This is a genomic window from Treponema sp. UBA3813, assembly GCA_002368605.1.
GTDB lineage: Bacteria > Spirochaetota > Spirochaetia > Treponematales > Treponemataceae > Treponema_D.
On sequence record DFEB01000020.1, the window covers coordinates 1 to 43,041 of the forward strand.

32 protein-coding genes and 2 tRNA genes are annotated in these 43,041 nt (G+C 45.1%); 20 read left to right on the plus strand and 14 right to left on the minus strand.

Annotated features, from left to right (window positions below; translation table 11 throughout):
- Positions 1-154: 154 nt before the first annotated feature.
- Both B2089_RS02945 and B2089_RS02950 read left to right on the plus strand, forming a co-directional pair.
- Entirely contained in the window at positions 155-1,093 is a 939-nt protein-coding gene (locus tag B2089_RS02945) for a PilZ domain-containing protein (protein WP_296321632.1), read from the plus strand.
- A 46-nt stretch (positions 1,094-1,139) separates the two neighbouring features.
- Positions 1,140-2,285 carry a TPR domain-containing protein gene (locus tag B2089_RS02950; protein WP_296321635.1) on the plus strand — a complete coding sequence of 382 codons (1,146 nt, stop codon included), beginning with the start codon at positions 1,140-1,142 and terminating at the stop codon, positions 2,283-2,285.
- A 16-nt stretch (positions 2,286-2,301) separates the two neighbouring features.
- On the opposite strand, the gene B2089_RS02955 is transcribed toward B2089_RS02950, so the two are convergent.
- The 6 genes from B2089_RS02955 to murB form a co-directional block, all read right to left on the minus strand.
- On the minus strand, positions 2,302-2,655 hold the full coding sequence (locus tag B2089_RS02955; protein WP_296321638.1) for a hypothetical protein: 354 nt from the start codon (positions 2,653-2,655) through the stop codon (positions 2,302-2,304).
- Positions 2,656-2,665: 10 nt separating this feature from the next.
- Positions 2,666-4,453 carry a hypothetical protein gene (locus tag B2089_RS02960; RefSeq protein WP_296321641.1) on the minus strand — a complete coding sequence of 596 codons (1,788 nt, stop codon included), beginning with the start codon at positions 4,451-4,453 and terminating at the stop codon, positions 2,666-2,668.
- A 34-nt stretch (positions 4,454-4,487) separates the two neighbouring features.
- Positions 4,488-4,961, minus strand: a complete 474-nt coding sequence (locus B2089_RS02965; RefSeq protein ID WP_296321644.1) for a DUF192 domain-containing protein — start codon at positions 4,959-4,961, stop codon at positions 4,488-4,490.
- A gap of 23 nt (positions 4,962-4,984) precedes the next feature.
- The gene (locus B2089_RS02970) at positions 4,985-5,512 is read right to left on the minus strand and encodes a hypothetical protein (RefSeq protein WP_296321647.1); all 528 of its coding nucleotides are present in this window, start codon (positions 5,510-5,512) and stop codon (positions 4,985-4,987) included.
- 2 nt (positions 5,513-5,514) lie between these two features.
- Complete coding sequence (locus tag B2089_RS02975; RefSeq protein WP_296321650.1) at positions 5,515-6,720, minus strand: Crp/Fnr family transcriptional regulator; 1,206 nt, start codon at positions 6,718-6,720, stop codon at positions 5,515-5,517.
- A 99-nt stretch (positions 6,721-6,819) separates the two neighbouring features.
- Positions 6,820-7,851, minus strand: a complete 1,032-nt coding sequence (gene murB / locus B2089_RS02980) for a UDP-N-acetylmuramate dehydrogenase (protein ID WP_296685823.1) — start codon at positions 7,849-7,851, stop codon at positions 6,820-6,822.
- 37 nt (positions 7,852-7,888) lie between these two features.
- Here murB and cysS point away from each other — a divergent pair, with 37 nt between their 5' ends.
- From cysS to pyrH, 5 genes are all read left to right on the plus strand, one after another.
- Positions 7,889-9,445 (plus strand): cysteine--tRNA ligase, encoded by a 1,557-nt coding sequence (gene cysS / locus B2089_RS02985; RefSeq protein ID WP_296319815.1) that lies wholly within the window; start codon positions 7,889-7,891, stop codon positions 9,443-9,445.
- Between the two features lie 73 nt (positions 9,446-9,518).
- The gene (locus B2089_RS02990) at positions 9,519-10,079 is read left to right on the plus strand and encodes an RNA polymerase sigma factor (RefSeq protein ID WP_296319819.1); all 561 of its coding nucleotides are present in this window, start codon (positions 9,519-9,521) and stop codon (positions 10,077-10,079) included.
- Entirely contained in the window at positions 10,063-10,875 is an 813-nt protein-coding gene (locus tag B2089_RS02995) for a hypothetical protein (protein WP_296319822.1), read from the plus strand. The genes B2089_RS02990 and B2089_RS02995 overlap by 17 nt, the downstream gene beginning before the upstream one ends.
- On the plus strand, positions 10,875-12,608 hold the full coding sequence (locus B2089_RS03000) for a transglutaminase domain-containing protein (protein ID WP_296319824.1): 1,734 nt from the start codon (positions 10,875-10,877) through the stop codon (positions 12,606-12,608). Before B2089_RS02995 ends, B2089_RS03000 begins: the two co-directional genes overlap by 1 nt.
- Positions 12,609-12,656: 48 nt before the next feature.
- Positions 12,657-13,352 (plus strand): UMP kinase, encoded by a 696-nt coding sequence (gene pyrH, locus B2089_RS03005; RefSeq protein WP_296319826.1) that lies wholly within the window; start codon positions 12,657-12,659, stop codon positions 13,350-13,352.
- Positions 13,353-13,434: 82 nt separating this feature from the next.
- On the opposite strand, the gene B2089_RS03010 is transcribed toward pyrH, so the two are convergent.
- Complete coding sequence (locus B2089_RS03010; RefSeq protein ID WP_296319829.1) at positions 13,435-14,067, minus strand: glucosaminidase domain-containing protein; 633 nt, start codon at positions 14,065-14,067, stop codon at positions 13,435-13,437.
- Positions 14,068-14,192: 125 nt separating this feature from the next.
- Between B2089_RS03010 and B2089_RS03015 the strand changes: the two genes are divergently transcribed.
- The 6 genes from B2089_RS03015 (at position 14,193) to B2089_RS03040 (ending at position 20,378) form a co-directional block, all read left to right on the plus strand.
- Positions 14,193-14,828 carry a JAB domain-containing protein gene (locus B2089_RS03015; protein ID WP_296319831.1) on the plus strand — a complete coding sequence of 212 codons (636 nt, stop codon included), beginning with the start codon at positions 14,193-14,195 and terminating at the stop codon, positions 14,826-14,828.
- A 30-nt stretch (positions 14,829-14,858) separates the two neighbouring features.
- Entirely contained in the window at positions 14,859-15,332 is a 474-nt protein-coding gene (locus tag B2089_RS03020) for a PEGA domain-containing protein (RefSeq protein WP_296319833.1), read from the plus strand.
- Entirely contained in the window at positions 15,329-16,663 is a 1,335-nt protein-coding gene (locus B2089_RS03025) for a S1C family serine protease (RefSeq protein ID WP_296319835.1), read from the plus strand. Before B2089_RS03020 ends, B2089_RS03025 begins: the two co-directional genes overlap by 4 nt.
- A 70-nt stretch (positions 16,664-16,733) precedes the next feature.
- On the plus strand, positions 16,734-18,809 hold the full coding sequence (locus B2089_RS03030; RefSeq protein ID WP_296685832.1) for a lipase family protein: 2,076 nt from the start codon (positions 16,734-16,736) through the stop codon (positions 18,807-18,809).
- A gap of 22 nt (positions 18,810-18,831) precedes the next feature.
- Complete coding sequence (gene earP / locus B2089_RS03035; RefSeq protein WP_296319839.1) at positions 18,832-19,980, plus strand: elongation factor P maturation arginine rhamnosyltransferase EarP; 1,149 nt, start codon at positions 18,832-18,834, stop codon at positions 19,978-19,980.
- 77 nt (positions 19,981-20,057) lie between these two features.
- Positions 20,058-20,378 (plus strand): hypothetical protein, encoded by a 321-nt coding sequence (locus tag B2089_RS03040; protein ID WP_296319841.1) that lies wholly within the window; start codon positions 20,058-20,060, stop codon positions 20,376-20,378.
- Between the two features lie 11 nt (positions 20,379-20,389).
- Here B2089_RS03040 and B2089_RS03045 read toward each other — a convergent pair whose 3' ends face one another.
- A complete protein-coding gene (locus tag B2089_RS03045; RefSeq protein WP_296319843.1) occupies positions 20,390-21,397 on the minus strand; it encodes an AEC family transporter in 1,008 nt (335 codons plus the stop codon).
- Positions 21,398-21,501: 104 nt separating this feature from the next.
- Here B2089_RS03045 and B2089_RS03050 point away from each other — a divergent pair, with 104 nt between their 5' ends.
- Together B2089_RS03050 and B2089_RS03055 are read left to right on the plus strand one after the other, a co-directional pair.
- The gene (locus B2089_RS03050) at positions 21,502-23,613 is read left to right on the plus strand and encodes a SpoIIE family protein phosphatase (RefSeq protein WP_296319846.1); all 2,112 of its coding nucleotides are present in this window, start codon (positions 21,502-21,504) and stop codon (positions 23,611-23,613) included.
- Positions 23,614-23,660: 47 nt separating this feature from the next.
- The gene (locus B2089_RS03055; RefSeq protein WP_296319850.1) at positions 23,661-24,419 is read left to right on the plus strand and encodes an acyl-[acyl-carrier-protein] thioesterase; all 759 of its coding nucleotides are present in this window, start codon (positions 23,661-23,663) and stop codon (positions 24,417-24,419) included.
- 133 nt (positions 24,420-24,552) lie between these two features.
- Here the strand turns inward: B2089_RS03055 and B2089_RS03060 are convergent, their stop codons facing one another.
- Positions 24,553-25,122 (minus strand): elongation factor P, encoded by a 570-nt coding sequence (locus B2089_RS03060; RefSeq protein ID WP_296319853.1) that lies wholly within the window; start codon positions 25,120-25,122, stop codon positions 24,553-24,555.
- Between the two features lie 136 nt (positions 25,123-25,258).
- On the opposite strand from B2089_RS03060, the gene uvrB reads away from it, so the two are divergent.
- Complete coding sequence (gene uvrB, locus B2089_RS03065) at positions 25,259-27,256, plus strand: excinuclease ABC subunit UvrB (RefSeq protein WP_296319856.1); 1,998 nt, start codon at positions 25,259-25,261, stop codon at positions 27,254-27,256.
- A gap of 10 nt (positions 27,257-27,266) precedes the next feature.
- Here uvrB and B2089_RS03070 read toward each other — a convergent pair whose 3' ends face one another.
- The gene (locus B2089_RS03070) at positions 27,267-28,205 is read right to left on the minus strand and encodes an ABC transporter substrate-binding protein (protein ID WP_296319859.1); all 939 of its coding nucleotides are present in this window, start codon (positions 28,203-28,205) and stop codon (positions 27,267-27,269) included.
- A 45-nt stretch (positions 28,206-28,250) separates the two neighbouring features.
- Positions 28,251-29,774, minus strand: coding sequence for a monomeric [FeFe] hydrogenase (locus tag B2089_RS03075; protein WP_296319862.1), 1,524 nt, complete (start codon positions 29,772-29,774; stop codon positions 28,251-28,253).
- Between the two features lie 70 nt (positions 29,775-29,844).
- On the opposite strand from B2089_RS03075, the gene B2089_RS03080 reads away from it, so the two are divergent.
- Positions 29,845-30,537, plus strand: a complete 693-nt coding sequence (locus B2089_RS03080) for a 5-formyltetrahydrofolate cyclo-ligase (RefSeq protein ID WP_296319865.1) — start codon at positions 29,845-29,847, stop codon at positions 30,535-30,537.
- 20 nt (positions 30,538-30,557) lie between these two features.
- Here B2089_RS03080 and B2089_RS03085 read toward each other — a convergent pair whose 3' ends face one another.
- From B2089_RS03085 to B2089_RS03095, 3 genes are all read right to left on the minus strand, one after another.
- Positions 30,558-33,362: an insulinase family protein gene (locus B2089_RS03085; RefSeq protein ID WP_296319867.1), complete on the minus strand. Its 2,805-nt coding sequence runs from the start codon at positions 33,360-33,362 to the stop codon at positions 30,558-30,560.
- A gap of 36 nt (positions 33,363-33,398) precedes the next feature.
- A tRNA-Asn gene (locus B2089_RS03090) sits at positions 33,399-33,471 on the minus strand.
- 148 nt (positions 33,472-33,619) lie between these two features.
- Positions 33,620-33,693 (minus strand) — tRNA-Asp (locus tag B2089_RS03095).
- A 137-nt stretch (positions 33,694-33,830) separates the two neighbouring features.
- On the opposite strand from B2089_RS03095, the gene thrA reads away from it, so the two are divergent.
- From thrA to purF, 3 genes are all read left to right on the plus strand, one after another.
- Entirely contained in the window at positions 33,831-36,326 is a 2,496-nt protein-coding gene (gene thrA / locus B2089_RS03100; protein WP_296319870.1) for a bifunctional aspartate kinase/homoserine dehydrogenase I, read from the plus strand.
- Between the two features lie 192 nt (positions 36,327-36,518).
- Positions 36,519-41,411, plus strand: coding sequence for a glutamate synthase large subunit (gene gltB / locus B2089_RS03105; protein ID WP_296319872.1), 4,893 nt, complete (start codon positions 36,519-36,521; stop codon positions 41,409-41,411).
- 27 nt (positions 41,412-41,438) lie between these two features.
- A complete protein-coding gene (gene purF / locus B2089_RS03110) occupies positions 41,439-42,935 on the plus strand; it encodes an amidophosphoribosyltransferase (RefSeq protein WP_296319875.1) in 1,497 nt (498 codons plus the stop codon).
- The last annotated feature ends 106 nt before the right edge of the window (positions 42,936-43,041 follow it).

Consider the following 43,041-nt stretch of genomic DNA (forward strand, 5'->3'; position numbering starts at 1 on the left):
AGACTCTTCAGCGCAAAATGATGAAAAAGTCTCGCAAATCACACGATTCACGATCTGCTTACTAAGTTCAGAAAGCCTTCAGTTTACGCTGAAGGCTTTTTTATTATACATGATTTTATTGACGACAAGCATTTTATAAGGTATTATTAAGGGTATGGGAATTGCGACAAGTCAACAGCTTACAAAATATTATGATCAATACCGTGATACCGAAATTACTTTCACCAAGGATATCATTCGTGCGCTGGGGCTCGATCCGCGTCAGGTTTATGTAAAATGCAATGGCGGTCAGTGGCCATGTATCATCAACTCAACATCTTTCCAGCATGCAAAAATCATTGTCGGCACAAAAGGTGGCGCTTTCCAGGCACTCGCCGTAAAGGATGCGCCAACCGCCAGTATTCGTTTTTGCTTCAATGAACAGGAAGACGATGGCATCATCACATTCCTGGTTTCATCTCGTGTTGCAGAAATTCGCCCATACATGAATTCAAAAGATTTGGTTATCGTAACCTTGCAGTTTACTGCTCGTCCGCCAGATGACCTTATCGAAATCGTTGGCCGACTTCTTGAGGCAAATGCAAATGCTATCCGTCGTCGGGAAGAGCGAGTCCTCATAAATGATGACAGCAAAAGAAAGCTCAACCTTGCAAAAGAAGAGTGTAATGTCATCGTCCAAAGCGTTCCCCGTCATTGCGTAGTCCGTGATTTATCATTCTCCGGTGCGCGAGTCATTCTCATTGGCCTTTCGCAGTATCTTACCGGCAAAGAGGCAATTCTTCGTCTTGAATTTAACGAACCGAGCGAAATAATTTCCGTGCGGGGTTCAATCGTTTCAGCAGATTTGATTCAGGGGCGAAAAGATGTCTGCATTGCAAGCATCAAATTCGATGAGGCAGCTCTTCCGCTTTCGTTCAAAATGCACCTGAACGGCTATCTGACGAGCGTTCGCAAAACGCAGCTTTCAGCCTCAGAGCAGCTCGCTCAAAAGGTCGCGGAGCAACAGCAACAACAGGCAGTGGCTCAGGAAGCACAGCCAGAAGAACAAGCTCCGACCCCGGCAGCACCAGAGCAGGTTGCCCCTCAGGCATAAAAAGCCTTATTTCGATAGCGCAGTCTTCGCATTTTCAGGAGTTTTTATGAATCCCGTTTCTCCCTTGGACTCAGTTTATTTTATCAATATTCCAGAAGATTTTTCTCTCTCAGATAAAGCTTTCCACCTCGATACAACGATTCCCCTACCAGTGCAAAAAAAATATGAGGATGCGCCCGGCACCTTCGACATGAAATCCCTCACCGAGGAGCAGATTCTTGCAGGTCTGCTCACAATCATGGCTTATAACCCCAAAAACGAGCATATTCTCTATTACCGCTCGATTTTAAAGCACGCCCGCCCCAACCTCAAAAAAGAACTGGGAGAGGCGGCAATCCTTAAAGCCAAAAACGAAGATTTCGACCTTGCCGAAGAGATTTTCCGCGCCCTTCATGGCTTTGATCCTGAAGACATGACCATCGTTCTCAATATGGCCCTTTTCTTTGACCAGCGGGCAGACTCATACCGCCGTTCGGGTCTTCATGATGATGCAGACGCTTATGACGAGGACGCCCAGAACTATTACAGGGAAGCTTTAGATGCGGAGCCTGTCTTGCCCGACGCTTTCTTCAATGCAGGTTTTTTCTACCTCAAAAAGCGGGAATACAAAAAGGCAAAAGATGTATTTGAAACTTACCTTGCCCTCACCTGCGATGTAAAAGATGAAGAACTGGGCGAAAACGGCATTTACAAAAAGAATCGGGCTCAGCAGGTTTTAAATGACATCTCAAATCGCAATATGGACGATGACCACTTTAAGGCGGCCTATGATTTAATCAACCGTGGTGAAGAAGAAAAAGGCCTGGAAGAAATCCGCAACTTCATCGAAAAAAATCCGAGCGTATGGAACGCATGGTTCATGTTGGGCTGGGGAATGAGAAAACTCGGTCGTTTCAGCGAGGCAAAAATGGCCTTTGAAAAGGCTCTCACTCTCGAAGGCGGCGAAACCAGCGACACTTACAATGAACTTTCAATCTGTCTTTTGGAATCAGGTGACATAAAGGGCGCGAAAAAACTTTTGGAAAAAGCACTGGTCAAGGACAGCGAGAACACAAAGATTATCTCGAATCTGGGCTATATCGCCCTTAAAGAGGGAGACCCAGGCATGGCGGCAGGCTACTTCCAGACCGTCCTTGAAATCGACCCTGACGACAAAATCGCGGCCATGGAACTTGCCAAATTAGACATTTAAATTAAAAATTATAGAGCTAGAGTTTTTTCCACTCGCTCACCACAAAAATTCCGTCTTTAAGTACATTCGGCGCATTCTTATGAGATTTTTCAATTCGTCCTATAAGCTCAAGCATATTACCTTGTGCTGCCTCAATGTCCTTGAGCGTAAATGAAGAATTTTCCTCAACTTGAATCGTGTAAACATAACCATCAACGGTTTCAAAACCCGCAAATTCAAAAGGAACATTGCCGTAATATTTTATATGCCCGACAGCCGTTTGCGGCGCAAGCCCGCCAAAAGGAAAAACAGCTATCGAGCAAAAAAACACAAGAAAAAGCAGGCAGATTTTCTTGCAGGTGCTTTTTGTTTTGAAAAACATGATTTCCATCTTTTACCGCCTATTTTATATAAAGAAAGAGCTTCATTCCAGGTTTTGTGACTCCGGATTTTGTGACAAAATTAAGAGTGTAAGACGAATCTGAAAAATCATTTGAAAAACTTTTAACACGCGTAAGAAGTGTTCCGTATTCAGCAGGGAAGCTTTTAAGATAGGTTCCGGTTTGATAAACTATCGGTCCAAGTTCAGAGTATTCCGGATCAAAACACCTCTTCTCAGTAACACTCGAAGACATATCATAAAGGGAATTTTTTTTCCAAAGGTTTATCGCCTTCATGGGATAATTGTACCCCGAATAAGAAAGACTGCTTGCCGCATCCTTATTGAATGTATAGGTTGAATCTTTACCAAAGCAGGCTTTTACAAATTGGGCAAATAAATCATCAAATGTATAATTCCCATTGTTTAACTTATTAACCGCCGCAACAATACATTCATTGTTGGTGTAGTCATTTTCCATCATTTCTTTAACTAGAGCCGCCCCTCCATACTGCCGGCAAAGCCATGCACCAAAAGCATAAGCATTTGCGTAAGACTGTGTCGTTGTTGAAGGGCTTTCGGAATTATACTCACGAATTCCGGTCAATGTATATGAAGTGACAAAACTCTGCAAACGCGCTTTTGGCGAATCTTTGTCCTCAAGACCTAAAAATTCCTGCATCATATCTTCACAGAGCATAGAAAACATTTCATTGAAATTCGTGTCTGAGTCTTTTCCTTTTGACATCTTTTTTACGCTATAATGAATCATGTGCTGGAATTCATGAGCTAAAGTGGAGATTGTATCATCATACTTATTATTTAAAAAATACGAATCAATATAAAAATACTTTCCTTCGTTGGAATATGAATTAAGATTATCACTCGTGTCCACAAGCTTGTGTAAATCATCATCATTTGGATAATAATCTCTGGGCGCAAAAAAACCAAGAACCTTTCCTTGATCTGCGTCACCATACAAGTCATAAATAACAATGTTGACCTTCGTTCCAGTGTCGCTTAAATAATCCATTTCGAAAAGCTCAAAATATATAGTATTTCCCCTTACGACTGGATAATAAATTTTATCAGATTCATTTCCATAAACATTGCGGACAAGAGGATAAAGGCTTTTAAATTTTTCTGCAATTTTTTTGGCAAAGTCGGTATTGACTTTTGTACCAGCTGATGTTTCATCGTAATAATCGTCTAAAACCCATACATTGCAAGTTTCATTACAAGCCCGGAGGGTTGCTTCCTTTTTAACAGGATTTCCAGCGCTATCGTCTTCCAGAGAAACATAAAGAGTCTTTGTTGAGCCTACGGTATCAGTAAGCTGTGTGACTTTTGAATTACTGGAAGCTGGATTGTCAATAGTTCTTGCAGAGGAAGAAACGGAAATATTTGGAGGAGTAAAGTTAAGTTCTGAATGACAAATATAATTATCTGATGAAAAAGAATCAAAAGTCGGCAGAAGCGCAGTGACATCTGCCCCAACAAGGCTTCTGTCGCCTGTAGAATCTATGGCAATTTTTGTATAATTTTCTCCATTTATTGCAGTCCCCGAAGTGTTCACTGTGGCACAATAAATCTTCTTTCCGCTAAGATTGCCTGTGATTGTGACTGATTTTACATTTTCTTCTACCACAAAAGTATCATTTTCTGAAGTATCCCAAGCCACAGATTTTGTAAGAGAAACTGAAGAAGCACCGTTTCCGCTATCACCAGATGAGCCACCGCCGTCCGCTCCTGCGCAAGAATAGAATAACAGAAACGAAACAAACAGGAAAATGGCAGAAACTTTTTTCATAAACAACTCCCGAATTCATTATAGGAGATGTATGTCAAAAGTCAAGTCGAAGCTTGTCCCCGACTTTAACATTCACTTTGCCAAACCAGCCCTGCGGAACCTCAAGGGCATATAAAACTTTCGTTGAACTAGTTACATTCGCAAGGCTAAATGGTGTCATGTCAAGAATATCTCGGATTTTTCCGTTTTTATCGATATAGGCAATTGAAAGGGGATGCGGGGTGTTTTTCATCCAAAAATCAAGAATCTGCTCTTTTTCAAAGATAAATAACATTCCTGTTCCATCGGGAATGTTCTGGCGAAACATAAAACCGTTTTTTCGCTCTTCAAAGGTTGCGGCCACTTCTGCCTTTACGACTATTTCTTTTTTTTCGGAATTAACTAGCGTAAGTTTTTTGACAGGAAGCTTTGTTTTTGGCGAGCAAGAAGAAGAAAAAAGAGTAAGGAACAGAAATGAAAACAGAAAGAAAAAATTCCGTATTTTGAAGATTCTAAAAGCACTATTCATCTGAGTTTGTCCGAGTCTTATAGCTACAGCGAATCCAAAAATTCATCTCTGGCATTTTCGGCGGCGGTTTGCTGAACATTTGAAGAATTTTTTTTACTCTCAAAAGTTTTTGCATCCACATATTTGAGGGTAAGGGGTTTTTCAAGAGAAAGAATTACATCACCATCCCGCCACACCGATTTTTGCGGGGAAAGCTCACTGGGAGTTCCGTATTTTTCACAGAGTTTTGAGAAAACCGAATAGTGGTCGATTTTGCTTCTGTCAAGGTTGAGGGTGATTATATAAAGTTTATCGCTCGCAAACTGAAACCAGCATCTCTCTAAAAAAGAAAATCCGAACTGAGAGCCATCGGTCTCAATGAGAAACTGCCCGTCTGAAGGAGAGAGAGAGACATCCCTATCACCACGATAACCAAACTGATGGTCTTTTTTAAGCGCTTCTTTTAATGAGTCGATGTCCATGCCGAGGCGTGCGCTGGAATATCCATTTGGAAGTGGAAAAATCTGAAGAGAAAGAAAAAGAAAGACACAAAAAGCAAGCAATTTTTTCATTTTTATACCGATTGAGCAAGCGATCTTGCAGCTTGTTTGCGATAAAAGGCAGCCTGTTTGACAAGCTCTGAGCAATCAGGAATAAAGACTTTGCCCTTTTCGAGTTTAACGAGAGAACTGCTTGAGAATGAGTACAAAGAGCGGGCCTGTTCCTGCTTCGTAAGACCGCACATTGTAGCGACATCATCAAGAGTAAGATTTGTCTGATACTGCGTGCCTTTTGCCAGGCTAATGCGCATTTTTTCAACTTCAAGGGCAAGAATATCAATCATCTTTGCGACCGGATTTGAACGGAGCAGAGAATTTGCCAGCTGACGGTGCATAGACCAGAGACGCTCTGAGAATGTCGTCGTAAGTTTTGCAATCAACTGGGGCTGAGTTGAGACCATCTGATTGAAGTTGGACTTGTTGATTGTCATAAGGGTGCAATCTTCTTTTGCGATTGCCGTTGCTGAACGAGGCTTGTTCTCAAGCAATGCCATCTCACCAAACATGTCACCTTTTTTAAGAACCGCAAGTGTGACTTCCGTGCCATCCACAATCTTTGAGATTTTAACAGAACCAGTTTGAATGACAAACATGTCCGCGCCAGACTGAGACTCAGAGAAAATCATTGTTTCCCGCGGATAATTTCGCAGCAAATCCTGAGTGGGCTCAAGGAAAACAGCTCTGCTTGTTTTTTTGAGAACTGCTATACGGCGGAGTGCTTTCTTGGCATTGTCGCCTTCTCTTTGAGTCTTTACATATTGATAATAGGCATAAAATGCTATGTCGTATTGCTGAATGTTATCGTAATACTCTGCGACACGGAAAATATGGTCAGGTTCATCAGCAGAAGAATTGTTTAGGGTTTGCTTCATGAGCATTTCATTTAACTCACGCATTCGTTTTGCAAAAGTACGGATAATCTTCATAGCTACGGCGGAGTTTTTTTCGATAAGAGCCGGATATTGATCATGGCGAACGGCAATACAAACAACATCGGACATTGCCATAACGGTCTCAATCTGAGATCGCTGAGCCATACAGGAAATAACGCCGATGAAGTCACCAGGACCAAGAACCTGATTTTCTGCTCCAGGAATCAAGGTTTGATGAAAGACTTTGACATGCCCGCTCTGAATAATATAAAAGCAGTCAGCGATTTCTTTGCCTTCGATAAGGATATAAGTATCTTTTCTGAAATTAACAAATGATAACTGAAGCAATTTTAATCCCCGTTTAATGAAATTATAACGCAAAAACTAAAGGTTGTCTCTATTATATATCGTCAAAATAAAAATCTTGCTGAATAAAAATAGTTACTTTTATATGAACAGTATTTCATTCTCAAGGATGATGCCTTTTTTTTCGTATACAATCCGCTTCACTTGGTCAGAAAGATTTTTTATGTCTGCGGCCGTGGCCTTTTGCTCAGGATTGATGATGAAATTTCCGTGCCAGGGAGCGATTTGCGCGCCGCCCACAGAAAATCCCTTCAAGCCGCACTCGTCGATTACCTTGCCTGCGATGATTCCGTGAGCAGCGTCGTTTTTAAATGCCGAGCCTGAGCTGGGAGCGCGGAAATGCCCCTTTTCTTTGCGCGAAGCCATGCATTGCTCTGATTTTTGAGTGTCAAATCCCGGCTTTAGGGCAAATTTTGCGGAGAGAATAATCTGTGGGAATCTGCGGGAATCTGCGGATTGAAAAGGAGATTTTTTGTAGCCCCAGTCAGATTCCTTCTTTTCGTAAACATGAATTTTGCCGTCAGTCAAATCAAAGTAGCGGACAGAAATCAAATTGTCACAGGCAGAAAGACCGAAACAGGTGGCATTCATGTAAAGCGCGCCGCCCACCGTTCCCGAAAGCCCCGTAAAGTCCTCAAAGCCCCCCAGATTTTCTTTTTTGCAGAAAGAAATCACGCTTCCCCAGCTAGATCCAGAATCAATTTGTACCTCACAGAGCTTTGAAGGGCACAGAGAGATTTCAGGATTAAGAAGTTTTTCCCTTTTAATCAGGCTCTCTGTGTACTCCGAGCCCTCTGTGAGGAATTTTATTTTATTCATTTTTCGAGTCGAAAGAACCGCATCAAGACCATCATCGCTGATTATCACATTAGAGCCGCCGCCCAAAACAAAGAAACTTTTTATCCGCGTGCATCTGCGTTCATCAGCGTCTAATTTTTTTAATTCTTTTATCGCAAAAACAAGGCTCTCTTCATTCTCCGGCTCAAGAAAGATTTTCGCCTCGCCGCCTACATGCATGGTCGTGTGCTTTGCAAGGTTTTCGTTGAGTTTTACGCCGCCATTAAAATATTCGCTGTCATTGAAAAATTGTGCAATTTGGTCTATAGTTTTCATCAGAAATATTATAGAAAGAAAACAGGATTTTAGAAATATGGCTTTAAGACTTTTTAACACAATGGGACGCACAATGCAGGATTTCGTGCCGGTTCATGAAAATCATGTCGGTTTTTACGGCTGCGGCCCCACGGTTTACAACTACGCCCATATCGGCAATCTCCGCGCTTATGTTTTCCTTGACATTCTCGACAAAACCCTCTCATATCTCGGCTACGACATCACCCATGTAATGAACATCACTGATGTGGGGCACTTGACTGGCGACAGCGACGAGGGTGACGACAAAATGGTCAAGTCGGCTGCGGAAAGGCACCAGAGCGTGCTTGAAGTGGCCCAGTTCTACACTGACGCTTTCATGAAGGACATCGATGCCCTCAATATCCGCCACCCGGATGTAATCTGCAAGGCCACCGAGCACATCAATGAAATGATTGAGCTTATCAAAAAGCTTGAGGCAAATGGCCACACTTACATGGCGGGCGGGAACCTCTATTTTGACATCTCGACCTACGATGATTACGGAAAGCTGGCTAATCTTGATTTAGACAAACTGATTGCGGGCAAGGGAAAGCGAAAGGAAGTCGTTATCGACGAAAACAAGCGCAATCCCGGCGACTTCGTGCTTTGGTTCACAAAATCAAAATTTGAGAATCAGGCCATGACATGGGACTCTCCCTGGGGACGGGGCTATCCTGGCTGGCACATCGAATGTTCTGCCATGAGCATGAAATATCTTGGAAAGCACATAGACATCCACACAGGCGGAATCGACCATGTGCCTGTCCACCACACCAACGAGATTGCCCAGAGCGAGGGAAGTTTTAGCGAAGAGGAGCGCAGGGAAGGCCCCTGGGTCAAATACTGGCTCCACAACGAATTCTTGATTCTCGAAGGCGGAAAGATGAGTAAGTCCAGCGGGCACTTCATCACCCTGCAGACTGACCTGCCAGCCGAAAAGGGATTCTCCCTCACCAGCAAGGGCTTTGCGCCCCTTGACTACCGCTTCTTCCTTTTGGGCGGCCACTACAGAAAACCGCTGATTTTCTCGATTGATGCCCTTGAGTCTGCGAAGAACGGCCGCGCTGCCTTGAACGAGCGTGTGGCAAAACTCGTAAAAAAATGCCTTGAAGAAGAGAAAATCGAGCTTACGAAAGAAAATTACGCTGAAATTCTCGGTAAAATCGCCTCTTCAATAGAAGAAAGCGAAAATATCAAACGATTCCGCGAAGGGCTTGAAAATGACCTTGCCACTCCTGTGGCTCTCTCTGCCCTGCAGAAGGCTTCTAACGGCAAAAACCAGAAGGCAAGTGAGGCTCTGGCAGACATCTTCACCATGGACAAAGTGATTTCCCTCTCTGTGATTGAAAACGCCATTGCAATCGCAAAAAAGCAGGCGGAAGAGGCAAAGGCTCATAGCGACGACCACGCAGGAGACCCGGAAGCGGCAGAAATCACGGCTTTGGTTGAAGAGCGAAGTGCCGCCAAAAAGGCAAAAGATTTCGCCCGTGCCGACCAAATCCGAAATGACTTGGCTGCCCGTGGAATCACGATTATCGACACGCCGCAAGGCCCTACCTGGAAGCGAAATTAAGCGGAAAAGGCAAAAAAATAAGAAAATTGTAACCTACTGACATCATCATTGTTTGAATAGCGAGGAAAGGAAAATGACGGATTCGCAAATCAATTTGCAGATTCATAAAACTTATGCGGCTGGCAATCCGTCTGACTTCAGGGCTATTTACAACGAAACCTTCACCCTTCTCTATCGTGTGGCGTGGCGGGTTGTAAATGACGAAGAGGCCGCCGAAGACCTCGTTCACGACTCTTACATCAAGGCAAGCGAAAAGAACATGGTCTTTCCAAGCCTTGACGACGCAAAATTCTGGCTTATCCGCGTTGTAAAAAACGCCAGCCTCAATTATGCAAAGCGCAAGACTCGTGAGGCAAAGGCCTATCACAAGGTTCTCTACGAAAGCAAAAAATCTTCCGAAAGCGCGGATACTGCTCTGCTCAAGGAAGACGCAAAGCGAATCGCCCTCGAAGCTCTCAACAAACTCCCCAAGGGGTTGCGGGAAGTCCTCATTCTCCGGGAATACGGAGACCTCAACTACAAGGAAATCGGCAAGGTGCTCGGCATTACCGAAGGCAATGTAAAAATCCGCATGTTCCGTGCCAGGGAGCAGCTTGAAAAGATATTGGAGGCTGATGATGTCTACATCTCTTGAAAAAGATTTACACTCTGTTTACATCGACGGCGAAATGCCGGAAGGTTTTCTTTCTCAGTACGAAAGTCTTGTCTCTTCAAACGAAAAGGAAAAGGCAATTCTCGAAAAGATGCAGGCCCTTCACTCCGTTTTAAAAGAAGATTCCCGGCAAAAAACTGTCTCTCAGGACTTCATGGAAGAAAGTTTTGAGCGCTTGCAGACGAAAATGCGCTACGCAAAGAATGTCAGTCTTTCTTCCCAGCCAAAATCATTTGTATCACCATTCGTAAAATACGCCTCTTCATTTGCGGCGGCGGCGGCAGTTTTTGCACTGGTTTTCATTCCAGTCCACTACAATTCCCTTTCTCAGGCAAAGGAAACGGCTGTAGCGGCAATTTCCATCATGAAGCAGAACAGCATTGAGCCAATCGCCAAAAAAGATGTGGTCGTGGACGGCAATATCAAAAAAGAAGATTTGTCTAAAGGGCTTGCCGTAAATCCAACATCTTCACAGGCTGTAGCAAAAAACTCTTCCTCATCATCTTCTGTTGAAACCGTAGATTCTTTTATCGAAGAAAAGTTGCCTGTCGAACAAAAAACAATTTACGCAACAAACCTCGCATCAAGTTACGGTTCCCGCACTTCATTCGGCTCAAATACAAATACGATTGAGCGTAGATTTAGAGAACAACTTACCGCTGTTGACCCTTTCATTCCAGATTTTTCATCGTCTTCTATTACAATTTCTGTTCCAAATTTTAGTGAAATCGGTAATAATATTGAGTTGATGAAAATCCAAGATGAACCGGGTAAATAATGAATTTTAAAAATACAATTTTTCTTCTCTTCCGAAAGTACTCTTTTTTCAGGGTACTTTTCTATGTTTTTGTCATTGCTCTTGCTCTTGGCGTCGTTTCGGTCGCAACAGTCAAATCAAAAAGAATTCCAGTGATTTCTTCTGTCATTCCAGTCGTCGGCTCACCTGGGGATACAATGGTCATAAGAGGAAGCAATTTCGGCAGCACTCGTGGCACAAACTTCGTTGAAATCGGAGGAAGCAGAATCACTGCCAGCGGATATATCACTTGGACAGACACGCTTATAAAACTTACGATTCCGTCAAATGTGCAGGATGGACTGGTCATAGTAACTACCCAATCCGGCAAATCGAAGCCTGGCTTTTTTGCAAACGAAGCAGGGATACCGGTAGCAGTCAAACAAGATAAAAAAACATCAGAACCAGTTATTACTCAGATTACACCCGCAAGCGGAAGTTACGGCACTTTGATTACTATTATGGGAAGCGACTTCGGCACAAGTCGTGGAGAAAGCAAAGTCTACTTTACGGCAAATGTTGATGAGTCAAGTCTAAGCAGTGCACTGGGAAGCGGCCAGGGAGAAGTCACGGCGGATTTTGATTTTTCTGTGCTTTCAGCCAGCGAATCTGATTATGATTACGAGTATTGGAGCGATTCTGAAATTCGCGTGCGCATTCCAGACGGAGCGACGACAGGCGGTGTATATGTCAAAACCGACAAAGGAAAAAGTAATCCCATAAATGAAGAAATTAAACTCGCCGCAGGCTCAAAAAATTATCACACAAGAAAGACATATATAATTCAGCTGAATGCAGACATCGATTCAATCGACACAAAAAAGGGAACGGCCATTACGCTTAGGGTTCCGCGTCCTGTCGTCACCTCAAGACAGCCAATGGTGGAACTAACGGAATGTTCGCCTGAACCAGTCATTTCTGATTACAAAAACACTGTCATTCATCAGCTGGAACTCCAGAAGGCGAGTTCAAAAAGCGGCAAAATTCGCTTCAGCCACACTTTTGTCGTATCAAGCTACGCTGTAAAAAGCGAAATAAACGCAAAAGCAGTAAAGCCATACTCGCCGACAGTGAAATCTCGGATTTTCTTTAAAAATGCGACGGCGGCTGACTCGCTGATCCAATGCACAAACAAAGATGTCATCACACTCGCCAAAGAAATTATCGGAAAAGAAACAAACCCTTACATTCAGGCAAAACTTATTTACGATTATCTTCTTCGAAACTACACATTGCGAGACTCGCTCAGAAAAAGTGATGCATCTCCCCTGGATTTGCTCAAGTCCAAGAAGGGGGACGCATACGATTTGGCAATTTTCTATACAACCTTGCTTCGTGCCGCAGGAATTCCTGCGGAGCCTGTAGCGGGAATTCTCGTTGATTCGGAAATGAAAAATCAGGCACACTGGTGGACTGAGTTCTATGTCGAAGGTTTTGCATGGATTCCCGTTGATGTGGCTCTTGGAATGGAGCTTCCTTACAAGGCATTCCGCCCTGTAGAAAACAGTGCGGAATTCTACTTCGGAAACATTGACTCACAGCACATCGCATTCTCAAAAGGCTGGAATGAAATCAAACAAACGATTTCGCAAAACAGCAAAATCGTCTACCGACCAAAAACCTATGCCCTGCAATCAATTTGGGAAGAATCCAGTGAAGGAGATGTAAACTACAGTTCTCTCTGGAACGACCCTATTGTACTTGGATTATACTAATGCATAATTCATAATGCGTAATTTTTAATTTAAAGAGGAGATTTTTTTATGTCTACTAAAGTTTTGTCAGTTGGCGGCTCGATTGTAGCGCCTGAGTATCCTGACACAGACTTCGTGTCAAAATTCGTCTCAATGGTAAAGGATTTTCTTTCTAAAAATCCAGATGACCGCCTGATTCTTGTTGTCGGGGGCGGCGGACCTGCTCGAATCTATCAGAAAGCCTTCCGTGAGGTAACTGGAACGGCCGAAAACGCGGGAACTGATGCCGCTGACTGGATTGGAATTATGGCAACCCGATTAAACGCCCAGTTCGTAAAGGCAAGTTTCGGAGATTTGTGCAAAGAGCCGGTCGTAACAGACCCGACTGTGGCAAAAGATTTTACAGGCCGTATTCTGCTCGCCGCGGGCTGGAAGCCGGGCTTTTCAACCGACAATGACGCTGTTCTTCTGGCAGAAAAATTCAATGCTGACACTGTGGTTAATCTCTCTAACATCGAAAAAGTCTACACCGATGACCCGCGCAAAAATCCTGACGCAAAACCGCTTGATGAAATCTCTTGGAGTGAATTCCGCAAAATGGTGGGTGACGAATGGATTCCGGGGAAAAACTGTCCTTTTGACCCGATTGCAAGCAAAAAAGCTCAGGAAATGGGCTTGGTCGTCATCTGTGCGGGCGGTAAAAACATCGAGAACACCAGGGCAATCCTTGAGGGAAAGGCCTACACAGGAACGACGATTAAATAATCGCATTAACCTGTCTCACAAGGGATGAAATTATATGGAAAACAAAGAAGTGATTGCTAAATTTGCCGCGGAGCTGTAAGACTTATTTACAGTAAAGTCCAAGTTCGTTCAAAAGATTGTCCAGTTTTGTGCCGTATTCGGGGTCTGTAGCCCAATGCCCAGCCAAATCTTGGACAGTTGTGGCAAATTTTGTTCGGTGAGGCCAACTGTATCGGGGGTCAACAAGCTCTTGTTTCAGTTCAACATCAGCCGTCGTTGCATAAGCATGTAAATGTTGTATATGTGCGCGGACACCAATCTGCTCGCTTTCAAAATATTCACCAGGATGCTCAGCATCCATTGCTCCAAGTCCGCAAAAATTATTCATTTCGGGGAGCACTAAATTCCCGAATCCTAAAAATCCTGTTTCCAGGCACATCTGAACAAAAGCAACATCCGAATTGATTCCTTCAATATTTGCCTCTTCAATGTAATATTCGGCAAGGCGAGAAACTTTTTCTTTGTCTGCGTCAGGCTTGTGCTTCATAAAAAAATCTACAAGTTGAGCAGAAGTCTTTATCCCACTTCCCAAAAGTTCCCGTGAGCAATCTTCCCGCTGAGGAGATGTCATACAAGAAAAAAAACTGGCTGAAAAGAGCAAGATTCCCATGAGGAAAGAAAGTTTTCTTAAAATTTTGTGATTTTGACTTCTGATTTTATAAAATAATGTGTCCATACTCAGATTATCGGTATTTTTTTCACTTTTTTTCTCATTAGTTGCCGAAAATCAATTTTCTTTTGCTATTAAAGGGTATGGAAGAAAAGATAAAAAAAAATCGTTTGGAAATTCGAGAGCTCACTATGAAAAATGGTATCGCCTATCCCACAAATGAAGAGCTGATTATGCTCATTCTTGGAAGCGGAACAAAGAAGATGCCGATAGAAAAACTCGCAAGAACAGTAATCTCCACGATCATGTCATCGAATTCAGAAAATCTTGTAGAAAACCTGATAAAAATTTCTGGAATGGGAAAAACGAAAGCACTGACAGTTGCGGCCTCGCTTGAATTGGGGAAGAGAATCAACAGGCATCCAAAGACAAGTCTTGAAAATCCGAGGGAACTTTTACCTTTCGTTCAGAATTATGCGCTGGAGTCAAAAGAACATTTTCTCTGCATCAGCATGAACGGTGCGAGAGAAATTCTATCAATCAGAGTTGTATGCTCAGGAAGCGGAAATATGGCAATAGTACAGCCATCGGAGGTTTTCTCTCAGCCACTGAAAGAACATGCTTCTGCAATAGTAATCTGCCATAATCATCCGAACGGAAACCCCTGCCCTTCCGAAGATGATATCCGCACGACGGTCAAACTTTTTTTGGCGGCAGAAACGCTTGGAATTTCCCTGACCGACCATATCATCATAACAAAAACCAGTTATTTCAGCTTTCTGGAACACGGCTACATGGACATCGATAAACTTCTTAATTTGTTGTAAGAATAAGATTTTTTCAGTATTATTATAGGTATGAATCGAAAAATTTTTATTATTTTTAGTCTTTTTATGATAATTTCTCTTACTCCTCTTTTTTCACAGCAGGACGACAATTCAGGACCTGGAAGCAAGTCAGCAGAAGCCTTTGCTATCATACCAAATCTTGAGCCAGAGGAAAGTTCGGACATTGATATATCTCGCACAAAATCTATTTTCAAAACAAATGTAAAATCATGCAAGATTTATCTAAACGGTAATTTTCAGGGAATAAGCAATCTTACGCTCACCAATCTCATTGAAGGATTTTATCTTATGAGAGTCGAAAAGGAAGGATACATTTCCCAGGAAAATTTCGTCTACATTGAACGAGGAAAAGAAAAATCTTTCTTCATTGAACTTCAACCAAAAGAAAAAAAGCAGGATGAAAAGACTTCTGCCGAAAGCGAAAAATCCGACACCAATGAAACGCCGGAAAGCGCAGAAACTCCAGCGGGAGCCGAAGGATGAAACTCTACACTCGTTCCCAACTCATAAAATCTTCTCTAACAGGCGCGGCTTTTGGTATAGCTATAGCCCTTATTTCTGTTGTCGCAATCTCCCTGTCACACAAAAAATCTGACTCTCTGGAAAATATTGCCGCAGAAGAGAAAAACGAAAGTACATCTACTCAGACAACCGAAAATGAAAATACTGCAGCAGTGAATTCAGCACAAAATTCAGCCGCTGAACCAGCAAGGCCTCAAATCATCGAAGAAAAAGCAATTCCCGTCGCTAAAACTTACGATTCTCCCTACACTCAAGACGAACAGCAGAATATCTCAGTCTACGAAAAATGCAATGAGGCAGTCGTAAACATCACCACTCAGGTCATGGGCATCAACTGGTTCTTGGAGCCTGTCGTTCAGGAAGGCGGGAGCGGAAGCGGCTCAATCATCGACAAGAGAGGTTATGTGGTCACGAATGTCCATGTAATCTCAAACGCAAGCAAAATCAACATTTCTCTATATGACGGCACTTCTTACGAGGGCACAGTAATCGGTAAAGATGTTGAAAGCGACATTGCGGTCATCAAATTCAACCCGCCAGACAATGTAACGCTCAAAACAATTGATTTCGGCGACTCAAACAATCTGAAAGTCGGTCAGAAAGTCATTGCCATCGGAAATCCTTTCGCACTGGAGCGCACCATGACCACAGGAATCATCTCAGGTCTTGGCCGCCCAATTCAGGAAAGCACAAATGTCATTATCCGAAACATGATTCAAACTGATGCGGCAATCAATCCGGGAAACTCAGGCGGTCCCCTTCTCGACACAAACGGAAAGATGGTTGGAATCAACACGATGATAATCTCTAATTCCGGAAGTTCTGCCGGAGTAGGTTTTGCCGTTCCTGTGAGCACAGCCCGCCGCGTTGTGGACGATTTAATAAAATACAGGAAAGTCAACCGCGGTGTGCTCAAAATCGCCCCAGTCCAGATGACAGCTTCAATCGCGCGCTACGCAGGTCTTTCAATCTCAACAGGAATACTGGTCAGCGAAGTTGAGCGCGGCTCCTCTACTGAAAAATCAGGAATTCTTGGGGGAACAGAGCAGGTTCAGTATGGAAGCCGCTTCAATCCCACAACCATTTATCTTGGCGGTGACATAATCACTGGAATCGACAATATTACCGTACGCACTTATGCCGACTACACGAGCGCACTTGAATCAAAAAGACCGGGTGACACTGTAACAGTCACTGTCTACCGAAACGGCGAATACAAAAAACTCCGGGTCACGCTCGACGGTAAAGATAGCTCAAACACGAATTCAAATGCAGCATCGTCAACGCTTTAGCCTGATTTTATTTTTTTTCTCAGCCTTTTTCATTCACGCTCGCAAGGTCTCGCTTCCAGTCAATGGTCTCATGATTGCAGACGATAACACCGTAGACACGAGCCTTGAATTTGAAGAAAAATGGTTTTGGGAAAGTAAGACGAGCGAGTACAATCACAAAATCGCGCGGATTGCATGCCTGCTTTCAGAGATTTCCTATGTATCTGTTGAGAAAGAGCCAGAAGCGAACGAAATGATTCGTTCATACAGGGCATTAGGTTTTAAAGACGAAAACATCGAATGGAATTACATGCTGGATTACTCAAGTCCCATCTCTGGTAACAATCAGGCGGCTTACAGTATCGCATACAAAGACATTCAGACTCCCATGGGCACAAAGAAACTGGTTTTCGTTGTACTCCGAGGAACGCCGCTCAGCGCAAACGAATGGATTTCTAACATAAATGTAAGTGACTCAACTCACAAAAATACAATGAGCCACGAAGGCTTCTTAAACACCGAAGAAAATGTTCATAAGGCTCTCATGTACTTTCTTCTCAAAAACAAAATAAGTCCTGATGAGTCGTATTTTTTGATTACAGGTCACAGCCGGGGGGCGGCGCTTGCAAACCTCCTTGGAGCAACCCTTGAAAATGAAGGTCTCATTACCGGGGAAAGGCTTTTTGTCTATACCTTCGCCGCCCCTAATGTCACTCAAAGCGAAAGCTCCTCTGACAGTCGTTATAATTTTATCTGGAATATAGTAAATGCCGAAGACATTGTGCCGACAGTACCGCCGAATCGCAATGAATGGAAATGGCGCAAGTTCGGGCAAACAAAAGTCCTCGTAAATTATTGGAACTGTGACCCAGAGCGATACATCAATGACTATATGCCAAGAATGAATGAATACTTCAAAAAATTCATGAAGAGAGACTATGCGCCATTTAAAATCGGGCCTTTCATTCACATACAGATTGCCAGGATGCTTACAGAATTGTATCCCAGTGTCGAAAGCTATTATAGGAATATTTTAGGTTTAAGGAACATCGCCGAGTCTGTTTTCTGGAAAATTTTCCCGGCTTCGGAGCAGCTTCAGGATTCAGATTTTTCATACGATAACGAAGGAAAAGAAGAAGCTCCGCTGCTCACGCGAATTTTTCTAAAAAGTATGGATAAGAATATTGATGCAGGTGCAGATTATACGATGAATGCCTTTTCTGACATGCATGCCTGCGAGTCTTACATTTCATGGATGCTCTCACTCGATGAAGAAGAAGCATTCTCTGACATGGGAAGTTCTCAAATCATTATCAAAAACAGTTTTGACTGTGCGATTTATGCAGACGACGGAAGGCTTCTCGGTCGCATTCTTGACAGCACTGTGGAACTGGACACTCTCCGAATCCCCTTTGCGGCCATGCCATTTCCAAACAGCGTTGTGCTAGGATTTCCGCAAAATCAAAATTTAAACATAATCATTCACAAAGACAGCCTGATTCCAACTATCGTTCCTTACAAAATCGAACATTATGATGCGGCAGGAATGTTGATCGGCGAAAGCGAAACCAAATATTTTTTTCCCCACTCTGGAATGGGCTTGAAATTCAACTCAAAAGGAATTTCATCTGACACGAATTCAATCGCCTTTGAAAAACTAAAATGGTCACAAGCAAAGCTTCTCATAAATCAATATGGATTAAGACAAAACTTCAAGGTCAAAGTTCAGCCAGAGTTTTCACTTTCAACAAACAAGATTTTTTCTGCAGGACTTAGAATTGGAAGCCAAGAATTCTACGGTAGGGTCTCAGGGGATTTTTTCAAAAAAAAGGACACGAATCTTGCAGGCCTTACACTCACAATCGGACATCAACAATCAATTTTTGGAAGACTAATGTGTGAGGTTGAGGCTGGGAATTCATTCTTTTGGCCAAAGAGTGATACCCACAAGAGGGAATTCAATGTCATTCCCATGGGCACAATTTCCCTGTCATACAAACCCCGTAGGCGTATTCAATTTTTCGCCGGAATCCGCTCTGACATGCATATTGATGGTTTCAATGACGAATCATTCACCGATAAAATCAGGCGGGATTTTATTACGGAAATCCATCTGGGTAGCAAAGTAGACATTTATAATTCTTTCCAATTTGGAATCCGCTTGTAATACTGTAAAATAAGGAAAAATCATGCTCGACAAAAACAACATTCTGATTCTTTGCAAAGTCGTGGACAATTTCGGCGACATCGGCGTGGTCTACCGCCTTGCCCGCGCCCTTTCTGATTTGCGCCCGGATCTTAATCTCACCCTCGTGGTCAGCAATCTGGAAAGTTTTCACAAAATGGCAAGTCAAATCGACCCCCAAAAAAAGATTCAAGACTTTCGCTACAAAAACTCCACATGGAAAATCCTCGACTGGTACTTAGATAATGCAGAATGCAGAATGCAGAATGCTGAATGCACTTTCAATTTTTCGATTATTTTGGAGTGTTTTCAGTGCGGCAGGCCTGACTGGCTTGAAAGCCTTCTTTTTTCCGAGGATTTCGACCGTCCAGTGCAGATTCTTCAAATCGACTATCTTACCGCTGAGGATTATGCCGAGGAATTCCATCTTTTAAAATCTGGCACTCGAAAAACCAATATCAAAAAACGCTTTTTTATGCCGGGCTTCACCGAAAAAACGGGCGGACTTATTATTAATGATGTATGCAAAATGCAGAATTCAAAAGCGGAGACTACGACTTGCGACATCTTCAAGATTTTTTTCTTTGCCTACGAGGATGACTGCGCTGCCGTCGTAAAAGGAATTTCTGACTTTCAAAGCAGAATGAGAGAAAGCAAGCCTGACTTTTCTGTCCTAGTCTATCTCGCCGAGGGAAAATCTTCCGCTCCCTTTGAAAACGCATGGAAAGATTTCAATTCTCCCTTTGAAATTGAAAAAATTCCCTTCTTGCAGCAGGAAGAATTCGATTCCTTTATCCTTACGATGGATTTTCTTTTTGTCCGCGGAGAAGATTCCCTTGCCCGCGCCTGCCTTTCTGCCCTTCCCTTTGTCTGGCAGGCTTACAAGCAGGATGAGAATTACCAGCTGGTTAAAGTGAATGCCCTTCTCGACCAAATGAAAAATTACTTTTCAAAAGAAGAATTCCAGGCGATTCAGGATTTCTGGCAGAATTACAACGATTACGAAAAGGAGAGCCAAGCCGCTCCCCTGACAGAATTGCTGCTTTCCAGCGCAACGGGAAAAAACAAAGGCGGATTTCAGGATTTTGCCAAAAAACTCCATGAAAACGGAAATCTTGCCGCTCATCTTTTGGAATTCATCGATTCTCTCTAGCCTTTTCTGCTTTTCACCGATAATAAGTTATGCGCTTTTTTAAGAAGAAGATTTTTCTTTCTCTTGTTTTTCTCCTCATGCCCTCCATTTTCTTTTCTTATGAGCGCGTTCCCGTAATCCTTCCATTTAAAAACGGCGGCGAACTTCACACTTTCTTCTATTGTTTTAATGATATTTCAGAAGGCAAGCAAATCGCCGAAGAGATTTTCCATGTCAAAAAATACGATGAGCTGGCAAGAGGCAAGCGGGAAAGAATGATTCCAGTTCCTTTGGGAACGAAAGTCGGCTACTACGACTGGGCAATATTCTGCTACGGCGAGGAATTCTGGCTCTTCGAAGTGAGAAATGGTTTTTTGTGGGGACGGGGACTTTTGCTCGAAGAACCAAGAAGGGATTAAATCCTTAAAGACTACAATATGCCGAATTGGCGGCAAAAGAAAATAATCCCGAAAAGAGTGAATGCGCTTGAAAGTGTCGTCCAGACCACAAGCTGACCGGCAAGTTCCGAATCACTTCCCATTTCGGCAGTCATGGGGACGGTGGAAACCGCAAGCGGAGTTCCGTAAAGAGCAATCAAAGCCGGAAATTCAAGGCTTCTGAATCCAAAAAAATAAGCAGCCAAAAGGCAAACAAGAGGGCATAATATGGTTCGGGCAAGCACACCTGCAATAATCTTGTATTTGAGCCGGGCAACTGCACTGAAAGCGAAATTTCCGCCCAAAGCAATCAGCGCGACAGGGCTTGCAGACTGAGCCAGCATGGAAATACTTTTGTAGACAAAGGGAAGGTGCTGGCGAATTGTGAAATAATGCTGCCCGTTCTGGTTCAGAGGGATAAAAGAGCGTATCAAAAGACAGACAAAGCCAAAGGCGACACCGAGAATCAAGGGATTTGTGATGATTTTTTTTAAAATGGAAGAAATGCTCACTTTTTTTCCGCCCTCGTTCACAAAGAGGGAAAGAGCGATAATCGCAAGGACATTAAAAAGAGGAATTGAAACAGAAGAAAGGATTGAGGCCGCGACCACAGGCCGAGCGTCACCTGCGGAAATCGACATGGCAAGGGAAATCCCGATAATCGCATAATTTGACCGGTAAGCGCACTGAATCATAACGCCCTTCTGTCTGTTGTCTTTTATTGTAAGAAGGGTAAGGACAAGTGAAAGAATGAAAAACAAAAGCACGGAAACTACGGCAAAGGCACACATCTTTCCATATTGAGTAATTTCAGAAATATTGTCCACATTGTAAACATTGAAAAAAAGCAGGCAGGGAAGCAGGCAACGGAAACAAAGTTTGTTCAGTAAAGGAAAGAATTTTTCTTCAAAAAGATGAATCGATTTTAAGAAATAGCCTACCGCAATAATAGCGACAATCGGCAGCACTGCATTCAGCGTAAAAAAAAGATTTGAAAGCACGCAATTGCTCCTTACATAAGATTGTAGTAAAAATTCTCAAAAATATCTTAAAAAAATGAAGATAAAAAAGAGATTTTGGATATTTTTTATGATATAATATTTCCGTGAATTTTCCAAAGTGTTTTTTTCTTGGGATTTTAATTTTTTCGTTTCTCCTGCCAGCTTGTTCCAAAAAAGAAATATCTGAGCTGCCCCAAGACACTATAAATTTAAAAGACAGGTTTTATTGGGCAGACTGTGACGCAAACAGCACTGTCGAAGAAGCAGAAGAACTTCTTTTTCACAAATTCACAACTGATGGAATCGGGAACATTCGCAAAGTCGCAGGAAAGGATCAGGAATATGTCTGGCTCATGGCAGTGTTTGCCGTTCCTGAACATCTCCGCAATAAATCTCTTGGTCTTATCGTCACTTACCTTCATTTCGCTGATAAAGTATGGGTCAACGGAACCTATGTAGGAGGCTATGGTCAGTTTCCACCTACGCCGAAAAGTTCTCTTTGGGTTCCGCATTTTTATTCTATTCCGGAGCCACTTATAAATCCTGTCGGGAGAAATATCATTCTCATCAAAGTCTATTGCAAAGGCCGCAGCGGAATCTCAAATAATATTCTCCTCGGCGAGCATGACAAAGTTAAAGATATTCATACACTACATGCTTTCTTTCAGTCAATCATATATTTCTTTGCAGAAGGCGGTATGCTTTTCACGGCGCTTCTCTTTTTCCTTATATTCATCTGGCGAAAACGAGAACGGGAGTACCTTTCATTCTCAATACTCTGTATTGCATCAATGGTTCTTGTTATTCCATTTTTTGCGCCAAGTCTTCCAATCAACTACCCGAAGAATATTCCCTTCCTGCTCTTTATAAAATCTACTCTTTGTGAAGGCTTGTATCTTATTGTCTTTACTCTCTCCACATTCATAATTGAGTTTATCAAAGGTAGGGAAACAAAATATTACAGGATTGCGAGATTCAGCGTTTTTGCACTATGTACGCTCATTACATTCGCAGCTCCAAACTACGAATTTTTATGTAAAATTTGTCCTTTTATGCTGGTTCTTTCGGTGATTCAACTTGGAATGGGATTTTTCTTCGTCCTTAAATCAAAAAACACAAAACAAGAAAACAACAATTTAAAATTGCTTAGTATCCTTCTCATTCCAGTAGTAGCGTCAATCATTCTGGACATTATCGTAAAAGGTATGCTTCAAAAAGTTGACTATCCATATATCACGCTTTTCGGTTGGGAGCTTACTCTCATCGCGTTCATATTCCTCATGAGCATAAGATACAACAAAGCAGTTGCTCAAAATGACTATCTCAATGTGCAGCTTCGCCGTGAAGTTCTTAAACAGACTCGTGCCCTTCGTAAAAAAACGGCAACTCTTGAAGACGAAATCAATCGATCTGAAACTGACCTTGAAATGGCCTCCCTCGTTCAAAAAAAATTCTTTCCTTATCCACCGAGAAGCCTGCGTGGCTGGGATATTGCAGTAAGTTACAATCCACTCGATAAGGTTTCAGGCGACATGTACGACTTTTACATTCATAAAAATGACTTAAACGGCTTTTCGCTTTTCGATGTTTCTGGTCACGGCGTCGCAGCAAGTTTAATTACTATGCTTGCAAAAAACATTGTTTTCCAGTCTTTTGTCAGAAATCTTAAAAATAAAGAGAGTGTTTCCCGTACTCTCTACGAAATAAACGATGAAATCATTGAGGCAAAGGGAGAAATCGAAAATTACCTCACAGGACTGATGTTCCGTTTCAGTTCTTTCAATGAAAACGATGAGTGTCAGGTTGAAATGGCGAATGCAGGTCATCCAAACCCAATTCTTTACTCGGCAAAAACCAATCTTTGTGATGAAATCGATTCTGGAGACAGTGAAGCCCATCATGGAGCAATCGGACTTGATTTCATTACGGTTTCATTCCCACAAATCAACTTTACGATGGCAGAAGACGATATTCTAATTTTTTACACAGACGGACTCACTGAAGGGCGTAACAAACAGAACGAAATGTTCGGAAAAGAGCGGGTCAAAAGAATTATTAAAGAAAGCTACGCAAAAGACGCTCAATCCATTTTGGAAGATATTATCGACGGATACAACAATTTCACAAAAGGCATAAAAAGAGACGATGATATCACAATTGTCGTCATGAAACGGGAAAATTCGGCAAATTTTATCGAAGAGCTGGATGAAGTTTGATTTAAAACTTTTTCCCTTCTTCCGTGTCAAATAAACGAGGTAAAAAAATGACAGAATTCAAGCAATGGTACGATGAGGACGGAATTACATTCCACTCAGAGCATAAAGTTCAGTTTTCACAGAGCGATTCATGCAAAAAAATGAGCTTTTACGAGCTTTTAAAAGTGACCAGCGACATGGCCGTGGAAGATTACGCCCAGCGGGGCATGGACAGGGATACTCTCACGAAGCACGGATATGCCTGCCTGGTTTCAAGGGTAGCCTTCCGCTTTCACCGCTTCCCGCGCGAAAACGAGAATTATGTCTTTACGACTTACGAAGAAAAGGCCGAAGCCCTGCAGCTTGTCCGTGCCTACGAATTCACCACGCCAGGGGGTGAGCCGCTGATTACAGGATTAAGCTCTTGGCTTTTAGTGGATCCCGTCGCCCACAGAATCATCCCCACAAAAAAATTCGATTTGAGGCCGCCGGTTGAGAGCCAGAAAGAGCATGACTGCCTCAAATACGGCAAGATTCAGATTCCTGAAGATTTAGAAAAATGGGACGAATGGAAAATCAGATATTCAGACATTGACGGAAACAATCATGTGAACAACGCCCGCTACGGAGCCTTCGTGGCAAACGCAATCCCTGAAAACTTGCGTGACAAAGCCTTCACTGACTTCCGCCTTAACTACGCAAAGGAAGCAAAATTGGGGCAAAAACTTGAAATTTTCGGAAAAGTAAACGAAGAAGAAAAACGCCTCACGATTGTGGGCAAAACTGAAGAAGGCGTTTCCTTTGAAAGTGAACTAATTTGGCAATAAACAAAAAAAACGGACTCTCGTCGGGAACGCGCCATCAAACATCGCAGTGAGCAAAGCTCAGGCGAGTTTGTGTCGCAACCCCGACTCCGTCCGTTTTTTTTTGCTCTTACTAAATGGTAGAGCTATAAATTATTTAGTCCTTAGCGCGCTCTACGAATGAACCGTCGCGTGTGTCGATTACGATGCGGTCATCTGTGTTACAGAACAATGGAACTTTAACTTCCATGCCTGTGTCGAGAGTTGCAGGTTTCGTTGATTTGCCTGAAGTGTCGCCTTTGATTCCTGGCTCACAGTATGTGATTGTGCGTGTAACCTGAATTGGCAAGCGAACGCCGACCGGTTTTTCGTTGTAGTAAGTGATTTTTACATCGTAGTCATCATCCGGAGAGATGTAGCCAGCGTTGTCGCCGAGATAGTCTTTCTCAAGAGTGATATCGTCGTAAGTTTCCTGATCCATGAAGTGGTAGTCGTTTCCGTCGATGTAAGAAAGTTTAACGTTCTTTTCGACAAGGTCAACTTCCTCAAATTTTTCGCCAGCGTCAAGACCGAGATCCTGAGTTCCGCCAGTTACGATGTCTGCAACGCGAAGTTTTGTAACCATGCCCTGGCGACCAGATTTCTGACCCAACATTTTCTGAACGATGAGAGCCTTTCCCTCGTACATGAAGGCAGTTCCGACTTTGATTTCGTTTGTCATCAACATAATATGTTACCTCAAAAAATAAAGCTTTATGTTCCTATTTTAGTGATTTTTAAAGAGATATTCAACTCATTATCGATGTTATCATTATCTGCTTTTATCTGTGTGCATCCGCGTCGAAATTCTGTATAATCTAATCATGCGTAAATTTGAAGTCGTAAGCCCCTATCAGCCTTCAGGTGATCAGGGCGAGGCAATCGAAAAACTCTCTGCGGGATTCTTAAAAGGCGATCGTTTTCAGACTCTTAAAGGCGTCACCGGCTCTGGAAAAACCTTCACTATGGCAAAAATCATCGAAAAGGTTCAGCGACCCACTCTGATTATCAGCCACAACAAGACCCTTTCAGCCCAGCTTTACCGGGAATTCAAGTCATTTTTTCCCCACAATGCGGTGGAATATTTTGTCTCTTATTACGACTACTACCAACCGGAAGCTTATGTTCCGGCCCGCGACCTTTACATCGAAAAAGACGCCGCCACAAATGACGAAATCGACAAGCTCCGTCTGGCGGCAACCTACTCGCTTATGGAGCGGCGGGATGTAATAGTCGTGGCCACGGTCAGCTGCATTTACGGTTTGGGTATGCCTGACCTTTACAAGGAAATGCGCGTTCACATCGAAAAAGGCGAAATCCTTGATTTGCGGAAATTCGAGCGGGATTTGGCTTCGATTCAGTATCAGCGGAACGACATGGTTTTGGACAGGGGAAATTTCCGCGTGAGGGGAGATGTTATCGAAGTCTATCCGCCTTACATGGAGACTGACACGGCCTACAGAATCGAGCTTGATTTTGACGAGATTTCCAGCATAAAGCGATTCAATGTCCTGAACCGGGCAACGGAAGAAGAGCTGGACGAGATGCAGTTTTACCCGGCAAAACACTTCGTAGTTCCCCACGATGCCCTTCTTGCCGCCACAGACAGAATCCAAAAGGAGCTTGAAGAGCGGGTGGAGACTTTGCTTTCTCAGGGCAAAATGCTTGAGGCCGAGCGGCTGAAAACCCGCACCACCTACGACATTGAGATGATGAAGGAAATGGGCTATTGCTCAGGAATCGAAAATTATTCCGCACCAATTTCTGGCCGGAAGACCGGGGAGCCGCCTGCGACCCTTTTGCACTACTTCCCAGATGATTTTCTCTGCCTCATTGACGAAGCCCATGTCACCGTTCCCCAGATTGGAGCCATGTACGAGGGAGACAGAAGCCGCAAGCAGAATCTCGTTGATTTCGGCTTCCGCCTGCCCTCTGCCCTGGACAACCGCCCCCTTAAAGGCGATGAATTCTGGAAAAAGATGAACCAGGTGATTTATGTGACGGCCACGCCCCGAAAAGAAGAAATCGCCCAGTCAAGTCAGGTGGTGGAGCAGATTATCCGCCCGACAGGTCTTTTAGACCCTCTCATCGAAGTGCGCCCCAGCGAAGGCCAGATGGAAGACATTTACAAGGAAGTAAAATCCAGAATCGAAAAGAAAGAGCGCAGCCTGATTCTTACTCTGACCAAAAAGATGGCGGAAGATTTGACGGACTATCTTCTGGGCTTAAATCTCAAAGTCAAATACATTCACTCAGAAATCGATACTTTTGAGCGGGTTGAAATCCTCAAATCCTTGCGAACCGGCGAAATCGATGTTCTTATCGGAATCAACCTCTTGCGAGAGGGAATCGATTTGCCTGAAGTCAGCTTTATCGCAATCCTTGACGCGGACAAAATCGGCTTCCTGCGCTCAACCACCAGTTTGATTCAGATTGTGGGACGGGCCGCCCGAAACGAAAACGGAATGGTCGTCATGTACGCCGACAACATTACGCCCGCAATCAAGGAAACCATTGATGAGACAAAACGCCGCCGCCAAATCCAGCAGAAATACAACGAGGAGCACGGAATCACGCCCCACACGGTCTCAAAGGCAGTGCAGGACATTCTCGTTCGCCAGCAGCAAGACGCCGCCGAAAATGCCGAAGTGGAGCTGGGAGTCCTTAAAAAGAGCGCCAATCTCTTCGATCCAAAGCAGCGTAAAAAGCTCATCGACGCCCTAAAAAAAGAAATGTCCGATTACGCCGACAGACTGGAATATGAGGAAGCCGCCGCAATCCGCGACCAGATTCAGGAAATCGAGCGAACCTATGGAAAATAATGCCCGCAAGCTAGGGCGCAAAATAAAATTCCTCAGCTGGAAGTTCGCGTCCCAGAATAGTAAGATATTTTTCGATGTCGGATTTTGCAGAAGGAGCCGTGCGAAAAACTAAGGAGGCATTTGCTATAGAATCCCGCGCTACAGCCTGAGAAAGTCCGAGTTTATGTTTTTCAATAAGCATAGCGGCTTTTGCATGGTTATTGTTTGTCCATTGAAGACCACTTCTGTAAACTTCAAGAAATTGCCGGACTAAATCATGATTTTCATCGGCAAAAGCCACTCGTACAACAAGAATCATTGACGGAATTGTATTTCCATTCTCTTTTTCCATGTATACTTGTTGGATATTTTCAGCGCGGATTAGTTTAGAAGAATTTTTTAGAGCAACCGTTGCAAAAGGTTCAGAAAGCAAGGCATATTCTGCCTCTCCAATAATCAGTTTGTTTGCAATGCTTGCAAGTGGAAGGGAAAAATCAAAATGAAAAGATTCGCCGGAACCATTTTCTTCACCTTCTTTTTTAGTAATCAGTGATTTTAACAGAGGTATTTTAGAGGAATCTTTTTCGGAAATAAAAATATTTTTTTCTTGAAGATTTTCAAGAGATACATATAGTTCATCATTTGTAAGAAGATAAAGGCCACCGTTTTGCACAAGGCCCGCCATTAAAAGGGCGCCCTTCCCCGCCGTAAAGACTTTTGCCGCATCTTCAGGCGTAAGAAAGCCCATATCGATCTCGCCTCTGAGAAGCTTGGGAAGCTCGGCCTGAGCAGAATCAAAAATCTGAAAAGAAATGTTCTGCACGGCCAATTTTTCTTTGTTTTCAATTAGATAAGCGCAGGGCGCACAGGAAATTCCCTTAAGCACGCCCAGCCGAATAGAGGCCTTTTGAGCAAAAAGAGGAAGGAAAAGAGAAAAACATGAAAAAAGACAGATAATTTTTTTTAACATGAAAAATCTTTAATTCCTAACTCCTAATTGCTCATTGCTAATTGTTTATCTCTCATTTTTAATGACTTCATCCATGTTGCATTTTGGCGGGATGCCGTCAACCAGTTCTTTTGAGCCGGCATTTGCGTACATGTTGAGAAGAGCCGCGCCGGTTTTTGGATTCATGATTACAGAAGGACCTGCGATACAGCCACCCTCACAAGCCATGACTTCGATGAGGTTTGGACAATCAGCGGGAGCGGGCATTGTACCGGCGTTGATTTTGCCGTAATTCTGTAAATTCTTGATACCAGCCTTGTCGAGACCGTTGATAACCACCGGTCGCAAAATAGAATCGTCCTTGAGGCGGATTTTTACGCTTTCTGCAACGCCGCCAGTCTTTGCGAAATTGCGGGCAGAGACTGTAGGATTGTATTTTCCCAGTTTTACTTCCATTTTGGTGATGTCGATTTCTTTTGCGGCAAAGAGAGCGCCGATTTCTTCAACTGAAAGGACATAGTCAACTAAGTCACTGTCGAAACCTTCCCGGCGTTTTGCAAGACAAGGGCCGACGAAAACAGTGATACAGTCAGGGTCTGCTTTTTTGGCAAGCTCGGCCGTGTAAATCATTGGAGATTTTGTCTCTGAGATACAATCTTTAAGCTCTGGCGCGTGAATGTGAACGGCGCGGACATAGGCAGGGCAGCAACTGGTGGTCATCATTTTATCCCCCCGCTCCATGCGCTCTACGAATTCCGCGGCTTCTTTGTCGGCAGTGATGTCGGCACCGATTGCAACTTCCCAGACCCGGCTAAAACCTGCCGCAAGGAGAGCGCCTTCAAGCTGACCGACTTTTGCACCCTTGAACTGGGCACCGATTGCAGGAGCATACATTGCCACGACTTTTTTGCCGTTCATGATGTGCTTGATAACATCAACGAGCTGGGACTTGTCCATGACAGCACCGAAAGGACATGAGCTCATACATTTTCCGCAGAAAATACATTTATCGTAGTCAATCTGCTCGTGGCCGGTCTCTTCGTTGCGGGTGATTGCACCAACCGGGCAAGCCTCTTCACAAGGAATCGGAATCTTTACGATTGCGTGGTAAGGACAGTTCTGGGCACAGAGACCACAGTTGATACACTTGTTTGGGTCGATGTGAGCGCGATGGTCGTAGATTTCGATGGCCTGCTTAGGACAGTTGACCTTACAAGGACGGGCAAGACAAGCCTGACAAGCGTTCGTAGGAAGATATTTTGACTTAACGCAGCCGTTACAAGCGTCATTAAGGAATGTGAGCATTGGCCATGTAGGCTTTTCGCGATTCAGTGCGTCTTTTGCATAGTCTGCAAGGCGTTTTTCGTCATCGATATCCTCTACAGAGAATCCCATGCGGGCAAGAACTCTGGTTCTTAAAATTTCACGGTCGTGGTAAATACAACAGCGGATTGAAGGACTTCCCGCCGGAACCATTTCTTTTGGAATGTAGTGAACGCCTTCTTCAAGTTTTCCCTCAAGCTGTAATTTAGCGATTCTGACCAAAATTTCCTGCTTCAAAAGTGAAGCATTGTTGTTGACATTAAGCATGTGTACCTCTTTGCTTTTAATTTTTGACTGTTTCCTTACAATTATATCATAAATCTGCTAGAATTGCATTATGAATGGCGGAAACACAAGGGATTTTAAGAAAATTTTACGGAAAGAAATGAAGCAAACCCTCACGCTCTTTCACGAAAATCTTTCAGAAAGAGAAAAAGATTCTCTGGCCGAAAATCTTACAGAAAAAATCACAGTCCTTGACGAATACAAGAATTCTCCGCTGATTCTGGCCTATATTCCCGACAAACTTGAAGCCGATTGCAGACCAGTCATTTCAGACGCGCTGAAAAAAGGGAAAAAAGTCGCCGTTCCCAAAGTGGATTTTGAGGCCCTGAAAGACGGCAGGAGCGAGATGGACTTTTATTTTTTAGAAGAAGGAAAATCTCTGGAAGACCAGCTGGAAGCCGGAGCCTATGGAATCTTGGAGCCAAAAACTGATTTGAAAAAACTTGATTGGGGTCTTGCGGGGCAAGAAACAGGTGAAGGCTGTCCCGCAGAGGGGGTAGCGGAAAACCGCGAAGCGGGTTGGAGTGAGGGGGAGACTTCCCCCTTTATGCTTGTTCCCGGCGTGGCATTTACGAAAGACGGAAAGCGACTGGGGCACGGAAAAGGATTTTACGACATTTACATAGAAAAATTACAGAAGGCCGGCCTAAAGCCCTATTTGTGCGGAGTCGCCCTTCCCTGCCAGATTGTCACAGACCTTGCCACCGACAAGCACGACATCCTCATGGACAGGGTAATCTTTTAACCGCTGCATACGCATTGCGATTATTTTTTAGAATCTTTGCTGTAAAGGCGCAGGGGCGGAAGGGAATCAAAGTAGCTTTCGGCAATCAGGTAGTAATCCTCGATTTTGGCCTTTGAAATCGCCTGATACTGCTCAAGGTAGAGACGGGGATTTTTCTGCACTTCCCCGCTCTGCATCAACCGGGCCGTTCCCTCCTGACTTCCAGCCTTGGAAATCACTGCCATGAGCCAGTTATTCTCAAGGGAAGCGAGCAAATCACTTTTTTCAAGGTCGATTACGCAGTCAGTCTGAATGTCAATCTGAGCAGAAATATCTTTTTTAATAGAAGAAATGCATTCCGAATAGACAGAATCAACTTCTGCCGTATGCTCAACGCTGGTCACAAGGATTCGGGCAAAAGGCAGGTCATTTTCGGGAAGAAGGGCTTTCACTTTCGTTTCGGGATATTTTGAGGAAAGTCTGGCTTCCATTCGCTGGGCAAGCTCGATTAAAATCGCGTCAAAAAGAGCACAATCCGTGGAAGAAAGGTCGGGCGAAGGAAGACAATACAAAACCGGGTCAAGGAATTTTGTGGTGGGAATGAGAACGGCTGGCATGGGCCCGGCTTCTTCCTTTGAAATGTCAGTCAGAAAAAGATGACGGAGGGAAATTCTTTTTTCTTTTGCGGAAAGCTTTTCAAAGTCAGGCTTTTTGACCCGCAAATCAGTGGAACGAGTCTGGGCAATGCTTGATAAAAGTCCGAAAGTTGAATTTAAGGATTTGAGCAATTTTTCGTCACTTTTCAATCCGCCTGAGAGAATCAGGGAAAAACGGCTTGAATCCAATAAAATTGGATAGGCTTCCTGAATCTTGGTAAAATCAAGATTTTTCGCGGGCTTGTCCTCGGTGTCGCGGTAAAGCTTGGGATAATCCGAATCCCCGTACAAAAGTCGCACCGCCTCGCACAGAAGCTGGAATTCCGTGCTTCCGGTTTTGAGCCGCCATTGAGTGCGCTCGTCATAAGTCACGCCGTCTGCGGTCGCAGGATTGATGTCGCAATAAACCAGAGCCGTGTAAGAGGCCTGAATCGCAAAATCCATTTCTCCCGAAAGACAAGTGACCGTAATAATCGAGTGGGTCGAAAGATTTTGCGCGCCGACTTCGTAAAATCCAGAAATCGCACCGTTTGAGGCAAACAAATCCAGCTGACGGTTAATGTTGACCGCAATGGAATCGGCCAGCACAGAAGCCAGTCCCGGAACTTTGTCCGTAAAAAGAAGCTCGCCGCCTGCAATCGTAAGGGAAAGAACCGCCGTTTTTGAATTTTCGCTCCGTTTGACCGTGACAGGAATATCGTTTTGAAGGGTAAAATTTGAAAATTCAGAAAGATTTTTTTCGATGAAGCGGTCTGCCGAGGAAGCGATTTCTTCCAGAAGATTTTTATTTGATTCTGGATTTTCTTCGTTCTGGGCAAAAAGTTTTTTGTAGAAAGTCTGATTGTACCAGGCACTTTCTTTTTGGGGAATTTCGACAAAACCGGCTTTCTTAAAATCTGCGGCATATTTTTGGTAAACTGCGGAATTCAAAAAGACGAAAACAAAAGGCTCTTCCGCCATGATTTTTTCCTGCAAATCAGAAATTTCGATTTGTGAGAGACGGTCATTTTTTTGGAAAAAGTCTTGGACGGCATCAGAAGAATTATTTGACAGGGAAAGCTGGCGGGAAAAGGCTTCCATGGTTGCGTCGGAACTTTCTGAAAGCCGGGTAAAGGCCGTTCGGGATTTTTTGAGGGAATTTTCCAGCTCTTTTTTGGAGAAAACATCCTCGTCCCGGCTCATGGTCAGGAATAAATCCACCTGCACCACCGGAGAGACCTTTGCCTTGCCGATTAAAGACTGAATTATAAGCCGTGAAGATGATTTTTCCTGGGCGGAAGAGACATCAATGTATTCGTCACCTAAGATTTTTAAATTCCGCTGTTTTAAGAGCAATTTTTTTAATGCGGAAGAATCTTGATTCCAGCTTGCAGAAAGGGCGTCCGCCTCGTCCCGGTCAAGGGATGTGTACTGAAGGGCGATTTGTGTCATTTCGTCGGAAAAATCTTTGTGGGAAAGAATGAATTTCCGGGATTTTGGATTTTTGCCGGAAGAAAGGGCTTTTCGGACTTTTTCTGAATCCCAGTCCTGCCTGCCAGAAAGATTGACTGTCTGAAACTGGGAAAAATATTTTTTTACCAGGGAAAGACAAGCCCCCTCAGTGATGTTTCCGTTGATGAAAAGAATCGCATTTGAGGGAGAATAATAAGATTCCCGGATTGAATTGAGGGATGTTCTCAGCTCTTCGATTTTGTGTTTTGAAAAGACGGCTGGATTTACGCCGCTTTCCCGCGACCAGGGAGATTCAGCAAAGACTTTTGAATCAATGGCAGAGTTGATAAAGCCTGCCGGACTCTGGGAATATTCTTTGAACTCGGAATCCATGATTTTAAAAAGCGAGGAAAGCTCTGAGTCCGAAACAGAGAGAGGCTTTAGCTTCTGGGAAAGAGAAATCAAGGCCTTTTCACAGGCGGCGGGAGCGACTTTTGAGACGAAACGAACGCTGTCATTGGAAATCTCGCCGCCAGCAAGACGAGCGTACATGGTAAAAAGCCCGCCGTTCAAAGGACTCTGATTTGTGAAGCCAGCTTCAAGGCAAAGCTCCAGCCGTACCGTGGGGGAAGAAGAATCTTCAAGGAAGTAGATTTGAAGGCCGTTTTCGAGAGTGAAATGCTTAATGTCCGAAGAAGTGAAGGCGAAAAGGGAAAAAGATAAAAAAAAAGCTAGAAAAAAAACGAAAATTCTCTTCATAGACATAAAAAAAGCCCGACCTAAAGCCGAGCTTTTCGACCCCTGCTGGGCTTGAACCAGCGACACACGGATTAACAGTCCGTTGCTCTACCGACTGAGCTAAGGGATCACTTTGTTCTTACGAACGAATGTTATGTTATATTAAACAAAAAAAAGTGTCAATAGAAATTGCAAAGAAAAATAAAAATTTTGAAAAAATTGTCTTTGAAGTCCAATAGAATAAAAAAAAGACTGCCTTGAAAGACAGTCTTGTAATTCGGGAGCGAAGGGGCTCGAACCCTCGATCTCCGGCGTGACAGGCCAGCGCGATAACCAGCTTCGCTACGCCCCCAAATGATTAGTCTATTTTAGAGAAAAGCGTTGATCGTGTCAAGCGGAAGATGCGGAAAATTCAAAAAAAATTACTGATTGAGTTATAAGATGTTTTTCTATATAATAGGCACATATTATTTTAAAAACGAGGAATCTATGCTCACTCTTAAATTTGGCGGCACATCAATGGGAAGTGCCAGACGAATTCTTGATTCTGTTCAAATTATGACTGGCCGTGCAAAAGAAGGCCGAATCAGCGTTATAGTGTCGGCTGTTGCCGGCGTTTCAAACAGTCTGCAGGCTGCAATTGACGGTTGTGTCACCGGCGGAAACGCAGCGAGCTATGTTGAGAGCATAAGAAAAACACATTCTGAAATCTGCGCACAAATCGAAGCGGAGCTCAAAGGCTTTTCCGCAAAAGAAGTGCTTAAAAAAATCGAAAACAATTTTGTTGAGCTGGAAAAATTACTGGCTGGTGTTGCCTCATTCGGTGAGTGCCCGAAATCAATTCACTGCCGCATCATGGGAATGGGCGAACTTTGCTGCGTTCCAATTGTAAATGCAGTTCTTCAGGCAAAGGGCGAAGATGTCATGCTTTTGGACAGCCGCCGCTTTATCTTTACCACAGGAAATCAGGCCGAGGGCGATGTAGATTATGGCAGAACGGCAATCGCGCTGGAGCCTTACAAGGACGGCGGAAAGCAGAGTTCAGCGCGAATTCTTCTTTTCCCAGGCTTTGTCTGCTCATGGAGCGAGCATTACGACGATGAGCCAAAGATGGGGCTTCTCGGACGAAACGGCTCAGATTTTTCGGCTGCTGTAGTGGCTTCATGCCTTGAGTCAAGAAAATGTGAATTCTGGACTGATGTAGACGGAATCTACACGGCAGATCCACGGGTCGTAAACGACGCAATTTTGGTCGAAGACATGACTTATGAAGAGGCCATGGAGCTTTCTTTCTTCGGAAGCAAAGTCCTTCACCCGAAAACTTTAACTCCTCTGGCCGCAAAAAATATCGAAGCCTGGAGTTTGAATTCTCACAATCCAAGCGCAAGGGGAACAAGAATCGGCCGGGGTCCTTTTGAAAGCGAAAAGAACGCAGGTCCTGTCCGGGGAATTTCCTGCCTGAAAAACACTGCACTCATTTCAGTGAGCGGAAGCGGCATGAAAGGCAAGACCGGTATCGCCAGCCGAATTTTTGCGGCAGTCAGCCGGGCGGGAATCTCAATGCTTTTGATTACCCAGTCTTCTTCTGAATACACAATCTCTTTCTGCGTAAAACAGACTGAGGCTCAGGCTGTGGAAGATGTTCTTTCTCAGGAATTTTCCCTTGAAATCCGTGACGGTCTTATCAATAAAATCAATGTTCAGGAGCATACGGCAATCGTCTCTATCGTCGGCGACGGCATGAAACAGAATTGCGGTGTAGCAGGAAAATTCCTCGATTCCCTCTCAACACGGGGAATCAACATTCTTGCAATCGCACAAGGCTCTAGCGAAAGGTCAATTTCAGTCGTTATCGGCGGAGAATTCGGGGATATCGCTGTCAAGGCGGCTCACCTCTTCTTCTTCAACACTGCCCAGCCAATCGAAGTGTTCGCATTCGGAGCCGGAACAATCGGTGGCGCCCTGCTCGACCAGATTCGCGACCAGCACGACAAGCTTCTTGAACAGAAAATCGACATCAAAGTTTGCGCAATCTCAACTTTGGACGGCATGATTCTCGACGGAAACGGAATCGATCTTTCAAATTGGCGAGAACTGAGCAAAAAAGCTACTGAAAAGGCAAATGTTGACGAAATCTTGGACTTCGTTCGGGATACAAAGCCTCTAAACCCGGTTTTTGTTGACTGTACTGCAAGCTACGATTTGCCGAACCGATATCTGGACATTTTTAAGGCAGGTATGAGCATTGCAACCCCAAACAAGCGGGCTAACTCAATGAACATGGATTTCTACCACAAGCTACGCCAGGTTGCTAACGAAAATCACTGCCGCTTCCTTTACGAAACAAATGTTGGAGCAGGCTTACCAATCATCGACACCTTGCAAAACCTCTTTAACTCAGGCGACCGCCTTACAGGCTTCAACGGAATCATGTCAGGCTCTCTCTCATACATCTTCGGAAAGCTGGACGAGGGCAAAAAGTTCAGCGAGGCCGTCCTTGAGGCAAAAGAATTGCGCTACACCGAGCCTGATCCACGAGACGACCTTAAAGGCACTGATGTCGCGCGCAAAGCACTGATTATCGCCCGTGAAAGTGGCATGACAATCGAACTTGATGACATCAAAATGAACTCAATCTTCCCGGAGAACTTCTCAATCGAAGGCACAACAGAGGAATTCCTCAAACGACTGCCGGAAGTAGACTCATACTTTGAGGAAAAAATGGCAAAACTCAAAAAAGAAAACAAAGTTTTGCGAATGGGTGCTTCAATCAAAGACGGAAAAGTTTCTGTCGGTATGCTTGAAGTCGGCCCAGACGATCCGCTTTACGGAGTTCGAGGTGGCGAGAACGCATTCGTATTCCAGACTGAACGATACTCACCGATTCCCCTTACCGTCCGCGGATACGGAGCAGGAGCAGGAGTTACGGCAGCCGGTGTCTTTGGAGATATTATGAGGACGGTTAGTTTTAACCCGACTAAGTAAAGTCTGCCACACGGCTCTTGACAATAGTCTTCAATCTTTATAAAGTATCACCAACGGCAAAGAGGTCGTAGATATTGTTTCGTTTTTCGATGCATTGTCTACGGCCTTTTTGTTTTATCTAATCTCAAAGTCGGTAATGAAGCCGCATGTGCAGGGGTAATCTTTGCGCGTGCGGCTTTTTTTGGAGCGAAAATGAACAGCAAGACTTTATACGAACCTTCTTTTGAACATGATGCCTGCGGAATCGGGGCGGTGGCAAATATTGACGGAAACGCGTCTCACAAAATCGTGGACAAGGCCCTTTCCATTGTGGAAAAACTGGAGCATCGGGCGGGAAAAGACGCAAGCGGAGAAACCGGCGATGGCGTGGGAATCCTGCTTCAAATCTGCCATGACTTTTTTAAGAAAGCCTGTGAGCGCGGGGAGATTGCCAGCCGCAACGGTTCGGTTTGTAAAAGTATCGGAGACCAGCGGGATTACGGCGTAGGCATGTTTTTCTTTTCGATGGAGGAAGCTGCTCTGGAGAGTGAGAAAATCCGCTTTGAAAAGTGCTGTGCTGGCGAGGGCTTGGAATTTTTGGGCTGGCGAAAGGTTCCTGTAAATGAAAATGTGCTCGGAAAAAAGGCACTGGACTGCATGCCTCAAATCTGGCAGAGCTTTGTGGCAAGGCCTGAAAATTGCGAAAAAGGCCTTGATTTTGACAGAAAACTGTATGTCCTGCGCCGTGAATTTGAAAAAGACGCCGGGGTTTTAGGGGTAGGGAGCGACCCGAAAGGGGCAAAACTTGCAAAGCAAGTTTTGAGCGAGTCTCCCCTAGGAGAGGGGGTAGCGGAAAACCGCGAAGCGGCTTGCAGCGAGGGGGAGACTTCCCCCGCAAAAACCTACATCTGCTCACTTTCAAGCCGCACAATCGTTTACAAGGGAATGTTTTTGGTGAACGAACTTCGTACCTTTTATAAAGATCTTCAATCAGAAGAATACAAGTCGGCACTGGCCATCGTTCATTCGCGCTTTTCAACAAACACTCAAGCCTCCTGGCAGCGCGCCCACCCCAACCGCTTTATCGCCCACAACGGAGAAATCAACACGATTCGGGGCAATGTTGACCGAATGCTGGCCAGAGAAGAGACTTTGCGCTCCCTGCAATTTTCTGACTGCGACATGAAAAAGATTTTGCCTGCGGTGGACACTAGCGGCTCTGACTCTGCAATGCTTGACAACACCCTTGAATTCCTCGTGATGAACGGCATGCCTCTTCCCCTTGCGGTGATGACTTGTATCCCGGAGCCTTGGAAGCACGACGAGAACATGAGCCGGGAGAAAAAGGATTTTTACCATTACTGGGCCACTATGATGGAAAGCTGGGACGGTCCTGCGGCCATTCTCTTTAGCGACGGAGACCTGCTCGGTGCCACCCTTGACCGAAACGGTCTGCGCCCAAGCCGCTACTACATCACGAAAGACGGGCTTCTCATTTTAAGCTCGGAAGTGGGCGTGCTTGACATTCCAGAAGAAAATATTGCCAAAAAATCCCGCCTCATGCCCGGAAAAATGCTCCTCCTTGACACGGTGCAGAAAAAAATCATCAGCGACGAGGACTGCAAGAAAAATTATGCCGCCCTTTATCCCTACGGCGAGTGGCTGGACATGAACCTTCTCCACCTTGCGGACTTGAAGATTCCAAACAAAAAAATTCCTGTGAGCACGATGGAAGAGCGGACCCGCCTTTACCGGGCTTTCGGCTGGAAGAGCGAGGACATCAACGAGATGATTCTGCCTCTGGCGAAAAATGGCCTTGAGCCTACAGCCAGCATGGGCGTGGACATTCCCCTTGCGGTGATGAGCGAAAAGCATCCCAGCCTTTTCAGTTATTTCAAGCAGCTTTTTGCCCAGGTGACAAATCCGCCCATCGACAGCCTGCGGGAAAAAATCGTCACGGACACCACGGTTTATGTGGGAAAGGACGGAAATTTGCTGGAGCCGGTGGCCTCAAACTGCCGCGTGCTGGAAATAAACAATCCCATTCTGACCGGTGTTGACCTGATAAAAATCGCTGCCCTGAATCAGCCGGGACTGAAAGCGAAGAGGATTTCGATTTTGTTTGAAAAAGGTCTGGAATCCGCTTTGGAAAATCTCTTCTCCCAAATCGATTCCGCTTACGCTGAGGGCTGCAATATCATCATTTTGAGCGACCGTGGCGTGGACGAAAATCATGGGGCTATTCCGGCAATTCTCGCGGTTTCTGCGGTGGAGCAATATTTGATCCGCACGAAAAAACGGACGGCTCTTTCGGTGATTTTGGAGAGCGGCGAGGTGCGGGATGTACATCAGGCGGCCATGTGCTTGGGCTATGGGGCGCGGGCGGTGAACCCGTACCTTGCCCATGAGGCGATTGCAGAACTTATCGACCAGAAAATCTTGGACAAGGATTATCACACTGCCATCGACGACTACAACAAGGGCATTATAAACGGCATCGTAAAAATCGCGGCAAAAATGGGAATCTCAACGATTCAGTCTTACCAGTCCGCGCAGATTTTTGAGGCGGTGGGAATCGCAGACGATGTAATCGAAAAATATTTTACAAATACCGTGAGCCGAGTGGGTGGAATCGGCTTAAAAGAAATCGAAGAAGATGTGCTCTACCACCACAGAAGGGCATTTTCTTCAAAGGAAGAAGCAAAATCTCCCCGACTGGACTTTGGCGGAATCCATAAACTGAAAGTTGGGCCAGAGGCGGAAGACCATCTTTTGACGCGGGAGACAATTCTTGCCCTGCAGGAATCTACGAAAAATGGCGACTATGCTCGCTTTAAGGAATACACGGCTTTGGTGGATTCAAACGACCATCCACACACACTTCGGGCAATGCTTGATTTTGACTTTGACAAAAACGGCGGCATTTCCCTTGAAGAAGTGGAAAGCGTGGAAAAAATCGTTCAGCGATTCAAGACTGGCGCCATGTCTTACGGTTCCATCAGCGAGGAAGCCCACAAGTGCCTGGCTCTGGCCATGAATCATCTGCACGGAAAATCCAACAGCGGCGAGGGCGGCGAGAATCCAGAGCGACTGGGAACGGAATACAATTCTGCAATCAAGCAGGTAGCAAGCGGTCGCTTTGGCGTTACGGAAGAATATCTTCTTTCGGCAAAAGAGATTCAGATTAAAATGGCACAGGGAGCAAAGCCGGGCGAGGGCGGCCATCTTCCTGGAAAGAAAGTCTATCCCTGGATTGCACGGACACGATACGCAACTCCGGGCGTGGCCTTAATTTCGCCTCCGCCTCACCACGACATCTATTCTATAGAAGATTTGGCTCAGTTGATTTATGATTTGAAAAACGCCAACCGAAAAGCCCGAATCAGCGTAAAACTGGTAAGCGAGGCGGGAGTTGGAACCGTGGCATCGGGCGTGGCAAAGGCTGGAGCCCAAGTCATTTTGATAAGCGGACACGACGGCGGAACGGGAGCCGCCCCCATGTCTTCGATTCATCACGCGGGCTTACCCTGGGAACTGGGCTTGAGCGAGGCTCACCAGACTTTGATTCAGAACGGGCTTCGAGGCAGGGTCGTCCTTGAAACTGACGGCAAGCTGATGAGCGGCCGGGATGTGGTCATTGCGGCCTTGCTGGGAGCGGAAGAATTTGGTTTTGCCACAGCCCCCCTCATCGCCCTGGGCTGCTCAATGCTCCGAGTCTGCCAGCTGGACACCTGCCCATTCGGAGTTGCCACCCAGAACGAAAAGAACCGGGCAAAATTCCCCGGAAAGGCAGAATATGTTGAGAATTTCATGAAGTTCGTCGCTCAGGAAATGCGGGAAATAATGGCCCGGCTTGGAGTGCGCACCGTGGAAGAACTTTGCGGCAGAAGCGACTTGCTCAAGCTGAAAGAACGGCAGGGCTTCCGCCGGGCAGATTTGGTGGACTTACAGAGACTTCTGGCAAAGAATGAGGATTCCCCGTCATTCCACGGCTTGACCGGGGAATCTCCTGACAGCTGGAAGCAAAATCGCGATTCCTTTGATTTCGGACTTGAAAAGACAGTGGACGAAAAAACTCTGCTTCCTTTGTTTGAAACCGGGGATTTTAAGGTAGTGAGCGACGGCGTAGCCGGCAAAACCTGCGAGGCAGGTTTTGAGCGAGTCTCGGCGAAGGCTGTGCCTGAACCGCAAAGCCCCTTAGGAGAGGGGGTAGCGGACAAGACAACAAAGCGGAGCGAATCGGCACTGCGAGCAGGGGCGATTCGTGGAGCGACTTGGCTTGGGAGCGAGGGGGACGCTTCCCCCATCCCAATCCAATCCACCGACAGAACGGTAGGAACAATCCTTGGAAGTGAAATCCAGAAGCGATACGGCGGCTCACTGTCTGACGACACATTCACCGTAAACTTTGCGGGAGGAGCCGGCCAGAGCTTTGGCGCATTCATTCCAAAGGGACTGACTCTTCGCCTGACAGGAGACGCCAACGATGCATTCGGAAAGGGCTTAAGCGGCGGAAAGCTTGTTTTGAAAAAGCCGGCCGGATTCGACGGAGTAGCAGAAGACAATATAATAGTAGGAAATGTCGCGCTTTTTGGTGCGACCAGCGGAAAGGCCTTTATCAACGGCGTGGCGGGCGAGCGTTTCTGCGTGCGAAATTCAGGAGCAAGCGTTGTTGCGGAAGGCTGTGGCGACCACGGTCTTGAATACATGACAGGCGGAACTGCGGTAATCCTTGGCAGCACAGGAAAAAATCTCTGCGCGGGAATGAGCGGCGGCGTGGCATACATTCTTGATGAAAAGCACGACCTTTACAAAGGCCTGAACCACGAGCTTGTAAAAATGTACGCCCTGGACGACGCAACAACAACACTCCGCGACAAAACTGACGAGGAAAACCTGCGCAATTTAATAGAAGAACATGTTGCAGAAACTGGCAGCCAAAGAGGAAAAGAAATTCTTTCTGACTGGGAGCACTACAAAACATGCTTCAAGAAGATTATTCCTAACGATTACCTTCGGATTATGACGGAGATTTTCGCGGAGGAAGATGCAGGCACGGCACATGACGAGGCGGTGCTTGCCTCTTTCAGAAAGTGCACGGCCTAGAAACGGGGGAAGGGAGAATAAAAGAAAATGGGCTTAAAAGACGAATGTGGCGTTGCGGGAATTTTCGGCGCGGAAAATGCGGCCAGCCTTTCTTACTTTGCGCTGACTTCACTGCAGCACCGGGGGCAGGAAAGTGCAGGAATCGCGGTGAGCGACGGAAAGAGCGTGCGGCTGAAAAAGGAGCTGGGGCTTGTGGGTGATGTTTTTGCTCCGGCGGATTTTGAGAAATTGAAGGGAAGTATTGCCCTCTCTCATGTGCGCTATGCCACGGCAGGCGGCCGAACCCTTGAAAATGCCCAGCCATTTTTAAACACTTTCAAAAACGGCTCCATCGCCCTCGCTCATAACGGTCAGCTGGTGAATCACGCTTGTCTGCGGGAAAAACTTGAGGACGGCGGCAGCACTTTTGCCAGCAACAGTGACAGCGAAGTGATTCTGAAACTGATTGTGCGCAAGTTCATCGAAAAAGGCGGCAAGCCCGGAAGCGGAATGTCCCTGCCCCAGGACGATGACCTTTTCGTGCAGGCCGTGATTGAGGCAATGAAAGAAATCAAGGGCTCTTTTGCCCTCTGCATTATGACCGAAAATATGCTGATTGGCGCGCGCGACCCCAACGGAATCCGCCCTTTGTGTCTTGGAACTTTAGGCGGGGAAAGCCTTCCCCTCGCTCCAGCCAACGCTAACGCGTCGTCTTCCGCTACCCCTTCTGCGGGCTCAATCGCCGCCCGCAACGCCCGCTCAATTTCCTATATCCTTGCCTCTGAATCCTGCGCCATTGACGCGGTGAACGGAAAATTTTTGCGGGATATTGAGCCGGGAGAAATTCTCGTGATTACAAAAGAAGGGCTCCGAAGCGAAAAATATGCCTGCGAAAAAAAGAAGACCTGTATTTTTGAATATGTCTACTTTGCCCGCCCCGACAGCGTGATTGACGGCATCCCCGTGCAGGAAGCCCGCTACCGCATGGGGCAGACTCTCGCCCTTGAAAGCAAAACGGAAGCGGATGTGGTCATCGGAGTGCCTGACAGCGGAATCGGAGCGGCCATGGGCTTTTCAAAGGCAAGCGGCATCCCTTATGTGACCGGCATCATCAAGAACAAGTACATAGGCCGCACATTCATCGCGCCGACTCAGGCCGAGCGGGAAAACATGGTCTTCGTCAAACTCAACGCCATCAAAAGTGATTTGGAAGGAAAGCGGGTCATTGTGATTGACGATTCCATCGTGCGGGGAACCACAAGCCGCCGTCTAGTTGAGATTTTGCGCCGGGCGGGAGCAAGGGAAGTGCATTTCAGGGTTTCTTCCCCGCCGGTAAAATTTCCCTGTCATTTGGGAATAGACACGCCCAGCAAAGCAGAACTAATCAGCAGCACTCACGAGCTAGAGGAAATCCGTGCAGAAATCGGCGCGGACTCCCTGGCTTTTATCTCTCTTGAAGGAATGATTCAGGCTTTGCGCTCTTCTTCTTCTGAGGGAAAGGAAGGCTGGTGCGAGGGCTGTTTTTCAGGGATTTATCCTGTGTAAGGATATTTTCAAGGCCACAAGGAAAATCGCCAGTCTGTCTTCTAGCAGGATTTTAAAAATTCCACGAAAAGAGGGCTGGCCTTGTTGGGTCGGCTCTTGAATTCCG

Excerpts from the sequence above, each read along its gene's own strand:
- B2089_RS02970 (WP_296321647.1), bottom strand. The coding sequence starts at position 5,512 with ATGAAAAAATTGCTTGCTTTTTGTGTCTTTCTTTTTCTTTCTCTTCAG.
- B2089_RS03030 (WP_296685832.1), top strand. The coding sequence starts at position 16,734 with ATGATTGCAGACGATAACACCGTAGACACGAGCCTTGAATTTGAAGAA.
- B2089_RS02955 (WP_296321638.1), bottom strand. The coding sequence starts at position 2,655 with ATGGAAATCATGTTTTTCAAAACAAAAAGCACCTGCAAGAAAATCTGC.
- B2089_RS02960 (WP_296321641.1), bottom strand. The coding sequence starts at position 4,453 with ATGAAAAAAGTTTCTGCCATTTTCCTGTTTGTTTCGTTTCTGTTATTC.
- B2089_RS03070 (WP_296319859.1), bottom strand. The coding sequence starts at position 28,205 with ATGTTAAAAAAAATTATCTGTCTTTTTTCATGTTTTTCTCTTTTCCTT.
- B2089_RS02945 (WP_296321632.1), top strand. The coding sequence starts at position 155 with ATGGGAATTGCGACAAGTCAACAGCTTACAAAATATTATGATCAATAC.
- gltB (WP_296319872.1), top strand. The coding sequence starts at position 36,519 with ATGAACAGCAAGACTTTATACGAACCTTCTTTTGAACATGATGCCTGC.
- murB (WP_296685823.1), bottom strand. The coding sequence starts at position 7,851 with ATGAAAACTATAGACCAAATTGCACAATTTTTCAATGACAGCGAATAT.
- B2089_RS03020 (WP_296319833.1), top strand. The coding sequence starts at position 14,859 with ATGAATCGAAAAATTTTTATTATTTTTAGTCTTTTTATGATAATTTCT.
- B2089_RS03060 (WP_296319853.1), bottom strand. The coding sequence starts at position 25,122 with ATGTTGATGACAAACGAAATCAAAGTCGGAACTGCCTTCATGTACGAG.
- B2089_RS03010 (WP_296319829.1), bottom strand. The coding sequence starts at position 14,067 with ATGGACACATTATTTTATAAAATCAGAAGTCAAAATCACAAAATTTTA.
- cysS (WP_296319815.1), top strand. The coding sequence starts at position 7,889 with ATGGCTTTAAGACTTTTTAACACAATGGGACGCACAATGCAGGATTTC.
- earP (WP_296319839.1), top strand. The coding sequence starts at position 18,832 with ATGCTCGACAAAAACAACATTCTGATTCTTTGCAAAGTCGTGGACAAT.
- purF (WP_296319875.1), top strand. The coding sequence starts at position 41,439 with ATGGGCTTAAAAGACGAATGTGGCGTTGCGGGAATTTTCGGCGCGGAA.
- B2089_RS03075 (WP_296319862.1), bottom strand. The coding sequence starts at position 29,774 with ATGCTTAATGTCAACAACAATGCTTCACTTTTGAAGCAGGAAATTTTG.
- B2089_RS03015 (WP_296319831.1), top strand. The coding sequence starts at position 14,193 with ATGAAAAATGGTATCGCCTATCCCACAAATGAAGAGCTGATTATGCTC.
- B2089_RS02995 (WP_296319822.1), top strand. The coding sequence starts at position 10,063 with ATGTCTACATCTCTTGAAAAAGATTTACACTCTGTTTACATCGACGGC.
- B2089_RS03040 (WP_296319841.1), top strand. The coding sequence starts at position 20,058 with ATGCCCTCCATTTTCTTTTCTTATGAGCGCGTTCCCGTAATCCTTCCA.
- B2089_RS03055 (WP_296319850.1), top strand. The coding sequence starts at position 23,661 with ATGACAGAATTCAAGCAATGGTACGATGAGGACGGAATTACATTCCAC.
- B2089_RS03025 (WP_296319835.1), top strand. The coding sequence starts at position 15,329 with ATGAAACTCTACACTCGTTCCCAACTCATAAAATCTTCTCTAACAGGC.
- B2089_RS02965 (WP_296321644.1), bottom strand. The coding sequence starts at position 4,961 with ATGAATAGTGCTTTTAGAATCTTCAAAATACGGAATTTTTTCTTTCTG.
- B2089_RS02950 (WP_296321635.1), top strand. The coding sequence starts at position 1,140 with ATGAATCCCGTTTCTCCCTTGGACTCAGTTTATTTTATCAATATTCCA.
- uvrB (WP_296319856.1), top strand. The coding sequence starts at position 25,259 with ATGCGTAAATTTGAAGTCGTAAGCCCCTATCAGCCTTCAGGTGATCAG.
- pyrH (WP_296319826.1), top strand. The coding sequence starts at position 12,657 with ATGTCTACTAAAGTTTTGTCAGTTGGCGGCTCGATTGTAGCGCCTGAG.
- B2089_RS03080 (WP_296319865.1), top strand. The coding sequence starts at position 29,845 with ATGAATGGCGGAAACACAAGGGATTTTAAGAAAATTTTACGGAAAGAA.
- B2089_RS03000 (WP_296319824.1), top strand. The coding sequence starts at position 10,875 with ATGAATTTTAAAAATACAATTTTTCTTCTCTTCCGAAAGTACTCTTTT.
- thrA (WP_296319870.1), top strand. The coding sequence starts at position 33,831 with ATGCTCACTCTTAAATTTGGCGGCACATCAATGGGAAGTGCCAGACGA.
- B2089_RS03085 (WP_296319867.1), bottom strand. The coding sequence starts at position 33,362 with ATGAAGAGAATTTTCGTTTTTTTTCTAGCTTTTTTTTTATCTTTTTCC.
- B2089_RS02990 (WP_296319819.1), top strand. The coding sequence starts at position 9,519 with ATGACGGATTCGCAAATCAATTTGCAGATTCATAAAACTTATGCGGCT.